This window comes from Acetobacter sp. P1H12_c, from assembly GCF_018811975.1.
Lineage (GTDB): Bacteria > Pseudomonadota > Alphaproteobacteria > Acetobacterales > Acetobacteraceae > Acetobacter > Acetobacter persici.
The window spans coordinates 1-57,671 of the sequence record NZ_JACRVR010000016.1; the positions used below are offsets into that span (position 1 = coordinate 1).

Sequence of the window (57,671 nt, forward strand, 5' to 3'; positions counted from 1 at the left end):
CACCCGCGAAGAAGCCCTAGAATTACTTAGCTCAAACAAATACTCTTTCTTATTCAACAACGAGGGGAAGTTTGTCACTGGGGGCTGCAAGGAAAATCCGCAACCTGCGCGTAGCGAGTGACCCCTCTATCTGACAAATCCCGGGTAGGAACGAAGACAGCTGAATAGGGTCTGAACTCCCCCGAGATTGGCGGAGACGTCCGATTCCGAAGAAATTTTACCCGAAAGCCACCCGTCTGCTTCCCCCCCCAATCATGACCCTCCAAACGTAACGCTCGGAGGCGATGACAGCACGTGCGCAAAGTAGCGCGAAAGCTGCTCCTCCAACTCGTCAGAAGGGATAATTCCGGCGATGTAACCGTCAGGACGTACGAGCACCCAGTGACCGGGTTCGATCCCGTAAGCTTCAGCGATATCGCCCTCTTCATCGATGAGTTCATGCCCCACGCCAATTGTGACGATCCGAACCCCTGCAATGGCCGGCGGCCAGTCGCGCGTTTCGTAACCGAGCAAGGTCCAGTGTGGCCCATGAAAAACCGTGAACAGCCGTGTCGGTTGCCCCGCCTGTCCGCGACAGGGCGCATCAGGGGCGCGACCGCCCGCCTGCACTTTGCCGCTCACCGAACCGGGCACGTTCAATGATGAACCGCGATAGCCGAGGTCGAGCTGACGCGCTTCGCGATCACGTCGCATGATGCCCTGCTTGACTTCCCCTAGTAGCCGCGTCGAGAGACGCAGCATGTTTAACGCAATCGGTCGACGCTCCGCCTCGTAGCTATCGAGCAACGCTTGCGGCGCCCCCGAGAGCACGGACGCCAGCTTCCAGCCGAGATTATAGGCGTCCTGAACGCTTGTATTGAGGCCCTGACCGCCGGTTGGCGGGTGAACATGCGCGGCGTCCCCCGCAAGGAAGACGCGCCCGATCCGATAGCGATCGGCCAGACGCGCACTCATCGTATAAACCGACGACCAGGAGACCGAACGGACCGTAATGTCCCCTCTGCCGCTCCGGTCTTCGATAAACGCGGTCAGTCCGGCCGGAGACAGATCGACCTCTCCGTCCAGAGCCACAGGAGCCTGAATCTGGAACAGGTCCGTCCCCGCTAGCGGGCAGATCATCACCTGTGTTTCGGGTGAACCGAACTGGAACCGATGCCAGGCGAATCGATCCAACCCCTCCAGCCGCACATCGGCAACGATCGCACGCACGCCCAGTGCTGCTCCCGGAAAATCGATCGCCAAAGCATGGCGCACGAAACTGCGGCCACCATCGGTCCCGACGAGGAGCCGGGCGCGGATAACCTGCTCGCCGCCTTGCTGTTCGATCTTCGCCGTAACGCCATCATTGTCCTGCTGGAAACCGACCAACTGTGTCCCAAAATGTGGATGATGACCCAGTTCGGCAAGCCGCTCCCGCATGACGGCTTCGGTGACGAACTGTGGCAGCATCAGTGGTGCCGCATAGGGCTCCGCTGGGGTCGGAAAAACGTCCGCTTCCGTCAGAAGCGACATTTTATGGGTTCCATCAGGACGATACTGACAGAGCGGCGGATAAGGGCCGCCTGCCGCAGCCATACGATCGACGATGCCGAGATCCTCGAAAATCTCCATCGTGCGGGGCTGGATGCCCTTCCCGCGCGACCCGCTGAACGGCTGCGCGTTCTGCTCGATCAGTCGGAACGAAATTCCACGTCGGGCGAGGTCGATGGCTAGTGTCAGGCCTGCAGCCCCCGCACCCGAGATCAGGACGTCTGTATCGAAAGACACTGGCAGCTCCGCGAATCAATGTGTAATATTCACATATATAGGCTCCGCATCGAAGGCAACAAAAAACGTGAATAATGCACATGATTCTGAGATCCTGAGGGGACTCCATGCCGCAATTATCGATCTGGTCGATGAAATCAACCGGCCGCGTCGGGATGATCGTCTGATCGAAGAAGCGGGTATTCCGCTGGATCGGGCCCTGTTTCCACTTCTGGCACGTGTATGGCGTTACGGTCCGATCGGTGTGGTCGAACTCGCGGATCGGACGGGCCGCGATCATACGACCATCAGCCGACAGATGAGCAAGCTGGAGGAACTGGGCCTCATTGAGCGCAAGCCATCCGTAACGGACAGGCGTGTTCGCGAAGCAACAGTGACAGGGAAGGGACAGGAAATGATTGACCTGCTCAATGCGGCGCGCGAGAGGCTGGCCAACCGCATTCTTGTCGACTGGACCGACGAAGATCTTGATCAGTTAAGGTTGCTTCTGCGCCGCTTCGCTGATGACTTGATGCGGTGATGTTCGCCTAGGCTTCTGCGCTCCGTTCGTTCGTCCGGGTGGTTTAGTCGTACGGGCCAGTAATAACCCTTTGGATTGCACCGAAACTGAACAGGCCTTGTCGCCGCGTCAGGCAAAGGCTGATTTAACGACACGATGTCCGTTCTGATTGACCTGAACCGCAAAACCGGACCATCCGCCTTCCCCCCCATATCGGTCGTTTGAATGAGCGTATCGGGGCCTCTGTTTTTCAGCGAGCGGCTCTGGAGGTCATTGAAATATGAATGCGTGTATCTTCACGCTTTCGAGACCGGCTCGGAATTTCGTGCCGGCTTGGCAAAATGGACTGGTCATTATAATTCGCGGCGCCCGCATTCGTCGTGGCACGATTATAAGAACTGACAGCCTGAAGGCACGGGCGATAGCCTGCTCATACCAACCCGCCACCAAACTGCCCTCACTCTGTGAATCCCGCCGCGACCATTTGCGCAACAGAGTTCCTCTCACCATAAGCACAAACAGCCCGAATCACACGTAAGCATGGTCTGTGATTCCCACATTTCAGCCTGTGCATAAGTCTAATTTGAATTGGATTTTGAACGCCGCTAACAGGCCGCCCCGAAAAAAGGGGGGTAGAAAATGACCACTTTTTTTTCCGGATTTGGTACATGAAATACAGGGCAAGTGCCTTTTTTTGCCCCCGCGTGGTTGGAGGGGGGTGTGTCGTGTTACGGTGTCGCATCGAAAAGGGAGCCGAATTTATTCGGCGATAGAGGAAAGAAGAAAAGAGAAAAAGCGTAGCGATTTCATATGCATCCGAAGGGTGCGTATGAAATTGAGGTAGCGTGCCTTCCAAACGGGTCAAACGGGCCATAGTGAGGGAGAGATCGTTGGGTGGGGCGTTTTTTGGAATGGGGGTGTCGGCCAAGAGAAGGTTTTGGGGTGTGAAGGAAGATAACATGGCCGTAGAGACCGTTTTTTTGAGGCTGTATAGCGGTGTAATGTCGTCCGGCAGTCATCTAAGCCAAGCGTCTCTATTGACGCTCTGTGGACGGCATTTATATTCAGCAAAGAGACCATGCCGCTGTTTGAATGGCTATTTGACGTGTTTTTTGCTCGGAAGGCTATTGTGGCTTTTGTACCGACTTTTTGGTGAGTGTTTTGTACCACAAAAACTGAACGCTGTTGTAAAAAGGGGGTGTTTTGGGATTTAATCCCAAAACACCATTTTCACTATCTAATAATAACAATACCTTAGAGTTTCGATGATGCAATGAATAGAGCCCAAAAATGGCCTGTTTTTTGGCAATTTCGTCCTGTGGATAAGTTTGTTTTGGATTTGCATCTAATTGTCCGACAGCATCCCTTTCTCTTACCTTCCGCCATTCTCACGTGATAACGCTGTATGATCCGTTGTATCAGCGACCACAGTATCAAGCTTCTGCGCATCGCGGATCCATGTCTTCAGCGTCGAAGAGCCGATCCCCAGATCCTGGGCAATACGCTCACGCGACAGACTGCTGCTCAGAGCTAAACGCACCGCCTCATGCCTGAATTCTGCCTTATAAACTCGTCCCATTCCACGTCTCCTTCATGACCATCTTCGGTCTTAAAGGCCCGGAACTAAACCGCGACACGTCCACAATGGGGGATACATTCAGAAAGCCATTCCGCCTGTCGTCCTTCCGGCTCTTATCGGGCTGGCGAGCATGATCTGGATTGACCGCGCCGATCCCGTCAACCGGCTTCTCTGGACAGGTGCGACCGTCTGCATCGCCGCTGTTATCTTCCTGACAATCGGCTGGTTCGTGCCAGCCAATACGGGCTTCTCCTCCGGGAGCCTCCCTCTGGATCAGGTATCAGGGAAACTCGATACCTGGCTTCGCCTTCACAATATCCGCATCGCACTGGCCGTTGCCGCATCGGCGCTCGGCGTGTGGGCGTGCAACCGGTAGAGACCCTCATCATGCCGAGACTGATTCATCCCCTTGCCGGAGTGGTGGCGCTGCTCACCATCGCAACCTTCTGGCTTTCTACGGTCATCTCCGAGCTTTTTCTGTCCCGGGATGTTGTGATCGCCGTCAAGACGACGATCCCATGGGGATTTCTTCTGCTTGTCCCGGCACTCGCTGCAACAGGAGGTTCGGGCGTCTTTCTGTCGCAGGGGCAGCGCACCGGGCTGGTTGGTACAAAACTCAGGCGCATGCCCTTCATTGCCGCGAACGGTATCCTGATCCTTATTCCATCGGCCCTGTTCCTCGCCGCGAGAGCCCGATCTGGCCTGTTTGATGCATCATTCTATGGTGTGCAGGCTCTGGAACTTCTTGCTGGTGCGACGAATATCACGCTGCTTGGTCTGAATTTCCGTGATGGCCTGAAACTGACTCAATGGCGTCGTAAAAGCCGTCTGCAACCGGCGCAACGTTACCGAACCATTCTTGAGAAGAAAGAGAACGTCGCCGATGGCACGGTCGCATTCGTCCTAAAAAAACCGGAAGGTTTTATTTTTACCGCAGGTCAGGCCGTCTACGTCACCCTGCCTGAACTGCACAAATCGGACAGTGAAGGACGCATTCGGACCTTCTCACTTGCTGGGGCTCCGACGGACAGCACTCTGCTTGTGGCCACACGCCTACGCGATAGTACTTTCAAACACTGTCTTGCTGGTCTTCCGGAAGGGTCCGTTATCGATATTGAAGGCCCTTACGGCGATCTTGCAGTGACGCAGGATACGAGACCTGTGGTTTTCATCGCGGGTGGCATCGGGATCACGCCATTCCGGAGCATGATTCTGGAATCAATACAGCGCGGCCTGACGCGCGACATGACACTGTTTTACAGCAACCGTGAAGAACGCGAGGCAGCCTTCCTGTCGGAGTTACAGCAGCTTTCCGCAGCACATCCGCACTTCAGGCTTGTCGCCACCATGACCCGCCAGCCCGACTGGCAGGGAGAGCAGGGTTACATCACGCAGGCGATGCTTTCCCGTCATCTGGACGACCTGACCGGAGCGGTTCTCTATCTTGCAGGCCCCCCTGCCATGGTTGCTGCGATGCAAACGCTATTGAAGCAGGCTGACGTTCATCCGACACAGATACATTCAGAATCTTTCGCAGGGTATTGAAGCACGCACGCTTTCTGGAGAAACATTCCCGAAGCAGGTCATAAAGGGCTACTTCCCGCTATGTTTCTCCAGAAAGGCCGGAATAAGGGGATTATCCTCCTGCAGGGATCCTTTTGATGGAAGCTGTTGAGTATTCCAGCCGCCCCCAAGATCGACGATCAGTTTCACACTTGCCACCAAACGGCTTTCCTGAATTTGCAGCGCTGTCTCCTGATTGCTGAGCGCCGTCTGCTGGCTAGTCAGAACCGTCGTATAAATTGCTGTTCCGTATTGGTACTGGCTGAGTGACACATCTGCGGCATGGAGTGCTGCCTGAACAGCCTGCTGCTGCTCACCGGCCTGCTGTTTCAAAATCCGCAAACTCGACAATTGGTCTTCCGTGTCCTGTAAGGCCGTCAGCACGGTCTGTCTGTAGCTTGCCACGGCGCTGTCATAGTCAGCATTGGCTTCCTGCACGGCCGCCGTTCTTGCCCCCCCTTCGAAAAGGGTTTGCGAAGCGGATGCGCCCAAAGACCAGATGCGGTTACTGATCTGAATGAGCGACTGCACCGGGTTGCCACTGTATCCATAGGAAGCCGAGAGCGAAAACTCTGGATAGAAAGCGCCGATCGCCACGCCGACTGCGGCATTATACTCCTCCATGGCACGCTCGGCAGAAGCAATATCCGGCCGCCGTTGCAAAAGACTTGCGGGGACGGTGACAGGAATATCAGGGACAACGGATGTCATGATGTCCCGATCCAACGAAAGTTCTGCAGGCGGTTTACCAATCAGAACAGCAATCGCATGTTCATACTCTGAACGACTGACATCGGTCGCTGTGGCACTGGCTCGTGCGGCATCCAGGGTATTTTGTGCCTGCCATTCATCACTGCCATTGGCTGTCCCCCCTTGGTGCTGGGCACGAATAATGGCCAGTGTATGTTCGTATAACCGGATCGAACGTTCCAGCAGAGCTTTCAGAGTGTCCTGATACCGAAGCTCAAAATAGTCCTCGGCCAGTTGCTCCTGATAGGAGAGTTGTGCGTTCGCCAGATCGGCTGCACTGGCCTGTGCTGCTGTCACCTGCTCCTGGATTTGCCGGCGGATTTTCCCCCAGACATCAATCGTCCAGTCGGCCGTCAGTTCGGCGGCATAGGTATTACGTGTCATGCCTGAACTATATTGTGTACCACTGGTGGATGTTGCTGTACCCCCCTGACTATTACGCGAGAAATTCAGGCTACCCGAAAGAGTTGGGTACAGGCTGGCACGGGCTGCTGTGACAAGTGCCTGGGCCTTGCGATATTTGGCCTCATATTCCTTGACGTTCTGATTGGAGAGCGACACCTGCTCCTCCAGGGCATTCAGAACAGGATCATTATAAATTGCCCACCATTGCCCTTTGGGGATGGCCGCCATCTCGGGACGGGCTTTATCCCATCCTGGCGCGGGTTCCGCCTCCTTAAAACGTGCAGAAAGAATAGATTTTGGACGTTTATAGTCAGGGCCTACAAGAATACAGCCGGACAGAATGGTTGGTGTCAGCAACAGAAGTATGGCTTTTGCCGAGCGTGCACGAAGCATCGGAGGAAATTGCAACATCATTTTTATATTCCGAAATGCTCAGGAGCGGTGGAAAGAGGATGGTCTGATACGCTGGACGAGACTGCGCAGAATGGCTGGTAATTTCTGTCGCCCCCACATTCCCAGACGATCAAGGTAAATGTAGACGACCGGCGTCGTGAAAAGCGTAAGGATCTGGCTCAGGGCAAGGCCGCCAATAATGGCGATACCAAGAGGACGATGAAGTTCAACGCCATACCCATTCCCGAACACCAGCGGGACAGCGCCCAATGCCGCGGCCAGAGTGGTCATCAGGATCGGTCGGAAACGCAGCATGCAGGCTTCGTGAATGGCCTCGCGTGCGCTCTTGCCATTCTGCCGTTCTTCACCAATGGCAAAATCGACCAGCAGAATTGCATTCTTCTTGACGATCCCGATCAGCAGAATGACCCCGATCAGCCCGATCAGATCAAATTCCTGACCACACAGGTAAAGCGCCAGCAACGCTCCAGCCCCCGCTGATGGAAGGGTCGACAGAATGGTGAGCGGGTGAACATAGCTTTCATACAAAATGCCAAGCACGACATAGACGGCGGCGAGGGCGGCGAGAATAATCAACGGCTCGCTGCTACTCTGGCTCTGAAACTGGGCTGCGGTCCCGGCAAAACTTCCATGTATGGAGGTCGGCATTTTAAGGCGGACCATTTCGTTGCTGATAATACGGGTCGCATCAGACATTGATGCACCTGATGCCAGATTGAACGAAAGCGTTGCCGCAATGGCCTGCCCCTGATGGTTGAGGTTTACCGGGGTTATGCCGCGGGACATCCGTGCGACCACGGAAAGAGGGATCATCGTTTCAGCATCTGAAGAAACGGCTGATCCGCTCGAGGCGCTCGTGCCGCCAGCCAGAGCGTTGGCAATCTGATTGGTAAAGGACTGACTATTTTCCGAGGAAGCAGACGTAACCGTCGTATCGGAAGAACTGCTGGACGATGATGAGGAGGAACGGATACTGTTGCTCTGTGTACTTCCACTTGCTGTCCCGCCGGATGCGCTGACCCAGGCCATCTGCAACATGTCAGCATTTTTCCAGTATTGCGGTTGCACATTCATGACCACACGGTACTGGTTCAGGGCGTTGTAAATGACCGAGGCGGACCGCTGGCCAAAAGCGTCATACAGGGCGTTGGCTACAAGCTGCGCGGTAATATCCGTGCGCCCCCCGATATCCCGGTTCAGCACAACCTCTTCGGAAAGACCTTTTTGCTGGATATCGGTGGAAATATCTTTCAGTTGCCCATGTTTTTGCAAAGCTTCCTGAAGAATTGGCACCCAGTGATAGAGTTCTTTCGCATCGTCACTTTCCAGCGTGTACTGATAGGCACCATTACTACTGCGTGGGCCGGTTGGAAGCAGGCTTGGAACCTGAGCAATAAACTGTGCTCCCGCGAGATCAGAAGTGCGATGCCGAAGGTCTGCCACAGTCTGCTGGATCGAGACGTTACGATCTGATTTGTCCTTGAGCTCTACGAACATAGTAGCCTGATTGGAAGAATCACGGCCGCCGATGAAGCCCACAATACTGTCTATCTCTCTGTTCTCCAGAACTCTGCTTTCTACATCCTTGACTTTCTCCATCATGGCATTGAACGAAATCGACTGATCAGCCACGAGATGGGCCATCAGCGAACCCGTATCGCTCTCTGGAAACAGGCCTTTGGGCATTACGATAATAAGAATACCCATCAGCAGAATTGTGGCGGGGATGGATAACAGAACCAGAACCGGATGCCTGAGCGCACGATCCAGAAGGCGGCCATACCCAGCGTGCATCCGGTCAAAGAGTATCTCGACCCGCTCAGACAGCGCAGAAAGCCGACTTGCAGAAACCTGATCCGTTTTTTCCTCATCTTTGGAACGCAAGATATAGGCGCACATCATGGGTGTCAGTGTCAGGGAAAGAACCATGGAGACCAGCACGGTGATCGAGATGGTCATGGCAAATTCATGGAGTAATCCACCGATAATGCCGCTGAGCATGGCAACAGGAAAGAAAACAGCCACGAGGGAAATAGAGACTGAAAAGACCGTGAAAGCGACTTCCTGCGCTCCTTTCAGCACCGATTCGGAACGGGTTACGCCAGCTTCAAGATAGCGACTGATATTTTCCAGCACGACAATCGCGTCATCAACGACAAATCCAGTCGCAATCGTCAGCGCCATCAGGGACAGGTTATCCAGAGAGTACCCCATAAGCTTCATGACCGCAAAGGTCGTAATCAGCGACTGTCCGACGTCAGGACCTATGGGCCGAAATTGGTGAATTGGATAAAGGAGGATTTCTGGCTCATCGTAACGACGAAGGAGTGAAGAATGAGCCAGAAATCCTCACCGGCGCCGACATCTGGGGAGCGTGTGATCCGAGACATCCGGCGGGCGACGCGTCGACAGTATTCGGCGGAAGAGAAGATCCGCATTGTGCTCGATGGCCTGCAGGGTGAAAGCAGCATAGCTGAGCTGTGCCGCCGCGAGGGTATCGCCGAGAGCCTGTATTATTCCTGGTCGAAGGAGTTCCTCGAAGCTGGCAAGAAGCGGCTTGCGGGCGATACGGCGCGCAACGCCACGACCGGTGAGGTCCGTCATCTGCGCGACGAGGCGCGTGCGCTCAAGGAAGTCGTGGCCGAGCAGACGCTGGAGCTGCGCCTGCTCAAAAAAAGCATGATCGGGGATGGGGGAGACCCCGCATGAGGTATGAAGCGTCGGAAAAGCTCGAGATCATTCGGCTCGTCGAGCAGTCGGCCCTCTCAGTTCGGCAGGTTCTCGGCAAGATCGGCGTCCCGCGCTCAACCTTTCACCGCTGGTGCGATCTGTATCGAACCGGCGGCCCGGAAGCCTTGGCGGACAGGCCGTCCCGCCCAAAACGGACATGGAACCGCATCGCCGACGATATCCGCGCGCGGATCGTCGATCTGGCGCTGGAGGCGCCGGACCTGTCACCGCGCGAAATCGCCATGCGGTTTACCGACGCGCACGGCTATTTCGTCTCGGAAGCCTCGGTCTATCGATTGCTCAAGGCTCATGACCTGATCACCAGCCCCAAATTCATCGTCATCAAGGCGGCGAAGAGCTTCCACACGAAAACAACGGCGCCGAACCAGCTCTGGCAGACGGATTTCACCTATCTCAAGGTTATCGGCTGGGGGTGGTTTTACCTGTCGACCATCCTCGATGATTTCTCGCGTTATATCATCGCCTGGAAGCTGTGTACGACCATGGCGGCGTCTGATGTGACGGACACGCTGGAACTGGCCTTGCAGGCGTCAGGCCTGGATCAGGCCACGGTCAGTCACCGACCGCGCCTGCTCTCCGATAACGGTCCCTGCTACGTTGCTGACGAACTCGCAAAATGGCTCGGGCAGAAGGCCATGGACCATGTGCGTGGTGCCCCGAACCACCCTCAGACACAAGGAAAGATCGAGCGTTGGCATCAGACGCTCAAAAACCGTGTGCTTCTTGAGCATTATTATCTGCCAGGCGATCTCGAACGACAGATCGAGGCGTTCGTCGAAAACTATAACCATCGCCGGTATCACGAGAGCCTGAACAATCTCACACCCGCCGATGTCTGGTTCGGGCGGGGCCAGACCATCCTGCTCGAACGTGAGCGCATCAAACGCGCCACCATCCAGAAACGACGCTTGCTTCATCAGCAGCGCGCCGCCTAAACATCACAACCAGATGGGCCAGATCCTCCGTTATCTCACACCATCCATAGTCCCAAATCTTTCGACGACGGACAATCAGCGACGACGGAACGACGACGGCCGGTATCAGGGTTGTTCGCGGAGAACGCAGGAATAGCAGAACCACCCCCACGACAAGCAGGACCGATAGCACCAGTGTGCGTTGAGTATCATCCAGAGCAGCCCTGATCGTCTGGGAGCGATCACTACTGACATGCAGTTCAACATCTGCAGGTAACGCGGCAATAAGCGTTGGAAAGCGAGCCCGGATTTCCTTGATGGTTTTGACGACATTGGCTCCTGATCGTGGGAAAACAATCGCCAGAACCGCAGGAGAGCGATTGAAAAAACCTCCTGTTTCCACATCCTCGACACTATCGGAGACAGTTGCCACATCCTCGAGATGGACGGGACGATTACTTCGATAGGCGACAATAAGGCCCTGGAGGTCCTTTGCCTTGTGAATCTGGTCATTGGTTCTCAAAATCAGGCGCTGTTTTCCTCGGGTAATGAAACCTTTAGGTGTATTGGCATTGGCCGATGACAGCGCAGCACGGATATCTTCAAACCCGATCCCATACTGATAAAGTTTGAGCGGATTCATTTCGACCCGGACAGCAGGAAGCGCACTTCCCCCCAGTTCTACTTCTCCAACACCCGTTACGGAATCGAGATGCTGTTCGAGAACATTGGTCGCTTCATCGTAAAGCTGTGCGGGTGTGCGCGTTTTCGATGTGAGCGCCAGCACCATGATTGGCATGCCAGACGTATTCGCTACCCGGTATGTGGGATCCTGCCGAAGGGTTGTTGGCAGATCGCTTCGTGCCGCACGGATAGCTGCCTGCACATCTCTCGCCGCACTGTTCACATCCCGCGAAGACACGAACTGAAGCGAAATATTGACCTGCCCCGTGACCGATTCCGACGTCATGGAATCCAGTCCCGCAATCGTCCCTAAATGCCGCTCCAGTGGTTCGGCAATAGTACTGGCCATTTCTTCCGGCGTGCCACCTGCCTGCTGAGCCGAAACCTGAATCATCGGCATATCGACATTCGGTAGATCAGAAACCGGAAGCTGATTGTATCCTATGATACCGGCCAATATCATGCCGATTACGATCAGGGTGGTGCCAATCGGGCGCTGTATACACAGGGCGACAGGAGACATTTCCTACTCTCCCGCCGGCGCTGAGACGCCACCATGGCGTCTGTTCCGCCAGGCTGTCACATAGAGACGCAATTGCTCCATTTTCAGGTAAATGACGGGCGTGGTGAAAAGAGTGAGCAACTGACTCACCATCAGCCCACCAACAATTGCATATCCCAACGGACGGCGTAGTTCAGAACCAACCCCCGAGCCAATGGCCAGCGGGACAGCACCCAGCATGGCAGCCAGTGTCGTCATAAGAATGGGGCGGAAACGTAGCTTCGCGGCCTGCACGATGGACGCTTCAGATGACATACCTTCAACCCGCTCGGCCTCAAGCGCGAAGTCGATCATCATGATCGCGTTTTTCTTGACAATGCCAATCAGCAACACGATGCCGATGATGCCCATGATATCCAGCCCGGCCCCTGTCATCCAGAGCATCAGCAAGGCGCCCACGGCAGCGGACGGCAGCGTTGAGAGAATGGTCAGGGGATGGACAAAACTCTCATAGAGCACACCCAGCACGATATAGATGGCAGCAAGAGCCGCAAGAATCAGCCAGACCTCACTGGACATACTGCTCTCGAAAACCTGAGCTGTTCCCTGAAAGGAAGTCTGCATGGTTGCTGGCAGACTGAGCGTCTTACGTGCCTGCTCAATGGCGGAAACGGCCTCTCCGAGTGCATGGCCGCTCGCCACGTTGAAGGAAATCGTAGCAGCAGGAAACTGGCCCACATGGGTTATGAGCATCGAAGCCTTGGCAGGCGTGATTTTGGCAACCGCCGAAAGAGGAACGAGCCCGGATGTCGGCTGCCGTGTGGGGCCTGACGTGCTGCTTCCCGTTGTGGCACTCCCAGCCATGTAAAGCTGATCCAGTGATTCTGGGCGGCGCTGGAGCTGGGGAAGCGCTTCAAGGATCACGCGGTACTGATTGGACTGCGTATAGATGGTCGAAATCTGACGCTGACCGAATGAGTCATAGAGCAGATTGTCCACGGTCTGCGGCGTAATGGAAAAACGTGCTCCGGTGGCCCGGTCCAGTGTGACATCGGTGGCCAGAGCCTGCGCCTGAAGGTCAGATGTGACCTCAGACAATGCGGTAGATTTCTGCAGCTCCTTGACCAGTCTGGGCACCCAGGTTTCGAGCCGTTCCGTGCTCGAATCTTCAATCAGGAACTGATATCGCGTGGCGGACACAGTGGTATCCAGGGTCAGATCCTGTACAGGCTGCACGTAAAGCTGTGTTCCGGGAACCTGCAAGGCTTCCTTCTGAAGACGTTGGCCGATTTGCGCGGCAGTCAGCGTCCTCTTGTCATGTGATTTCAGATTGATCTGAAACCGACCCCGGTTCAGCGTCGTGTTGTCGCCATCAACACCAATATAGGACGACAGGCTGGCAACATCGGCATCCCTGAGAAGCACGTCTCCCAGACGCTTCTGCAAAGCCTTCATTTCATCAAAAGAAATGGAGGCGTCCATCACGGAAATACCCTGCAGAACGCCCGTATCCTGTTCTGGAAATAGTCCTTTGGGAATGATGATCACAAGTCCTGCCGTAACGATGAGCGTCATCGCAAAACAGATCATTGTGAGTGTCTGATGTCGCAGAACATGAGCAAGCCCACGGTCATAGGTATCAATCACGCGAGCGATGAGCCGATCGGTCGCTGCGGCCCAGTGCGGTTTGGCTTTGGTATGATCGTGGTCCTTCAGCAGACGGGCGCACAACATGGGCACCAGCGTCAGGGACACAACGGCTGAAATAACGATCGTTACGGCGAGCGTGACAGAGAATTCATAAAACAGCCTTCCGATCACATCGCTCATAAAAAGCAGGGGGATCAGAACGGCAATAAGGGAGACCGTCAGAGAAATAATTGTGAAGCCAATCTCGCCGGCCCCGTCCACGGCAGCCTTGTAGCGATCATCACCTTTCTCGATATAACGCGCGATATTTTCGATCATGACGATGGCATCATCAACAACGAAACCTGTTGCGATCGTCAGGGACATCAGTGACAGGTTATCAAGGGAAAAGCCCTCGAAATGCATGACGGCAAGTGTTCCCACAATCGACAAGGGAACAGACAATGCCGGGATCAGTGTCGCGAAAGGATCGTGCAGAAAGACGAAAATAACACCGACGACCAGAGCGAGAGACAGCAGAAGTTCAAACTCGACGTCGGAAACCGATGCCTGAATTGTCGTTGTACGGTCAGTCAACACCTTGATTGTCACGCCTGCAGGCAGATCAGCCTGCAACTGGGAAAGTCGGCTTTTGATCGCGTTGACTGTGCTCAGGATGTTGGCCGAAGGCTGACGTCGGATATTCAGGATAATAGCTGGATCAGCATCGGACCATCCTGCCAGTTCCGTATCTTCCGGCCCTTCCGAAACCGTCGCAATATCGCGGATACGGATAGGCCCCTTGCTGGTGCTGGACCAACCGACCACCTGATCAAGAAGTTGCTCCGTAGTGGAGATCTGCCCCTGGAAATTGATGGTTTTGCTTTGGGACTCTCCGTTGAAACTTCCTGTGGGCGTATTGACGTTGACGTTCCCGATCGTCGTACGCAACGTATCCATATCCAGCCCGTAGGCGGTCATTTTGGGAATATTGACCCGGACGCGATACGCTTTTTTGTTTCCCCCCGAAAGCGAGACTTCGCCGACACCTGATATCTGACTGATTTTCTGTTCCAGACGGGTTGCCACATAGTCTTCGACTTCAGGAAGAGGTAACGTCGTGGACGTTACACCGAGAATGAGGACTGGCGTATCCGCCGGATTGACCTTCGCATAAATTGGGGGAGCCGGAAGAGAGGATGGCAGAAGCGAGTTGGCTGAATTGATTGCCGCCTGCACTTCCTGTTCAGCAACATCGAGAGACGTCGCAAGCGAGAAGCGCAGGGTCACGACCGAAGCTCCGGCAGAAGACTGAGACGCCATCTGCTCAAGGCCGGACATCTGTCCCATTTCCCCTTCAAGCGGCGCTGTCACGGACGTCATCATGACATCCGCGCTGGCTCCCGGATAAAAAGTCCGCACTACAATGGTCGGATAATCGACTTCAGGAAGAGCCGAGACGGGAAGGAAACGGTAGCTGATGAGGCCTGCCAGCAGGATGGCAAAAGACAGCAGCGTCGTCGCAACAGGACGATCAATAAAAAGCCGGGACAGATTCATTTTACTGTCTCAGAACCAGACGGGAGGACGAATTTGCGGGAAGGGAGATTTTAGAACCGTCATGCAGGTGATCGACGCCTGAGATGACGACCCTGTTTCCTTCCGTAAGGCCGGACGTCACCACGAGCGTATCATTCTGGCTGGTACCAGTCTTGATGTTCTGAACTTTTACAATGTTATCCGGTCCCGCGACGTAAACGTATGATCCATTGGGCCCAGTTTGAACGGCGCTCTCCGGCATCAGCAGCACATTGTTTTCCGTTTTTACAATGAGATGGGCATTTACAAACTGGTTGGGAAAAAGCTCTTCGGTCGTATTTGGAAGAATGGCCCTGAGCTTGATCGTTCCCGTTGAGGTATCCAGTTCACTGTCAAGAGAACTGACTGTGCCTTCAGCAAGCTTCTCCTCATTGGCACTGTCCCATGCCTCGACGGGAAGTTCTTTTGTACTGCGCAAGGTTTTCCAGACAAGACCCAGTTTGTCCTGCGGAACAGTGAAAATAACAGAAATGGGCGACATCTGCGCCAATGTCGCCAAACCATTTGTCTGGCCCGCACTGACATAATTTCCCCGATCAACGGCCCGGATACCAATCCGGCCTGAGGTGGGAGCATAAATATGGCAGTATTCAAGATCCAGTCGATAGGTTTCGACCAGTCCTTCATCTGATTTTACGGTTCCTTCCAGTTGTTCGACTTTATATTTCTGGTCCTGAAATGTCTGGGTGTCCACGGCGTCATGCTTCTGCAGTTTCATGTAACGCGCATAATCCATACGCGCCTCTGCCAGTTGCGCCTGGTCGGCTGCCAGTTGTCCTTCGTACTGCTTCAGTTGGGCCTGATAGGGACGCGGATCAATGACTGCCAGCAAATCGCCTTCCTTGACGTTCTGACCTTCAGTAAACAACACCTGTGTGAGGTATCCGGAAATACGTGTCTGAACCGTGACATTCGTAATGGGAATAACGGTTCCCAGTTCCGTAAGGATAACCGGCATGTCACCGCGCTTCACCGTTGCGACAGCGACAGGTGTTGCATCTTCATTCTCACCACCCTTTTTTGAAGGAACCGTAACATAGTAAAGACCGGTTGCTATGCCGGCGATAACAATCCCGGTGCCCAGTAACTTCCAGCGAGATATTTTTTTCGGTGCACACACCTCATGATTGTCCTGATCAGACATGGAGTTTCTACTCTCCTCGTTAGGATGATTGATGATTTAAGAAGATCTTATTTTTTCTTGAACAGAGCGTAATTTTTTCCAAGAGGAAGTGTTATGCGCACGACAAGACCGGATGGTTTATTGTCCATAAGTTCAAGTAAGCCATGATGACGTTCGACAACCTGCTGCACGATGGAAAGGCCCAGCCCCAGTCCCCCGTGACTGGCACGAGCCTGGTCGAGGCGCGTGAAGGGCAGCAACATATTGTCCCGCTCCTGCTCTGGTATTCCTGGGCCATCGTCTTTCACAAGAATGACGGCTTTTTCCTCATTATTTTGCAAAACAACTGATACAGAACCGCCATATTTCAGACCATTCTCGATCAGGTTATTAATGGCGCGGGACAGTGCTATCGGTTGACACTGGCAGACCAGTTGGCTGACAGGATTATAGGAAACCGGTTTCCCCATATCGGAAAAACCTGAGCAGAGGCTTTCGATCAGCGAGTCAAGATCTGTTGTCTCTTCGGGTTCAAGGTTATTTTGATCCTGAAGATAGGAGAGTGTCCCATTCAGCATTCTGGTCATCAGGATGACCTCACGCCGAACGGTGTCAGGACTCAACATGTCTTCGCCCAGCTCCACACGCATTGCCAGACGTGTGAGGGGCGTACGCAGGTCATGTCCGATGCTCATCAGCATTCGCGTCCGTTCTTCAACATAACGCACAATACGAGCCTGCATACGATTATAGGCACGTGCCAGACGCTGGATTTCCAAGGAACCAGTATCTTCCAGAGGCATCGGGGTAATATCCTGCCCAAATGCCTCGACGTGCTCAGCCAGGAAGGAAAGGGGCCGGTTGATTCTTCTGACAGACCAGATGGAAAGAGCAATCACCATAAGAAATAAGGATGCAAAAGCGACAATCAAAGGCATGGTCAGACGCATGATCTGCGGCCAGTGAAAATTGACTCCGTCATGCGCCTGAACAGCATAATAGCCATCATTGATAACCAGAGTGCTTGTCGTCATGCCTGAGCTATCGGCCGCGCAGCTATAGGCCTCGATTGTGAATTCAGGATGTTTGCTCTGCAGAATCCGACGCAGCTCTTCTGAGGGCATACGGGTTGGAATCGTTTTGCACGATGCGCTTTCTCCAACGACGAATCTGAGATCCGGCGTCGAAATCATTTGTGCGAGCTTCTTTCTTTCAGGCTCGGGCACGTGCTGCAATGCTGTCAGGCCGGTTTCAATGGCAAGACTGTTTGGCCAGGGGCCATCCGGCAAAGGTGGAATATACGGGCGGAACGCGACGAGCAGTAACATAATGACAGAAATGGTCGTTGCCATGCACAGGATTACGATCGCTACCATCTGCGTTGAGATGCTACGAGGCCACAGGAGAGTCTTGCTCATCGGGCCGGAAATCCGCCTTCTGGTTTCTGGAGATGGGGTTGAAAAACGTAACCTTTGCCACGGACTGTGCGGATCAGTTCCAGCTGACCACCTTCTTCAGCCAGCTTACGGCGCAATCTGCTGATGATCAGGTCAATTGCCCGCGGATCGATTTCGTCCGCATCCCCTTTGAGAGCTGCAACCAATGTGCTTCTCGCCATAGCCTTATCGGGATTCTGGCAAAACTCCTGAAGGAGTTTTGCCTCCGCGCCTGTCAGGGTAACGCGAACACCTTTCTGGCTGTAAAGAATGCTTTTTCTGGGAAGGAAACGCCAGTTTCCAAAACAGTATTCCTGTGGTGTTCCGGTATTTTGGTTCCGGCGAAGCACCGCACAGATTCGCGCCTCAAGTTCGCGGAGATCGAAAGGTTTTGCGATGTAATCATCAGCGCCAAGATTAAGTCCCACAATCCTGTCGTCTACTTCTGATAACGCACTGATGATCAGAAGAGGAAGAACTGTGTTTTGCTTGATGTATCGGCAGAGAAATTTTCCGTCTTCCTTCGGCAGCATCAGATCCAGGAGGACCATATCGACAGAATGTTCACGCAATGCAGTCTGGAGACTAGCCAGATCCTCAGCCGCATAAACGATGTAGCCTTTCTGCGACAGAAAATGTTTTAGAAGGGATAGAATCTCAAAATCATCTTCGACGATCAGGATATGCAATGGCCGCACGGATAGTGATGTCCCGCTCGTCTCAGTTTTGCATTGTGACCGATCCGACACCTGAGATATTTTCCTCTGGGCTACCTAGTGATGACGATAGCCAGATAGTGACACAAAAATGGAAATTATGAAGGTAGGCTGGTTATATATGTCATTTTGACATATAGAGACCGGGCTGCTCATTCTTCAGGAAAACTTATTGTTGCAGATTTTGTGTAGGCACGAAAATATATAAATTTAGAAAATATCCCCCTGTTTTTATAGTTGAAAAGAAGATTTTTATATTACAATGAAAAGAGGGTCGTATAATTACACGCGTGGTTGGTTCTGTGATGCTGAATAAAGCAAGTTCGGAAATCGTATCCCTCTGACGTATCAGCCGAAGAATGGTCGTCTGGTTGTCCCATCTTGCACTGATGCGAGAGGGCGCGGAACAGCGGCGGCACGATTTGCACGAACTGTTCATAGGGTTGCGCTACGGGACCGCATGTCGCGCCATGCCAAACGATATGACGCTCCAGTCAACAGTCGATCAGCAATCTCGTCGCTGGATGAAGGCTGTCTGCTTCGACGTACCGGCGTTTGACTTGCAGGGAGTGCTGGTCGCAAGACCGCCCCTATGGTGACCAACCTTCACCGTTTTTCCCTTATCGCCGCGCTTCGATTTCCTCGACACAAGCACGCAGTGCCTGTTCAATCTGTTTTCTTGTCTTCCCGAACCGCCGAGCCGGGACTGGAACGGCTATGGCGTAACGATCGGTCAGCCCGATCTGCACAAGCATCGAAATCGCACAAACGTCTTCGGCATGCTCTTCGAGATCGACGCTGATACCCGTCTTGCGGGTCGTTTTCAGCTCTGCCAACAGGGCATCGACGGAGGTCAGGCTATTCGTCGTGCAGCGGTCCAGCCGTCCTTCCGTGCAACGGATGAGGCGCATCTCATCCAGTTCGGCAAGAAACGCCTTTCCTGGCGCGCTCACATGCAGAGGCAGCCGGGAACCTGGTACAGCCACAATGCGAACCTCCTGATCTGACGGCACCTCTGCCACCAGTTCGACATGGTCCTCGCGCTCAATCCAGAGGTCGACTGTCTCGTGTAATGTCCGTGATAACGCTTCCATATGCGGACGAGCCAGCGCGGCTGCATCAAAGTGAACTGCACGAGCGAGCCGAATAAGACCCGCTCCAAGCCTTACCTTGCCGGTGCAAGTGTCGACGATCTGCTCCGCCTCCAAAGCACGGACAAGACGTGTCACCGTCGTGCGCGGCAGATCTGACGCGCGTGCAATGACAGCGATGGTTAGTCCCTGCGGTGAGTCCTCTAACGTACGCAGGATCGAAGCGGCGCGCGCGATGACCTGACTACCACCTTCAATGATATCATCGCTTTCGTTCATTTTGTCACTTGCTTTGCTAATAGTGAGGATCCATTATTCGGTCACAGTGACCACATAGTGGTTATATTATCATATTCGATACAAATGACAAGCGAGTCATCCATGATACCTTCCACACAGAAGAAAGCTCTTAGTTCAACCGGAAGGATTATCGCCATCCTCGGTATACTGGCGGCGTTCGCGCCTTTAGCCACCGATATGTATCTACCCGGTTTCCCTCAGATGGCTGCATATTTTGCTGTTCCCGAAAGTGGTATCGAGATCACGTTATCAATCTTCTTCCTGGGGTTGGCAGCAGGGCAGGCGATCTATGGACCGGTCATCGATCGTTTCGGCCGGCGAGGACCACTTTTGATCGGCATCGGCCTCTATATTGCCTCAGCAATGCTCTGCCTGCTCGTCGCAGATATCAAAGTCTTTATTGCCCTCCGTTTTCTACAGGCGGTAGGGGGATGCGCGGGCATGATCATCGGTCGTGCCATTGTCACCGATCTCTTCGACGAGCGCGACAGTGCTCGCGCATTCTCCTCGCTTCTACTGGTAATGACATTGGCGCCGATCCTTGCACCAATCCTCGGCGGCTTCATTCTCACCCATGCCGGGTGGAAGGCGATCTTCCTGTTTATGCTGGTGTTCGGGCTTGTTTGCGCCGCGCTGGTCTGGTGTTTCGTGCCGGAGACGCTGGCTCAGGAGGATCGCCGCAAGGAAAGTCCCATTATTATCGCCCGCACATGGCTGGCCCTGATCACCGATCCCGCGTTCATCGTGCCGGCTCTTGTCGGCGGCTTGGCCCAAGCCTGTATGTTCGCCTTCATTACAGGTTCGCCCACCGTGTTCATAAATATACATGGTGCCAGCGCACAGACCTATGGCTTTCTTTTCGCGTTGATCGCCTGCGCACTGATCGTCGCCTCCCAAATCAACAGGATTATGCTCAAATGGAAAAGTCCGGAATTCCTCCTGGGAGCTGCGCTGATTCTCAATGTGGTGGCAGGTGTCATGGCTGTGCTAACCGTTGCCACGGATAGTCTGCCTTTGCTGCTGATAACGCTCTGGTTCGCTATTGGCGCGCTCGGCTTCATTGGTGCAGACGCCGCCGCCATCGCAATGGCGGCAAGCGGCCGGCACGCCGGCAGCGGCTCCGCCCTGATTGGCGTGCTTCAGTTCGGCTGCGCTTTTACAGTCAGTAGTTTGGTTGCGGCCAGCCAGAATGGCACCGCCTATCCCATGACGGCCAACATCGCCGCCTGTGGCGTCCTTGCGACCGGCATCTGGTTCATGACAGCGAAGAAAGTGGCTCAGGCGGTACCAGTCGGTAAAAGGTAGAATCTCAGTAGGTGTTTAGTCCCGTGGTTTGATGATGTGGTATTTTCACGAGAGTGGAAGGAAGCATTATGGGACAGATACGTCATGGGAGCGCCACGACCACGCACGCCGTGCGAGCAGCACTACAGCGATCGCAGGCTTCGCTCGCGTCGCTGAGCGAGGAATTCGGGATCAACCCGAAAACAGTTGCGAAATGGCGGAAGCGTCAGACTGTCGAAGATCAGAAGACAGGCCCTAAAGAGCCGCGCTCAACGGTCCTGTCCGAGACGGACGAAGCGATGATCGTGGCATTTCGCCGGCATACGTTGCTACCGCTGGATGACTGCCTTTATGCCCTGCAGGCCAGCATTCCCCATCTGACACGCTCGGCCCTGCACCGCTGCCTTCAGCGCCACGAGATCTCACGACTGCCGGATATCGCGGGAGACAAGCCCAAACGCCAGCGCTTCAAACGCTACCCGATTGGGTTCTTTCATCTCGATATCGCAGAGGTCCAGACCGCTGAAGGCAAGCTGTACCTCTTCGTTGCCATCGACCGGACAAGCAAATTCGCTGTCACACAACTGGTCGGAAAAGCCGACCGGAAGACAGCCTGGGAATTCCTCGAACATCTCCTGAGTATGATCCCTTATCGGGTTCATACCATTCTGACCGATAACGGCATCCAGTTCGCCGAGCAGCCTCGTAATCGCAATACGGCGTGGTCGCGTCCAATGCGCTTTGACATGATTTGCGAAGCCCACGGGATCGAACTTCGTCTGACGAAACCCAATCATCCCTAGACGAACGGTCAGGTTGAGCGGATGAACCGGACAATCAAGGAAGCAACCGTCAAACGCTTCCATTACGACAGTCATGAGCAGTTGAGGACACACCTCAACGACTTCATGGCAGCCTATAATTTCGGGCGAAGGCTCAAGACCCTGAACGGCCTCACACCTTACGAATACGTCTGCAAAATCTGGACTTCAGAGCCAGAAAGATTCATCATCAATCCAACCCATCAAATCCCGGGACTAAACACCTTATGTGTTTCCAGCCTGTTATGATGGCCTCCTGAACGGCCCCTGGCCAGGGGCCGTTCAGGAGGTGAGATACAGCGCTTAACATCTGGTAGCCTGACCACGTTTTTAGCAGGCTGATCTCGCCTCTCTTCACCGTCTCGAACAGTTGACGGCGGCCCGGTTCCGGGACCGCGAACATAAGAAAGAGAGAGTGATATGGTTGCGCAAACCATTATTGGAATAGATGTGTCCCGAGACTGGCTTGATGGCTTCTGCCTGCCCGAGAAACAGAGATTCCGTTTTCAGAATTCACCTGATGGTTATGCCAGGTTACTGGAAATCCTTCAGGGTATGCCAGACGATCTCAAGGTTGGGTTTGAAGCCACAGGAGGACAGGAATGGGCGCTCTGGCGTATTCTCATAAGTATGGGAATAAATGCGGTCCAGTTGCCACCTGCACAGATCAAAGCTTTCGCATTATCCATGGGAAAAAGAGCGAAGACCGACCAGATCGATGCGGAACTGATTGCACGCTTCATGGCTTTTCGTCCAGAAGCAGGGCGAGCACTGCCCGATGAAAAACTCCAGCGTCTCCGCGCATTGACGGTTCGCAGAGCTCAGATGGTGGATGCACGTAAACGGCTTTCCGCCCAGATTTCGGCGCGCCGCAAGCAGGGTGTCAGCGCTGAACTGGAGGATATGGACAGCACTCTCAAAGCATTTATTGAAACCCAGATCAGCGAGCTCGAACAACGGATTGAAGAAGTCATTGCACAGGGCAAAGAACTCTCAGCCAAAGCAGAACTTCTTCGTTCCATCCCTGGTATCGGCCCGGTATCAGTCGCCATGCTTCTCGCAGAAATGCCAGAACTCGGCCGCATGACAGCGACCGAAGCCGCTGCCATGGCCGGACTTGCACCAATGGCTCATGATAGTGGCGCGATGCATGGGAAACGTGTCATTTCAGGGGGGAGAAGATCTCTCCGCCACGTCCTGTTTCAGGCAGGACTGGCAGCTGCCTGCCATAATCCAGTTCTGAAGGCTGTTGCCAGGCGTATGAAGGAGCGGGGTAAGCCACATAAACTGGTGATCGTCGCTATCGCACGGCGTCTCATCACAATCGCCAACGCCGTACTCAAAACAGGCCTGCCATGGCGCATTAGCTCCGCCGCTTAAACACAGTTGCTAGATAACCTAAAAGGGCGGCAACCATTTGGGCCCATGTTGGGCCCACCATGATGTGATATCTAGTTGTATCCAGTGACAGTCAGTGATATTAAATAACCTGTTATCAACAAGTTAATCAGAACAACCCAGCTATTTAGCTACTACTTATCGCCCTTTCACGGCGGCAACACGGGTTCGAATCCCGTACGGGACGCCATTGTTTTCATTGGCTTTTTTGGCGAAACTCTTCCAAAAAATATTAGTTTTTGCACCATTTTTGCACCATCGCGAGGAACGTCGTAGTATCTTCTCATGGTGGAAGATATCAACACGCCGGCAGGTGATGTCATGAGCGGGCGTACAGATCCCGCCACAGGCAAGGCTTTACCGCGCGGCGTAAGCTATCGTGGCCCCAGGCAATACATGACCCGTAAGGTGGTCGATGGCCGCCGGGTGCAGCAGACTTTCTCCACTGCGGCACAGGCCCGACGCTGGCTCAATGAAACAGCCGCCAAAGCAGAGCTTGGCCAGTTCACAGATACACGCCCTCTCGACAAGATGACGATTGGCACACTTGTTGAACGGTATCGCGATGAGTGCATGGCCGATCGGAAAGCTGACAGGATCGGGCATATCCCGGCCATTCTGCGCGACACCGTACTGTCTTCGGTACGATTATCGAAATTCTCAGCCGCAGACGTCCGTGGCTTCCGTGAACGTATGACCGCGGCCGGATATGCAGCCGCGACTGTGGTGAAACGCCTTAATCTTTTGGCCTCTATTATCCAGCATGCCATCTCGGAATGGGATATCGCCATCGTCAATCATGCGTCTGGCCGCGTTGTAAAACGACCCGAGGGGGCTGACAAAAAGCGTAACCGACGCCTCAAGGAAAATCGGGACTCTTCCCTTCCTGGAGAATTTGAACGCCTGATTGAAGCCGTCAGCGCCTCCCCTCACCCGGATGATGTCTGGCTTGTGCGATGGTCGATTGAGCAAGGCACACGCCGGGGCGAAGCCCTCCAGCTTCGCTGGGGCGACATTGACCTTCAGCGTCGCACCCTGAAGCTGGGCGGCGAAAGCGGAAAGACCAAGACGCATCGCCATCAGGAAGAGCACGGGCCAGAGATACCCCCCCTCACGCCGGGGGCACGTCGCCTCCTGATCGAGAAGCTTGCAACGCTTCCGTATCAGCCCAAGCCAACACAGCGCCTCTTTGATGTCGGGTCTGAAGCGGCGTTCAGTGTTCGATATGGCCGTATGGTACGAGAGGCCGGACTGAAAGATCTGACCTTTCACGACCTGAGACATGAAGCAACCAGCCGGTTAGCAAAATTGCTGCCCAATCCGCTCGACCTCAAACGCGTGACCGGTCATCGCGACCTGAAATCACTGGATCGCTATTATCAGCCCGTTCCTGAAGACATCAGTCGTCAGATTGAAGAGGCTGAACGTGTATTGGGTATGCTGTCAGAAGAGAAACTGCTGAAGGACTGAGGTCTCTTCATCTCCAGTCAGATCCCCCTCACTTCGCCAGAAAATGAAATGAAAGATCAGAGAAAGAATTTTCTTTCTCTGATCTCTCGTCCTGTGCTATCAGGTTTTCACGGTTCAACACCGTTCTTCTCCCCCCAAAAAACAATCTGGAATCTTGTGTCTTTTGGGGAGTCCTGCATCCTTGGCCCAGTCACCCGTCACGCCTAAAGTTTTGCGCTATCGCGATGCCGCAACCTATCTGGGCATTAGCCATGGCCGATTACGGAATCTGGTCAGCGAGGGACGTGGTCCAGCTTCCGTAACCTATGGCAAACGGGACAGGGCTTTTCCAATCGCCGCTCTGGATGCGTTTATCGATCAGCGGACAACTGGCTATCAACCCGCTACGCCAGAACCCGTCACGGTCAAACGTCGACCTGGCCGTCCCCGCAAGACCGAACAACGCAGTCAGAAACAGATGGCGCATTGGACCGCAGTCATGATGGCACTGTTCATGACCTATCTTCTTTGGGCCTATGGTTTTCTTGGTCTTGCAACAGGTTTCATGACAAACTGAGAACCATTAAAAAAACAGCACTCCTCGCTTTTGCCCGCGAGAAAACAAGCCTGTCATATCCGGAAGGTTCTGTTCGCTCTCTGGGTACAATACAGATGCATCAGATATTCTGACGATCACCAAAATGTACACTGAAGATAACTTCCGCTTACGTCTCTACGGAATTCAGAAACACCGGCCTCTCTTTCTTCATTGAAGTGCCTATCTCCAATTTCGGGGTACGGGAGCCAATTTTGACCTGACCTTTTCCCAACATAAACGGCACCTGAACAAGCCAACGCAGGTCACCCTTCATTCCTTTCGCCATCTGGTTTCAACAACGCTCAGAAATCAGGAAAGTCACATTCGAGAGCTTTGGCTTCATGACCTGTTAGGCCGTGAAGCCACCCATAACCGCCAGGACACAACCCAAAGAAAGATTCACCTTCGCTCAACCGAACACCTCTTTCCAATCAATGTATGACAGGAAATCGGTCGCTTAATTCAAGGCCCAACAGCGTGACGTCGGCACATTCTGATCTGTCTGGGGATTAGGTGCAGTTAACACACACAACACCGTCTGCTTACGCCCTTCTATTGTTAAAAGAACCCCTTGCCCCGAATAGTCCGTCGTGCTGATGACCTTGAAGCCCTTGTTCAATAACTCGGTCAAAGACATCGGGAGCGGTTTCAACATCGTGGGAACCGCTAAAGGACTATAGGGAGATTTCACACCTGATTGTGGCAACCAGTCCCCCGATGACTGGGCAAAACAACCAACAGGCCCTAAAAGACCAAGAGCTGTCGCGAGGATAAAACTGGCTTTTCGCATGAGACTTTTCCCTTCTAATGCTGCCATAGCCTGTAACGGACTGTCTCCTGTCTATCATACCAGACTGTAAGGGAGAACTTCTGTGAAACACGCGCCTTTGGAAGCCCAAGCACGCACCTTGGAAGCCACGGGCGCTTACCGGGTCTTACGTCGTATCGCACCCCTTCCGCTTGAGACGCAGGGGCCACGTGATCACACCCGTATAGGCCTTTTTCTGGATCTGGAAACGACCGGCCTCGACCCGGCCTGTCATGAAATCATCGAATTCGGGATGGTGCCGTTTGTCTATACGCTGGATGGCCGCATTCTCGGCACCTTACCAGCCTTCAATCGTCTGAGAGAGCCTTCCCACCCCATCCCTCCCGAAATAACCGCCCTCACCGGCATCACACAGGAGATGGTTGCAGGTAAAACCATAGCCCCTGAAGAGGTCGCCCAGTTCGCGACACAGGCAGCCCTCATCGTTGCCCATAATGCCAGATTTGACAGGCTGTTTGCCGAACGCTTCTGGGAGGGGTTTTCCACAGTGCCCTGGGCCTGCTCCATGGAAGATGTGCCCTGGCAGGCAGAAGGCTTTGAAGGGCGCAGCCTTGGCTATCTCGTCATGCAGGCCGGATGGTTTTTTGATGGACACCGGGCCACCGATGATTGTCTGGCTGGTGTTACCCTGCTCACCACACGTCTGCCTAAAACACAGACCCCAGCCCTCTCCGCCCTGCTTCAGGAAGCGCGGCAACCCCGCTGGCAGATCTGGGCAGAAAATGCGCCTTTTGATCTCAAAGAGAAACTCAAGGCCCGTGGCTACCGCTGGAATGACGGCACCGATGGTCGCCCCAAAGCGTGGTTTACGGAAGTGCCACAAGCCCAAAAAGAAGACGAACTGCATTTCCTGAAAACGGAAATCTATCTTCGTGAGGTCGCTCTACTCACCCGTGAAATTACCGCATGGGATCGTTTCTCACACCGCGCCTGAAACACACCTTTCCATTCTCATCCTCCCTTACTCTTCGGCATGACAACAGCAGACTGACGGCAATCGCCCTCAAAGCAGAAAAATTCAGCAGAGCTTGCCTGAATTTGTTTTTTTTGGTGACCGCTCAAAGTACAGTCACGTCGAAGGTTGTCGAGGTTCGCGGCTATTTTCTGGGTGGTTGATGAAGCGCGTCGTGAGCAGCAGAACGCCATGAAATAACGCGAGCACTCCAAATGCTTCCGCAAAAGCCTCTGATGGGATATGAGACGGACCGGTTGTCGCGAGCCGCCATCCAAGGAATGTGGCGCACACCGTGGTCAACGTCGGCCCCCCGATCCTTTGCATGATGTTCAGCGCAGTCGTTGCCATCGGAATATCTGGGCGTGCGATCGAAGCATATCCCGCGCTCATCGCCGGAATGCCCACGGCTCCTCCGCCACCACCGCGCAGAAGCAGGGCGACGCTCAGCAGGGCAACGTTCAGACCGCTATAGGCAAGCACCACCAAAATCACTGTTCCGACCAACGAGATAAGAGCCCCGCAACCGGTCAGATCGCGCGCGTCAAACCGGTCACTCAGACGCCCAATGAGCGGATAGACGCACATCATCCCCAGACCCAGGGGTGCCATGAACAGGCCCGTCCGCTCGGGCGAGACACCGCAGGCGTGGATCAGCCATATGGGTAGAAGCATCTGACCAGCGAACGATACCCCGTTCGTCAGAAACATGATGATCGCCGACACCGAAAAGGCAGGCGCACGCAGCAGGCGCAGGTCGATCAGCGCGTCATCACCCTTGCGTCGCGCGGATCGGACATACAGGACGAACAGCACGAGGGACGCGCCTAAGGTCGCCTGTCCATAAGGCCGGGCGACATGATCCATGCCGTAAAGAAACGAGACGAGAGCGGGCGCGAGAAATCCTAGCCCTGTCAGGTCAAGTGGACGGAAACGCTCGTCATGTCGATCGTCAGGGAGAAACAGAACGGCAAGGGCAAAAGCCGCAAGCCCGACCGGCACATTGAGAAGAAAAATCCATCGCCAGGACGCGACGGAGAGAATGGCACCGGCGACGACGGGTCCAAGAAGCGGCGCGAGCAGAACAGGTGCCGTCATCGCGCTCGCGACCCTCGGCATCTGTCGGCCCGCCACACGAGCTACTGTCATCTGCGCCATAGGGGCGAGCAGTCCGCCCGCCATGCCTTGCAGCAGCCGGAATACGATCAGGGACGGCGCAGACCACGCTAGTGCGCACAGGCCTGATGTCAGCGTGAAGGCACCGAAGCACCATAAATAGACCGCTCGCCCCCCGAGGCGGCTTACGAGCCATCCATTCAGTGGCAACGTCAGGGCGAGCGCCAGCAGATAGCCGCTGACCACCCATTGAATGTGTGAAAACGGAGCGTGCAGGGTCGCGACGAGATCTGGTAGCGACACATTGACGATCGTGGCGTCCAGTTGCGCCATGAAAGATCCGACCGCCGCGACGCTCACGATTTTCCAGGTGCCCGGAGGCAGTTGATCCGGGTCTAAGGCTGGCAACGACGTTCTGGCGTTCATGAATGATCTCGCGGGAAACCGTGAGACGCGCAGACATGAGCCATGCGTTTACGCATCCAGCGCGATCGCGTCGCTCGTCGTCACCCGGCCAAGACGGGGAAAAATCTCTTCGCAGGCAAAGCGCTGCATCTCTTCGGTGAATGTGGACATGATATCCTCGACGAGCACGACGTTATATCCGTGCTCATGCGCCGCTCTGGCGGTAGATTCCACACCCAGATTGGTGGCGATTCCACCGACCACGATGGTCGTGATCCCGCGTCGCCGCAGTTGGAGGTCAAGATCCGTGCCGTAGAAGGCACCCCATTGCCGTTTCGTGATACGCAGATCATTCGGTCCGGCGAGCCCGTCAACCAGTTCGGTCCAGTCGGGAGCAAAGCCTCCGGGCGGCGAAAAGGAGCGATCGACGACCGCATGCACCGCGTCCGCGAAATCGGGCGCGAACGCGACATTCACCAGAATGACGGGAGCACCGGCGGCCCGGAAACGCGCCGCGAGTTCTTTCGATCGTTCGACGATCGTGGCCCCCGGTATCGGGGCCAAAGGCAGTCCCGTGATTCCCTTCTGGAGATCGATCAGGACGAGGGCCGTCCGGGTGGGCGGAAGTGAAATCATGGCGTGAGCTTCCCTGTTGACGTTCGCGCGACCGTCCCGAAGCGTTGTCCAGACCGCACGGAACCGTTAGAAGTTGAGCATATACTCAAACAGGAGCATTATTTGAGGATGGACTCAAATACGTCAAGAGCAAAACGGACACCTCTTCAGCCGCTACGCTCGGCCGGACGCCAGCGCGTCGAGGAACTGCTCGCGGCTGCGTCCGACCTGATGGCGGAACGCGGTTACGAGGCGACGACCATGGCGGAGATCGCCGCGCGCGCCGGGGCGAAGATCGGCTCGCTCTATCGCTTCTTTCCGAACAAGGAGGCTGTGGCGGACGCTCTGGTGCAGCGGCATATCGCCATTCTGGAAGACGAATACGCAGCACTTGCCAAACGTGCGGCCACGCTTTCGCCGGAAGCGTTGGCGGATATCCTGATCGAACTGCTTGTCACGCTTCATCCGCGTGTGAAATCGCTGTCCGCCCTGATGGAGGCGCGGACTGACAAGATGGAGATCCGCGACCGCGCGCGAGGTCATGCCGTGGCCGGAATTGCGGCGGCTCTGCGCGTGTGTGCGCCGGGACTGGATGAGGCGCTGGCGAAAGACATCGCGGCGGTCGTTCTGAACACCATGAAAGTCTTGCGCGGCATGCTCGCGAACGACGCGCCCACGACGTCGGGCGCGCCCGATGAGTTGCGGCGGATGAACCGACTTTATCTTTCCGACAGGCTGGCGCCGTTCCGGCGCGGTTCAGACAGCGCAACGGATGGAAAGACACGCTAAATGCGAACCGGAGACGAAGCCACACTCTCCCGGTGTGATGCGTCCTTCGACTGACGACGCGAGAGATCGGCCGCACTTGCGAAGTGCGAGATGCGCAGCGGCGGCTTCCGCCTCATTTCGGTCATAAACAGGGGCGTTTAAGTTTTTGGAAAGCAGACATGATCGATCAAGTGCGTACGAGTGTTTTGTAGTCAGATTCTGTAATGCCCATTGCCATGTAGGCGCGCTTGGTCTGGGCTTCCCTGATCGTGTCCAGCGACAGTCCGTTTGCGAGCATGTCCTCAATTAGGTCGATATGCAGGGCTGCCAGAAGAGCGTGGGCGTTATAAAGGGCCGCACCCTCCGGCGGCGAGCCCGTCCCTTCCTCGATGAACCTCGCGGTCACCCCAAGCATCCAGCGATAATGCGGCGATTGCAGAATGCCCGGACCGAATTCGAGCGCCCGGATCAGGTGGCGGTTGTCGAGCTTGAACGTCAAGATCAGGTCAAGAAACGCTGCAAGACGCTGTTGCGGTAAGGTATCTTGCCGGAAAGGAGCCGCACCACTCTCCACGCTTGCCCGTAGAGCTTCGATCTTTGTGGCCCAGAGAGCGTCGAGCAATCCCGCGCGACTACCGAACGCGCGGAACAGTGTTCCCTTCCCGACACTGCATGCCGCCGCAATGGCATCCATGGTCACACGTTCAGGCCCATCAGCCTGTGCAAAGAGGATATCGGCGGCCTCAAGCATGCGGGTCGTGGCGGTTGGCGGCCGTCCGCGACGAACTACTTGATTTTCGGACTTGTGGTCCGATATATAATGTAAATCTGGACTCATGGTCCGGAAATCATATCAAGGAAGCACCATGTCACCAACATCCGAACTGCCAGACTGGCTCGAAAATGCACTAGACGCACTTCGCGCAGGTGATATCGCGGGCTGGATGGCGATCTACGCAGCCGACGCATGCCATGAATTTCCGTTCGCGCCCGAGGGCGCCCCGCGTAAGCTGATCGGACGGGACGCCATTGCGGCCTATATGGCCCATCTGCCATCTATAATCCGGTTCGGTGCGCTGAGCGACATTCGCGTCCGTAGCGCTGGCAACGAACTGATTGTTGAGGCAACGGGCCATCATGAACGCGTTGTCGACGATAGCACAAAGAGCTTGTCCTACGTCTGGTTCATCGAAAGGCGTGACGCGAAGGTCACTCGGATACGCGACTATATGAACCCACTTCAGCTTGCAGCGATTGTCTCAGACTGAATGACACAAGCTGGCATGGCGTCCCCAGAAGACTAACTGTCGGAACGGACGGCTTGAATGGGGCTGCTCTCGCCTACATCTCGGACAATCCGAAATACAAACAACTGATCTTAAAGCGGATGACGCTGCCCAATCTTGCCTGGGTCATTTTTATTTTCTCAGGCGAGTATCCATGCACGACGGGTTCAGTTCGATCCGAACTAACGTTTCCTCTCTGAAGACTTGATGAAACGCGTGGTAAGCAACAGAGCGCCATGGAATAACGCAAGCAATCCAAATGTTTCGGCATAAGCCTCCGATGCGACATGGGATGGAGCGATTGTCGCAAGCCGCCACCCGAGGAATGTGGCGCACGCTGTGATCAATGTCGGTCCCCCAATCCTTTGCATGATGTTCAGCGCAGTCGTTGCCATCGGAATATCTGGGCGTGCGATCGAAGCATATCCCACGCTCATCGCCGGAATACCGACAGCGCCCCCACCTCCGCCACGCAGCAACAATGCTAAGGCGAGCAGGACGACGTTCAGACCGTTATAGGCGAGCAACGCTAAAATCAGTGTGCCAACAAAGGACAAAAGAGCCCCGCAACCGGTCAGATCGCGCGCGTCAAACCGGTCACTCAGACGGCCAATGAGCGGATAGACGCACATCATCCCCACACCCAGGGGTGCCATGAACAGGCCCGTCCGCTCGGGCGAGACACCGCAGGCGTGAATCAGCCATACGGGTAGAAGCACCTGACCAGCGAACGACACCCCGTTCGTCAGAAACATGATGATCGCCGACACCGAAAAGGCAGGCGCACGCAGCAGGCGCAGGTCGATCAGCGCGTCATCGCCCTTGCGTCGCGCGGATCGGACATACAGGACGAACAGTACGAGGGACGCGCTTAAGGTCGCCTGTCCATAAAGCCGGGCGACATGATCCATGCCGTAAAGAAACGAGACGAGAGCGGGAGCGAGAAATCCTAGCCCTGTCAGGTCAAGTGGACGGGGGCGCTCGTCATGCCGATCGTCAGGGAGAAACAGAACGGCAAGGGCAAAAGCCGCAAGCCCGACCGGCACATTGAGAAGAAAGATCCATCGCCAGGACGCGATGGAGAGAATGGCACCGGCGACGACGGGTCCAAGAAGCGGAGCGAGCAGAACAGGTGCCGTCATTACGCTCGCGACCCTCGGCATCTGTCGGCCCGCGACACGCGCCACCGTCATCTGCGCCATAGGGGCAAGCAGACCGCCCGCCATACCTTGCAACAGACGGAGTACGATCAGGGACGGCGCAGACCACGCCAGCGCGCACAGGCCTGATGTCAGCGTGAAGGCACCGAAGCACCATAAATAGACTGCCCGCCCCCCGAGGCGACTTACGAGCCATCCATTCAGCGGCAACGTCAGGGCGAGTGCCAGCAGATAACCGCTGACCACCCATTGAATGTGTGAAAACGGAGCGTGCAGGGTCGCGACAAGATCGGGGAGCGACACATTGACGATCGTGGCGTCCAGTTGCGCCATGAAAGATCCGACCGCCGCGACGCTCACGATTTTCCAGGTGCCCGGAGGCAGTTGATCCGAACCCTGGGATGGCAACGATGTTCTGGTGTTCATGAACGATCTCGCCGGGAACCGTGAGACGCGCAGACATCCACCATGCGCTTACGCGTCCAGTGCGATTGCGTCGCTTGTCGTCACGCGGCCAAGGCGGGGGAAAATCTCCTCGCAGGCAAAGCGCTGCATCTCTTCGGTGAATGTGGACATGACATCCGTGGCGAGCACGACGTTATATCCATGCTCATGAGCCGCCCTGGCGGTAGATTCCACGCCCAGATTGGTCGCGATTCCGCCCAGTACAATGGTCGAGATACCGCGTCGTCTTAACTGAAGATCGAGATCCGTGCCGTAGAAGGCACCCCATTGCCGCTTCGTGACACACAGATCGGTCGGTTCGGCAAGCCCGTCGACCAGTTCAGCCCAGTCTGGTGCGAAGCCGCCAGGCGGTGAAAAGGAGCGATCGACAGTCGCATGCACGGCATCGGCAAAATCAGGCGCGAACGCTACATTAACCAAAATGACCGGAGCCCCGGCGCTCCGGAAGCGGGCTGCGAGTGCTTTCGATCGCTCAACAATCGCAGTACCCGGTGTGGGAGCCAGGGGAAGCCCCGTGATGCCCTTCTGGAGATCGATCAGGACGAGGGCCGTCCTGCTGGCTGAGAGTGAAATCATGGCAAGACCTTCCCTGTTGACGTTTAACCGTCATCCCGAACCGTTGTCCGAAACACGCGGAAACGTTAGTAAGTTGAGTAAGCACTCAAGCAGGGGTATTATTTGAGGATGGACTCAAATTCGTCAAGAGGTAAACGGACGTCTCTTCAGCCGATGCGCGCGGCTGGGCGTCAGCGCGTCGAGGAATTACTGGAGGCCGCGTCCGACCTCATGGCGGAACGAGGGTACGAAGCTACGACCATGGCGGAGATCGCCGCGAGCGCCGGGGCAAAAGTCGGCTCGCTCTATCGTTTCTTTCCAAACAAGGAGGCGGTGGCGGACGCTCTGGTGCAACGGCACATCGCTGTTCTGGAAGACGAATATGCCGCACTCGCCAAACGTGCCGCCACACTATCCCCGGACGCTCTGGCGGACGTCCTGATCGAATTGCTTGTCACGCTTCATCCTCGTGTGAAATCCCTGTCCGCGCTGATGGAAGCACGGACTGACAAGATGGAGATCCGCGAACGTGCGCGCGGACATGCGATAGCCGGGATTGCGGCGGCACTTCGTGTCTGTGCGCCAGGCCTAGATGAGGCGTTGGCGAAAGACATCGCGGCCGTCGTTCTAAACATTATGAAAGTGCTGCGCAGCATGCTGGCGAAGGACGCCCCCACGACATCTGGCGCGCCTGACGAATTGCGACAGATGCACCGTCTCTATCTAACGGACCGACTACAGCCGTTTCGGCGTACTCCAGACGGTATAACGGACGCAGAGCCATAATTTCGCAGACTGGTGCAGCCAGGGTTTCAAACACCAATTTCATCGCACCTCAAGTGAGGATGCTAAATGGATGCGAGAAAGCCGGGGAGAACTAACACAGTTTTGACGCGAAAATCTCGTGCCCGGCAATGGCCAATTGCTTAGCAGGTAGGCGGCAGTCGCCTCTTTTAAGACATTCATTGACCTTGAAAGTCTGCCCGTAACCAGACACTGTTTACGGCGATAAAGTCACTCCACGCTACGAGCGTGCATCATGCTGACTATGCCTGCCGAGCACGGTTTTATGAGCCAGCCGATCTTTCTCTTCGCATCAGACTTTCACGAGTTTGATGGCGCGCTCGGGACAGGCCTTTACACAGAGACCGCAGGCACGGCACTGATCGGCATGAGGCGTATACGCGACCATTCCGCCATGAACATGGCTTTTGATCTTTCCAACGAATGAGAGCTTCCGATAGTCCGAATTGTCGATCTTTCGTACTTCGAAAACATTGTAAGGACACACGGCGACACAGGCGTCTTTTCCCTCACAGCGATTGAAATCCACAATCGGGACGACCAGCCTTGTTCGACTCTCTTCCAGGCATTTAGGTGTGCTCATTGCTTTTTCCCCGTTTCCGGTCGTTTCGATACCGTTCATTTGACGCTCTGCTGCAAATTCCGATTTTGGCGAAGTTCCCGCGCGAACATCTCAAGCGTAGTCGTCGGCCTCCCCAGTTTTTCCCACGTCTCCCCGGCGTAAAACGGATCTTCGTGATCTCCGAAATAGGCGAACAGATGCGCCACGAACTTCATTTTCGGGTTGAAAAGGCCAATCATCCGCATAACCCAGAGTGGCGCCACGCGAATTTTGAGAGAGGGATCGTAGTTTTTTACAAAACGCTTCAGCGCCTGTCTGACGGAGATCGCTTCCGGTCCCTGTACCGGGCAATGTTCTGGCATTACCTGAGGATTCTGAAACGCCTCGACCACCCATCGTGCGTAATCCGCGGCACTGATCCACCAGATTTTGACGCGCGTATTCCCAATCCACTGAATCGCACGTCCGCTGATCATGAAAGGCAGCAACTCCATGAAATGGGTCGGCGCGAAGAAGGTATGCCGGATACCGGTGTCCGCAATGCTCCTGTGCCCTTCCATACGGATAATATTGGGCACGACATTCTGTTTGATGTTTGTGAGCGCCGGTGGATAAGCACCAAGAGCACCGATCTTGGCAATATACCGGATATCCAGCCCCTGTATGGCCGTCATCAGGTTTTGCACACCTTCGCGCTCTTCATAAAAGAGAAGATTCGGGTCTGCCGTTTCGGTCGCGAGATTGATGTAGAGCGCGTCTACCCCGTTGAGCGCTGCGTGTAGGCTTGGAACATCCCGCAGATCGGCCTGAACGATCTCGACAGTATCCGGAAGCATCCGGCGTGCCTTATCTGGCGAGCGAACGATGGCACGAACTTCGAAATGTCTGGATAGTTCGGTTGTAACCGGTGCGCCAAGTCGGCCTGTCGCACCAATGACAGCTATTTTTCTGATCGGTTTCATGGTGTGTCCTGATCCATGGATGCAAAAGTTGTTCTGAGTTTCTCAGGGTCGTAATGCCGGTTTATGGCGGTGTTGCTGAGGCCGATCCCGCGCAGCAGGAAACGGACCGTGTTTTCGACCAGCTTGTCGCGTGTCACGCCATATTCGACGACCGTGATGTCGGGCAGGCTAATCAGATGCAGCGTGTTCGCCAGATGATGGACGAACCAGATTTCGGCACTGCCGGTCTGAACACCGTCCTCCATATCGCCAGCGTCCTGCGCAACCCGGAAAGATCGTTCGAAAACGCCGATCCAGGGCTTCACATGCCGATCGAGGAAAGCCTTTGCGAACTGTCCGTCGCCCAGCAGACTGGCCGTGACAAGCCGTTTGGTATCATCGTGAGACTGCGTATCCCCGATGCCCGGAAAGACCGCCTGCACGAGCAGGGCAACACCTTTGACCAGTGTTGCCGTCGAAGGCGCTGCTTCGGCAAGAAGACGGCTACCGACGGCGTTGGCTTCTACGCAATGAGATTCAAGTTCCGCGTAAAGCTCCTCCTTACTGGCAAAGTGCCGGTAAAGAAGGGCCTCGGAGACACCCGCCGCTCTCGCGATCTCTTTTGTGGTCGCCCCCTCCCGACCAAGCCGGGCGAAAACGGGGGCTGCTGCTGACAGGATCGCCTGCCTGCGATCCGTCGCGGAAAGTCTGGAAGGGCGTGAGGGCATGGTTTCTCCTTACAGAGAAATCATAAGTGAGTATTCACTTACATGCAAGCGCCTTATGACACCTCGCTGTATATGACCAGGAGCGGACCGTCGGCTTTCCCCCCATTGCAGCCATTCCCAAGAATATGGTGGCTCTATTCGACGCCAGCCGACACATAGTGCCTGGCAGACAGATGCTGGCAGCACAGTACGATCCAGAAGGAAGATAACGTAGTGCTTCTCCTTACCAAAGGAGTCAGAAATCTGTCAGGACTTTGAGTGGATGTCGAAATCACTCACACCATGAAGCTGAGGAGCAAAAGCCCCTCGCTCATCCAACACGCCTGAAAAAAACGGAATGCGCAGGCTGCGTTGTTTTGTGCCGTCGCAGAGGTATAAAGCCGTACTGCTTAAAGAGCATGGTCAGATTGGTTTCATTAAACCATTGCAGATGCTCCGGCGGACAGATATCGGGCCATGCCGCCAGATTCTGCGGTGTAGCCCGGTGGCCCGCATCCGGTGCAGAGAGATAGACAACCGCGTTTGGCCGTGTGATGGCCCGAAGGGTTTCCATGAACATCACAGGACTTCTCAGATGCTCCAGCAATTCTGACGAAAACACAAAATCAAAGCGCAGCTCCCGTTTTGCAAAGGCTTCAATATCCTCGGCAAAAAACCTCTGCTCTGGAAAACTGCGCCGTGCAAAGGCAATGCTGTTCTCGCTCAGATCAACCCCCGTGCCACTTCGCGCAAAACGACACAGAGCCGACAGCATGTGTCCACCGCCACACCCCAGATCCACTATGTCACGATGATACACATATGGAATAAACCACAGACTCCGCCAGAATGCGCGCCACCGGCGGGAGCGATCCTTGGGATAGAAAWCCGCACACGCGCCCCGGTAGGTCGTCGCATAATAGGCGGCGATAACCGCCTCAGTCGGCATGGGATCAACAAACAGGAACGCGCAGTTTGAACAGCGCACAATCCTGTAACCATTCTTCTCAAGCTGTGGGTGACACACAGCGTGACACACTGGACACGTCACAGCAGGACGCACCGAGACATCAGGCATCGGGGAGAAATCCATTTTTTCAACTGGAGATTATTGTGAGGACATCGGTCGCAACGAGAGACTGGATGTCCTCACAGCACAGCTTTCCTACTGGAAAACCGTTTAGCCGTGGAATGTTCTCAGGAATTTATACTGATGTGTCGGACCATCCCATCTCCAGACAGGCTGTGTGCTGCCCGGTTGCCCAAAAGACAGATCATGCACGCCATCCTGTGTGGTCGACAGAACGGTTATATCGACAGCACCATTGTGCCAGACAACCCGATTGTCACGATCGAGAACAGTGAGTTCACCCCCTGTCTGCCCCCAACATGAATCTGGATCATAGGTCACGGTCGCACCCTGCAGAACACCACCAAGATCAAGATGTAGAACGCCGATCCTGTTCCGGTTCCCACAGACATTTTTATATCCGTGTGCGGTTTTTTCCAGATCAGGAACATGCCGCAATACGGCATCATCTTTTGCTGTTGCAACAGGCAGGTCACTGCCCGGATAGCTTTTTAACTCGTGAAACGCCGTTCCCGCATCCTGTGCCTGCGCTGTCGACACCAGACCACTGGCCGCACAGAGCATGAGAGACAGAGTTATCATTTTTCTTGTCATTTTCTATTTTCCTGTAATCGTATTTTAGAAATAGCGTCTCATTGGTCGGCTGGATGAGAGGTCCCTGCCCTCTCGTCACTCCACACCGTAGAGCTGACGCCTGTGAGCATCAGCGTCGCATTTCTTGCGCACTTCTTTAACGCTCCCCCACAGGCCGATCCCTGCAGCAAAGGCAATGAAGGGGTGCCACCAAAGTCCAATCGCAACACCACACAGAACCTGCCCCATCACACTGCCATGCTGTGCGATCCGGTATTCTTCTCTGTGCTTGGCTTCAATTTCCCCGAATTCGGCTTCATACTCGGCCCGACGCTGCTCCAGCCGACTGGAAGACTGCGCGCCAGATGCATCGTGCTCACCCATGAAACACCTCATGCACAAGACCGGCGACAATCAGCATGATCCCCACTGGTATCATGATGTCCGTTGCCAGAAAGACCGCACCCAGCCCGATGACCGCAATCACAACGAGCCCGCCTAGCAGTGTCAGCATCTACGCCTCCCGTCCTGTTTATTCACTTAAAGCCGCCCGATATCACGACACAGGCCCAGCAGATGCGAGAGCCGCTGCTGCAGGACAGCGCCCAGAACGATCAGCCCTTCCAGCAGACGGGCTCCATCACTATCGCCACGCAGATCATCCAGCCGGCTTCTGAGCAATCCGTGCTCCAGTTCCACCAGCCTGAACACGTCGTGCAGGCCGGCATGTAACTCTTCGAGACGAGGATCCGAGGTATTTTCATAAGACGCAGACATCATAATCCCTTCGACAAGACGAGGGTTTCATGCGAAGTTCAGCTTGCAAACCACGACGCCTCGCACATTAACCTTTCTCAATACATACGATGTTCCGACTATACATACAAGCGGTTTTCTGCATATTTCAAGCCTCCCTGTTCTTCTGGAGGTTTAATGTCCCGACGCAACCGAAAGCGCCCGCTCATGGATGATCAACTGACCCTCATGCGTGAACGGGGAGAGCGGCTCCGTCAGGCGGCTCAGGCCATCGGTATTACACGCGCAGCCAAAGCCGCCGGCGTGCCCTACACAACCCTGCGCGACTATATGAATGGCGGAGAAATGAAGTTCTCTTCCATCGCCTCTCTCGCACGAACCTGCGGTGTGTCTCTCGACTGGCTGGCCTACGGCGTCGGAGAAGAACCACCCCCTCCCCAGACACAGGAGGAAACACCCGCCAGGGGCGGCCATCAGGCCGTCATCCCCTGGCTGGACAACCGTGAAGACGGGCTGCGTATCAGCAAAAGCTGGCTTGCCAGAACCTTTCGGCAGGATGGCACATCCTTACGGCTCGTGAGCGTTATTGGCGATGCCATGCTCCCCACGCTAGCCGAGAACGATCTCGTGATCCTCGATACCGCCGATCAGCAGATTCACGGTAGCGGCCTGTTCGCCCTCGCTGTGGACGACAGCATCCTGATCCGGCGGCTTGAACGTCGACTGGGAGGCGGTCTACGCGTCATCGCTGACAATGACCGCTATCCCCCTCAGGATCTGACACAGGACGAAGCATCCGATCTGAAGATTGTCGGGGAAGTACTCTGGACTGGAGGCGTTCCCAAGCGTTAAGCAGCCCTGAAAAAGGCGCCGCAATGCGCTACAAATGATTTTTCGTAGATTATAGTTATTTTTTCGCTTGTTGTGTGAGTTTCTTCGCAGTATTTGTTCCTGAGAAATACCGCCTGTTTTCTGGCGGCGGTCTCAGGAGTCCTTTGTGCTGTTCTCCCCTGCTCTTCCCCCGCTGACAGAAATCAGGCCAGGTCAGGCCGCACTTGCCCCGTTCGGCAGCTATCCCATGACACGCCGCCAGCATCTTGCCCGCATGTTGATACATGAACGCCCGCTCGGACGAGGACGCTTACGGCGTATAGCGGTTGCATGGTTCCAGCAGGGACCAGAGATCGTGGATGGCACCTTGTTTGGCTATCGGGTCAGATTTTATCCGCGCGATAACCAGACCGATGCCTATGGGGCCGTCTGTGGCGGATTTTATAAAAGACGCGAACTCCGCTGGCTGCGTTGCATTCTCTCCCCGGACGCCAGTTTCGTAGATATTGGCGCCAATATGGGGTTTTTCTCCCTGTACGCGTCCCGCTGTCACACACGTAAAATTTTGGCGGTTGAAGCCAATCCGGTTCTGATGGCCCGGTTTCGGGAAACACTCGCCCTGAATGAGCCCCTTCCGATCTGGTGCGTTTCCTGCGCGGCGGGCGCGACATCGGGAAATGGACACCTAAAGCCCCGCCACCATGACGTTGGCAGCGGCCAGTTCTCCGCCGTCACTTCCGAAAAAACACAGGCAGGACAGCAGACGGCAACCATCCCCATTCGCCCTCTTAAAGATATTGTCCAGGACGCCGGTCTGAAGACCATCACTCTGATGAAGCTCGACATTGAAGGGATGGAACATGCTGTGCTGGACACCTATTTTAGAGATGTCTCTCCGATGCTTTATCCGCGACACCTGATTCTGGAACGTCCCGTTAACCGAGAGGCACAGCAAGCCCTCGAACATTTATTGATTGCCAGTTCACTTTACAGGATCAGCGGACGCACGCGTGCCAACCTTCTTTTATCAAGAAACTCTTGCTAAAAACCAAATCTTTCAAAAACAAAATTATTGTTTCGAAGTACTTTTCCATCTGGAAAAACTGCTGCCTGTAAACAGGCAGCAGCCCACCGATCAGCTCTGGTTTGCAGAGACTTCCAGCGCTTCATGCGCGCGTTCAAGCCTCTCGCTCAGATCATCGACCAGTAAAATCAGGCCATCCAGAGTATCTGTTGAGCCATCACGCACTTCTTTCAAGCCGGCAATGAGTGCTGCACGCATGATCAGCATGACTTCGTAAACATCCTGAACCGGCGTTGAGGTCGCGCAGAATTGATTTGACATGAGTAATTTTCTTTCTGAAAAATCGTTATCCACAAAGAAGAAATAAAAATCGCGCGCAGTGACACGGGAGCCCCGAATGTCACACGAACACGATGACCTTTTTCTTTTTTGGGGAGAAGGGCGACAACCCTTCGAAAGCTTCTCAAATTCTCAAAAAGACTAAGGAAAACGCCGAACTTCCACGGGTTAGGTAACCTACGGAAACCAATCAAACGGCATCCACAGATGCCTCAGAGGAAAAAGGGGACTGCACAGAGCAGCCCCCTTCCCGTCCTTATCTTTTTGATCCGTTACTCAAAATCTCGGTAGACGCGGTCTTCCATAACCTGCCACCCCTGTACCTTCCCAAATGGTTCTGAAGTGGGTGGAGGCGGCGTGCGGGCAACAGAAAGCGCTGCCAGCATATTCAAACGGCTCTCCGCAAGAAGGTGACGCAAGACAACACGCGACTGCATCATCCGTGTGAAAGCTTCACATTCAAACCACGGGACTTCAAAACTGGGCTGAAGATACTCGACCAGTTCTGCTAAAGAATAGTCACTGCTTTTGCCGAGATTATAAATCCGCGCGAGCCTGTGGAGACACAGTTGATGCGGTCGTTCTCCCCACGGAGCACCAAGTAGGCGGTGCAGAAACGAGACATTATAACCCGCCAGACACAGGGGAAGTTTCTGATCATGTGGAAACACCGCGTTGAAGAGACGGTCTTCAACAACGAAGTCACTTCCTCCCCGCTCACCGGGGACTTTCTGCAACACGCCTTGGAAAACTCCCCCATTCACGTCGGCAAATGTGTAGTCAGGTCGCATCACAAGATCACAATAGGCAAGCGATATCGGTAGCCCCTCTGCAAGCTGGGGCTGTCCGGGACCTGTGGGCGCAATATCGAGGAGCCGGATTGTGCCCTCGCGCCAGCACGGCAGGATAGTCGTATCTTCTTTTACTATTGTCATAATCAGGCTCCCCGCAGTGCAACATCATCGACGAGATCGATGCAGAGATCTTTCAGCTCCGCGGGACGGGCAAACATGTCGAGCCAGACCACGACTGGTGTTATGTCGAGAGCACGATAAAAGCTGAGACGCTGATCAAGACGTGCAAGCCATCTGCGTTCCTCTTCATTGCGTGTGACACGATCAGAGCCACAGCAGCCCACGACTTCGATATAGCGGGAAACATTTCCTTTACGTAACGTTATATCGGCACGAAAAAGCCCCTCATCAAGACAGATGGGTTCGTGCACATCAACATGCATGTTACGGCGCTTCAGAGTGCAGAGCATCTGATAGACAATCCGTTCCGGCAGAGAATCCAGGATTGTGCCGTCAGTTGCAACTGGCCCAGAGACAGGCAAATGAGGCCAGCGACCGGCAGCTGTTTTCTGCACACGAGACCATTCAAGCGTGCCGCTCTCGCCAATAAAAACGAGATGCTGCCCGGCTGCTCCCATAAATCGGAACATGTGAGAATTGGGCGGCGCACCCAAGGCGAGAGTCATGTTTTTATAAAGCCGCAGATCCTCTTTGGTAGGATAAAAGATAGAGGACAGGACAGACGAACTGCTGGTTTTTGTTGAAAGCGTAGACATTGTAATTCCATGAAAGGAAGTAAGCCCGTAAGGAAGCCGTGCCATGAGGCACTTCTTCCTTTTGTGGGGAGGCTGGCACTGCAGCCTCAAACACTGCCCTTGTCCCTGGCAGGCTACAGCTCCCACAAAAACACAGACCCAATTTCTCCGTAACGCAGACACATCACTGCCGACCGCACGCTCACTCAGGCACAGAAAAAGTCACGCACGACTTCTGTCGTCTATTTTTCGAGAATTTTATCATTTTCACCACCATTTATGTTTGTGGAAAAATTGTTGTATTTTTTGCTTACAGTAATTGTCGCATTTCCGGGCTTTTCCACGCTCCCGGACGAGCCAGAAGGCGGAGAAATTTCACTACAAATCAATAACTTAAATATGTTCTTTTACTGACCACCTGGCGCCGCAAGGCAGTCAGCACGAAGTGTTTTTCGGTGCCCTGCACCAAAAACACGGTATCGTGCCATCTTTCTCTCTTTTTGACTTATTTAACAGCTTTGTAATGTTATTTATGTCTCTTTCTTTCTCATTCTGGCTTCTGACAAAGCTGTCGTTCTCTTTCTTCAAAAATGATCTAATCACCCCTTAAAACGTCTCTGTATTCGTTTATTTGAGGCTCTAATGTTTATGAGCGAGCTGTATAAAATTCTTCACAGAGGCGTTTTAAGGTCTGTTTTTGCTGTCATGGTTGTGGAGCGGCATGGTCGATTTTGCCGCTTTTTCGGGGTCTTTTTTGTTAAGAATTTTTCCGGAAAAGCGCGGATTCTGTTTTGCCCTCCACTCCGGTTTTTGTCGTGTTTTCGGCGGTTTTTCCTTGGACCAAGGATTTACCCCTGAAAACCGTGCGTGAACCCCTAAAATCGGGGGGGTTCTATAGGGGGGGGTCCTTGGAATAAGGATTTACCCCTGAAAATCGTGCGTGAACCCCTAAAATCGGGGGGGGTCTATAGGGGGGTTCCTTGGACCAAGGATTTACCCCTGAAAATCGTGCGTGAACCCCTAAAATCGGGGGGGGTCTATAGGGGGGTTCCTTGGACCAAGGATTTACCCCTGAAAACCGTGCGTGAACCCCTAAAATCGGGGGGGGTTCTTTCTTGAACGGGCGGTTTCAACTAATTTTCGTGACGAGAGGCCCCAAAATCGGGGGGGTTCTATAGGGGGGTTCCTTGGAACAAGGATTTACCCCTGAAAACCGTGCGTTAACCCCTAAAATCGGGGGGGTTCTTTCTTGAACGGGCGGTTTCAACTAATTTTCGTGACGGGAACCCCTAAAATCGGGGGGGTTCTATAGGGGGGTTCCTTGGAATAAGGATTTACCCCTGAAAACCGTGCATAATCGTCAATATAAGGGGGTTCTGCTTTATTCCGTCCTGTTCAACTCATTTTCCTGACGGATTGCCCAAAATCGGGGAGGTTTGCTACGGCGTGTCGTCAGTTAAGCAGGATGATGATTGAGGCGAACTGCACTGCTGCGAGGAATGTTGACTTCAGTTTGTCGTAGCGCGTTGCGATGGCGCGGAACTGTTTGAGTTTATTGAAGAACTGCTCAATAAGATTACGTTCCCTGTAAAGAGCGAAGTCTGTTTTGCGTTGTGTCGTTCTGTTGCGTTTTGGTGGAATGACCGGGGTAATCCCACGCTCTGTCAGTCGGTCGATCAACCTGTCTGCGTCATAAGCCTTGTCGGCAAGAAAGGCATCCGGGTCGATCTTTTCCAGAAGCGGTTCGGCCTGAGTAATATCGGCATCCTGACCCGGTGTGATATCGAGTTCCACCGGGTTCCCGAGAGCATCACAGATGGCATGGATCTTTGTGGTTAGTCCGCCCCGCGACCGTCCGATGGCCTGATCCGCGCCCCCTTTTTCAGGGCTCCGGCGCTGTGCTGATGCGCCCGGACTATCGTGCTGTCGATCATCATGTATTCATTGTCGTGATCTGCCGCCAGATGGCGAAATATCCGCTCGATTACACCGCTTTCGCACCAGCGGCGCAGACGCCGGTGGACATTTTTCCAGTCCCCGAAACGCGGTGGAAGATCACGCCAGGGGATGCCTGCGCAATAGCGATACAACACGGCTTCCACGAAGAGACGATTGTCCGCAGCCGTGCCGCCAACATAACCTTCACGACCGGGAAGAAGGTCTTTTATGCAGAATGGTCTGAAGATTTTTGATATGGTGACAATCATTAACCCCTTCCAAAAACCATAGGTTAAGGTTAAATCGGTTTATTGAAGCTCCCAGACTGTTTAATCAATGTTGGGAGCTAAAACATAGACCAGAAGACAGCACGTCGCGTTCTTTTTGCTGTTTCAATGGGTTAGCAAAGCGTCACTGCGGGTTGATGCAGGTTCGAGTCCCGCAGTTCGCACCACAGACACCTGAAATAGCACGATTTTTCGGCAGAATGAGGGGCAAAGGCTGTCTTTGCTCCATCGTCCTTCCCCACTGAGGGAAGATTTTATGCTCCGAGTTAGAGGCACCACTTACCACTTCCGCCGTATCGTTCCCCCTGCCCTGCGAGCAGCCTTAAACCGGCGGGAAATCTGGGTTTCTTTAAAAACCGGCTACCAGAACGAAGCCCGCAAACGCGCTTCTCTGCTTCACGCCAGAACCACAGAACTGTTCATGCAGGCCCATTCTGTTCTGGCTGAACCAGACGCTTTAAGCAGGCTGGAGAGACTGCGGGTTGCACTGCGGGATTTGCAGAGCGTGAATCACCCTTCATCTGCTCAGGAAACGGGGGCCGTGCCAGTTTCAGCACCGATGCCAAAACCCCGGACAGTGAAAAAAGCCCCCAAACCCACCAAGGCTACTCCCCTTATGCTGTCGGGTGCCCTGACGCGCTTCGTGCTGGATAGCCCCCATGCCAGCACCGACACCAAGAAAGCCACCCAGCGAGCGGTAGACCTCTTCCTGCAAGCCTTTGGAGATGCGCCCGTGTCTATCATAGGCGGCGAGAAGGCCGGGGCGTTCCGTGACCTGCTGTTTTCCCTTCCAGCCTCACTGGGCAAACGTAAGAGCAGCCTTACCCTTGAAGAAGAGGTTCAGAGGGCCAGAGAGGAAGGCTTTCCAACCCTGAGCGGAAAAAGTGTGAAAAACCATATGATGAGGCTTTCAGCACTCTGGAACCAGTTGCACCAGCGGGAACTGGTAACACGCAATCCGTGGACAGGCTGGAATTTTGAGAATGGGCAAAAGACTGTCAGGAGAAGCTGGACAGCTAAAGAATTAGCACTCTTGGCCTCTGCGTCATGGCATAGCACTTCGGTGCCGGAACAGACCTTCCGGCTGGTCACACTGATTGCTGCCTATTCCGGCATGAGGCTGGGCGAAATCTGCACCTTACGAAGAGAAGACCTCCAGACTGTTGACGGTATCCCCTGCTTCCTTATCCGTCCTCACACCGAAAGCGGATGGGCTCCCAAGACGGAAGCAGGCACTCGTGTGGTGCCAGTCCATTCAAAACTCATTGAAGCGGGAGTGCTGGCTCTGAAAGACACGACAGACAGCCCCTACCTCATCCCCGGTCTGGAAACCTCGAAACAGGGTGTCAGGGGAGCAGCCCTTGGCAGAGCCTTCTCATTGCTCAAGACCCGCATTGGCCTGCCCGCTGAAATCACGTTTCATTCGTTCCGGCATACCGTTTCCACACAACTCAGAAACGCAGATGCCAACATCCGGGAGGTATGGATTGACCGCCTGCTGGGTCATGAAGCAACCCACAAAAGTCAGGGCACCACAACCTATCTGACCAGCATCTCAACAGCCAATTTGCTGCAAACCATAGAGGCAATAAGTTACCCGGTAACAGCCTTCAAAAAGGGAACGATTTAAAAGGGAGCCAGCAGTGCTCAATGGCTACCCATTGAGCATCTGGCAAGGGGGAGAAACCTCCCCCGTTGACCCCCTAAATAAGGTTTCATTTAATGACCGCTTACGCCCTCATGCTGGTCGTTCAGGTCGCCATATTGCGTATTCTACAAGAGACATGATTATTTTAAAGCCTTACCGCTGAACTAATCTGATCAATGACTGGCTGCTTTAAGCAGGACAGTATCCTAAGTTGCCCTTCCACCGGATGAACTCGGTCCTTACTCAAGATTGGAAGTGCTCACTTAGAATATCTAAAATAAACGCTCCAAAGTTGTAATTCCCTCAGACACGTGTGATCCGCTCATCGAGCCAACTCAAAGCTCGCCTATGCAAGGCGACATCGCTTGGCTCCAGATGTTTGGCATGGGCATCGGGCCTATCGTTAACGACGCCTGCATTGTCATTGAATGCTGTTTTGTCACCGAAGATGCGTTCGAACAATTGCCAGTGCTTGTTGATCACCGCCACAAGTTCAATCCAGTAAAGCTTTTCTGCAATAGTATCGAGATTGAACGGTTCAAGCTCGCTTCGTCGATTTTGAGAAATTGCCGACAGAAGGGCAGACTTCGCCGACGGACTACTCCTATTCGAAAGCGCAGACATACGCAAAAAATTGATCACGAGCGAGCGCAGCGCACGTTCCATAGTGTTGCGCCGGTAAGAAATCCCTGCCAATTCTTCGGCCCATTCGTTTACGAGCGGTTGCGCCTCTATCTGGCTTTCCGAATGCGCTTCAATCATCGGGATATCTTCTGCGAGCATTACCAACGCTGCGCGCATCATGGCCCCGGAGATGCTCCCATTTTGTGTTATTATACCGTAACGTATTAGTGTGCGCCGCATAGAAGCCGAAATATCTGCACCGTCCTTAAGCAGTGATAGTGAAGGCGCACGAAGCTCTGGGTAAACGCGGAAAAGATGTTGCAAGGCAACTTTCGCTAGTGCTGCTCCTTCATCCTGTCCGTAGGCAGCAAGCATCGGAGACACAACCGCCTCTTGCAAGGTTACAGGTCGCGCTGCGGTCTCAATTTTCCCATGAATGGATGAACAAGCTTTCCGTATCCAAAATGGCATGTCAGAACAAAAACTCGAAATTGCTTCTAGCGCAGGTTCATCAAACCGCAAGCCCGCCATTGCGCCAATATTCTTGATCATTGCGTTCGCTGCTCCACGAGGAAGCGGACTCAAGTACTCCTCCGGTATAAATGCCAGAGCAGCATTCTCCAAACCATCAATGGACTCTACTGAGAACCAACGACTTGATACACCACTTATAAGTAACGAAACTGTGCGGTCCTCCCGGGCGGCGGCATGATATGCGGCACGAACATTCCGCCAAAACTCCACAAAGCCTTGCCTCCACTGGAGTGCTCCACCGTTACTGGGTGTAATATAATCGATTTCGTCAAAGACTAGAATGACCGGAAGATCAAACTGGCTCAGAATCATCTGAAATTGCCGTGCAGCGTCCGATAGTGTATTATCTAAGGGACAAGCATTCACTTCTGCGTAGGAGCGTCCGTTCATCTTGAGTTCTTGTAAGGAGCCAGTGATGGAATCGAGCAGGCCAGCAGCATCAAGCCCAAAGACGTCATCACGCTGACAATCAATAAACACCGTGACCGCATCGTAATTACCTTTTAACTCGGCAAGAATACGGTGCAGGATAGAAGTTTTTCCTATTTTGCGAATGCCGAAGCAGGCTCTGATATGTCCGGATTGGAGCTTACGTGCCAATTCTTGTGCTTCGCCTCTACGACCAAAAAACTGAGAATCATTTGCGACAGGTCCTGTTACGTCGAAGGGATCTTGAGTGAAAAACTCAAAGGAAAGCAGTCGTTCCATTTCCTGCTCGCGAGGTAGTACACCTGATGAGGTGTACACTGGGATCACTGCGATACCATGTTCACGGCCCCAGCGCTTAAGTTTTGTATTGCCTCGAGCGTCTTGGTGTACAATAATACAGAGAGTTGGCTCAAGGCGTCCCTCAGATTCATTGATTATTCGACGGGCAAACTTGAGTGATCTAACTTGCTGATCAACATACACATTGCCAATAATTAGTAATTCTCTTTCTACCCCGAGTATACTTTGAACACGTTTAGAACATTTTGCGTATATTACAAAATATTCACCGGTTTCAAATTGACGAATACTTTCGTAATGAATGGAAAACAAGCCCGTAAAAGCCGATACAGTCTCAGCCATTAATTTCTGCAATTGGTAACTCATTATAGCCCTCTCTGATACGCGTAAAATTTTTGATTTTCACTTCTGGCATATTAATATAATAAACTCAATATTTGATTTATTAATGATTATTTCATATGTTTATTTAAAAATCTATTGTTTAAATAATAAATATATAGGGTGTATTTATATTTTACAAGAAATAAATATGATTAATACTATCTCCCATTTATTGGGACCAGTATCAGACCTTCCGCTCTCCCCCAAATGTGACCTAAAGAGCGGGGCCACGGGGGAAGAGCAACGCTTTTCCTCTGATCAATTTGTAAACCATCGCGACACAACGTGTCCGCTGGTTTGCACGGCTGGCTATCCTAAATATTGCACCCCAACGTGCAGCGAAAACTTTACTGAAAAACGAAATGCTGCCGTAACCAGACAGCAAATGCCTCCTCTTTCATACCACCTGAAGCAAGTGTCACCATGACCTCTACCGCCTCTGGTGCATGGACCTGAATACACACCCCATTCACCCTCAGAAACAACACACAACAACTCCAGGCTGTCCGTTTGTTTGCGTCATTAAAAGGGTGGTTACGAGCAATGCCATAAGCATAGGCAGCCGCCAAAGTAGCCATATCGGGCGCTTCACTATCCGCATAATGCCAACGATTTTCTGGCCGCGCTAACGCGCTATGCAACAAGTCTTCGCTTTTGACGCCTTGTGTTCCGCCATATTCCCGAAGTGCCTGGTCATGCATAAACAGCACCACATCAGGTTCAAGAAACTCTGGTTTCTCCGTCATTACCGCTTAGCCAGTTCCTGAAGCACATCAGCCTGCTCTCGAAGCGTCTCACGCGCCATTTGCATCTGACGTTCCAACTTCAAATTACGCTTCACCAGCTTGATGCCATCGGCCATCTCAACAAGCGTGAGTTCCTGCCCAACTTCCAGACCCAGCCGAATACGTGTTTCAGCAGGAAAGGTAATTCCAATAGAATTTCCCTGTTTCCGCACAACAACTGTTTCCATGACACATCTCCGTAATACAATTCGTATTACATAACAGAGGCTGTTGGTGCCATTCAACAATGAAACACCTATAAGCAGTCCGCAGGATTAAACTCTGCGCCACTCTCTTGACTGCCCCACGGGTTTGCTCGCAGAACAAACCCGCAGTCACCATATGAAGGATGATCTCGTCTGAAATTATCGTTCTATTTCAGTGGGTTGTCTGATTAGTCGCGACCAAAGCGAGCGGGTTCGAGTCCCGCAGTTCGCATACCTTAACGTATTGATTTTATTGAGAAACTCTAAAAGAGGTGAAGTGTAAACCCGCTTCTCCACAGTCCTTCTCCAAACTGGAGAAGTTCTCAATGCTGGCTCTCGTAGGCACCCACTACCATTTCCGTCGTGTCGTCCCCGTTGCCTTGCGCCCCCTCTTCGGCAAAACTGAATTCTGGATTTCCCTCAAAACGGGGAACAAATCAGAAGCCCGCCTCTCGGCCATGGCCCTTCATGCCCGGACCAGCGCGCTTTTCAGGACGGCCCGCACCATGACTGACCCAGCCCGGAACAAGCCCATCACCAAGGACGACCTTCTGGCGCTGTATGAAGACATCATCAAAAGACAGGAAGAGGTCATCGAGACCACCGAACGAAATGCCGCAGAACAGCTCAAAATTGAGCGCTACACAGCCAGCATGACCCGGTATGAAGACCTGCTCAAAACCAGAGCCTTCCTGACTTACTCCACAGACGCTCTGGAACAGCTGAATCAGCATATCATCACGCTACGTCAGGACATGATAAGCGGCAAAATGCAGGACAAAGCCAGTCTTGCCAGCAAGACCGAAGAAATCGAACGGTTGCATGATACACTGGTCAAACTGTTTCAGACCGGCCCAGCCCTGTCTCAGGCTCCCGGTGCTGTGCCCCCATCCCACCAGTTGGCATCTCCATCTCCCTCACCCTCTCCGGCTCCAGCCGCTCCGTTCTCTCCACGTCTGACAGAAGCTCTTCAGACAGCTTTACTGGCAGACACCCAGAAGAGTGACGCCACCAAGAAAGAAACCGCCCGCACCGTAGCACTCTTTGTTCAGGCTTTTGGCGATAAGCCTGTCAAAGAGATGACTGGCCGGGTGGCAGGCGATTTTCGAGACCTGCTCTTCTCTCTCCCTACCTCCTACGCCAAAGGCAGGCAGGAGATGGATTTAAACGCTGAGGTCGAGCGGGCGCAGGAATTTGACCTGCCGACATTGAGCGGCAAGAGCGTGAAGAACCACTTCATGCGTCTTTCGGCCTTGTGGAACCAGCTTATCCGCCGCGAGATTGCGGAAAAGAACCCATGGAGCAACTGGGACTTTGACCTGACAAAGCGGAATCCGCGCAGGGCATGGACAGACGATGAACTCGCCCTTCTTTCGTCGTCGGCATGGACATGCAGCACCATCTCACAGGCCACCTTTGCAGGGATTACACTGGTCGCCGCGTATAGTGGCATGAGGCTGGGAGAAATCTGTAACCTGCGGAATGAGGATATTCAGGAGGTTGACGGTATCCCCTGTTTCCTTATCCGCCCTCACCCCGAAGACAAATGGACACCGAAAACAGAAGCCGGTGCCCGTAATGTGCCGATCCATAGTGCTTTGCTGGAATGGGGTATTCTGGATTTCAAGAAAGAAGGTAAGAAATTCCTGTTCTCGGAACTGAAAACACCCCAAAACGGCCCGCGTGGTACGGATTTTGGCCGGAATTTCTCGAAGTTCAAAACAACGATTGGCCTTCCTGCCGCCATTACCTTCCATAGCTTCCGACACACGGTCTCAACCCGCCTGCGCAATCAAACAGGAGACCTCAGAGAACTCTGGATTGATGCCCTACTGGGTCATGAATCCAGCCACAAGAGTCAGGGGGCTACAACCTATCTCTCAGGTATCGAAATCGAGAACCTCAGGCAGACTGTGGAGGCTGTCAGGTATCCAACGCTCTATTTAAGACAAATTCTATGACGGATTAAGGGGGTAAGCTGAATGTCCGGTTTGGAGTGCCCAGACATGTTTCGGCCGTTCGTCCAATTATGTGCACCCGTAGTTACCAGAAGATAAAGTACTGACCTAGATATTGCGACGGTGCGGTGTAGAGGAACGAGCGTTCCTTTTCCACACGAGTAGAGTATCAAGCCGTAGTGCAAGTAAGGTCGAGCGCTGAGCACCGCTCGGGAGCCTGCACGATATAGGACAAAACTCCCTATTGCCCATTTAGTCAAAATGGCCATAAATTACCTTGTCCCAAAGTGAGGCAGGCCTATGCAAACGTTGAGTGCAAAAGATGCCAAAAACGGCTTCGGCCGACTTATCGACCTCGCTCGTGTCGAGCCCGTAGCAGTGGCTAAACATGGAAGGCCAGTTGTAGTGGTAATGGCTGTCGAGGAATATGACCGATTGAGAGGCATCGAAATAGGCTGCGTGAAGGGCGACCGAAATGCGAAAGGTACGTCGCAATCATGAGTGCTGTGATGCCAATGGGTCAGGCAGAACGCGATCTTGAAGTGGCCTTTTTGGCTAAATTGGAGAGCCTCAAATACGAGTATCGACCTGATATCCGTGATCGAGCTTCTCTAGAGTCAAACTTCAGGGTGAAGTTCGAAGGCCTGAATCGGGTGAACCTTACCGATGCGGAGTTTCAACGCCTGCTGGACGAAATTGTCACGCCAGATGTCTATATGGCGGCGCGCGTCCTTCGTGAGCGAAACAGCTTCACCCGCGATGATGGGACGCCGCTGAACTACACGCTCGTCAACATCAAGGACTGGTGCAAGAACTCCTTTGAGGTGGTCAACCAACTCCGCATCAACACAGACAACAGCCACCACCGCTACGACGTTATTCTCCTGATTAACGGCGTGCCGGTCGTTCAGATTGAACTGAAGACCCTCGGCATAAACCCGCGTCGGGCCATGGAGCAGATCGTCGAATATAAAAACGACCCTGGGAACGGATATACCAAGACGATCTTGTGCTTTCTTCAGCTTTTCATAGTCAGCAACCGCGATCGGACGTTTTATTTTGCGAACAATAATGTGCGCCATTTCGCCTTTAATGCCGACGAACGATTCCTGCCGGTCTACGAGTTTGCCGATGTAGGCAACAAAAAGATTGTCCACCTCGATAGCTTCGCCGAGACTTTCCTCGTCAAATGTACCCTCGGCCAGACGATCAGCCGCTACATGGTTCTGGTGGCAAGTGAGCAGAAGCTCCTGATGATGCGGCCGTATCAGGTCTACGCGGTGAAGGCGATTGTCGATTCCATCGCTCAGGACTGCGGCAACGGCTACATCTGGCACACCACGGGCAGCGGCAAGACGCTCACCTCCTTCAAGGCATCAACGCTGCTGAAGGACAATCCCGATATCGAAAAATGCCTCTTCGTCGTGGACCGAAAGGATCTCGATCGGCAGACGCGCGAGGAGTTCAATAAGTTCCAGGAAGGCTGCGTGGAGGAAAATACCAACACCGCCTCCCTCGTCCGGCGCCTTCTCTCCGACGACTATGCCGACAAGGTCATCGTCTGCACGATCCAGAAGCTTGGCCTTGCGCTGGATGAAAACAGCAAGCGCAACAAGCAGCAGAAAAAGGACGGCAAGAAGAGCTTCAAGGAACAGCTTGAGCCCCTGCGCGACAAGCGCATCGCCTTTATCTTCGACGAATGCCACCGCTCGCAGTTCGGCGAGAACCACAAAGCTATCAAGGAGTTCTTCCCGCGCGCCCAGCTCTTCGGCTTCACCGGAACGCCCATCTTTGATCAGAACGCCGCACAGCAGAAAATCGAGGACACCCAGGCCAGCATGAAGACGACGGAAGACCTCTTCCAGAAGCGGCTTCATACCTACACGATCACGCACGCTATCGAGGACGGAAACGTCCTTCGGTTCCATGTCGACTACTTCAAGCCGCAGGGCAAGACCCTGCCCAAGCCAGGCGAGCCGCTGGCCAAACGGGCGGTCATCGAGGCGATTCTGTCCAAGCACGACGCGGCCACCGGTCAGCGCCGGTTCAACGCGTTACTCGCCACGTCGTCAATCAATGACGCCATCGAATATCACGGGCTTTTCAAGACTATGCAGGCCGAGAAGCAAGCTGCCGATCCCAGCTATCAGCCGCTCAACATCGCCTGCGTCTTCTCCCCGCCTGCCGAGGGCGATCCTGACGTAAAGCAGATTCAGGAGGACCTGCCGACGGAGAAGGAAGACAACGCGGTTGAGCCAGAGAAAAAGAAGGAGGCCCTCAAGGCCATCCTCGCGGATTACAATGCCAACTACGGCACAAACCACAAGATCGGCGAGTTCGACCTGTATTATCAAGATGTACAAAAACGCATCAAAGACCAGCAATGGCCCGAAACTGACCTGCGGAAAGCCTATCCCAATGCGCCACACCACAGGATCGACATCACGATTGTCGTCGACATGTTGCTGACAGGCTTCGACTCCAAGTTCCTGAACACCCTCTACGTCGACAAGAACCTCAAGCATCACGGCCTGATCCAGGCCTTCTCGCGGACCAACCGCGTGCTGAACGCCACCAAGCCCTATGGCAACATCCTTGATTTCCGCCAGCAACAGGATGCGGTCGATGCCGCCATCGCCCTCTTCTCCGGCGAGGCGGCCGCCGAAAAGGCTCGCGAAATCTGGCTGGTCGACAAGGCGCCCGTGGTCATCCAAAAGCTGGAAACCGCTGTCCAGAAGCTCGACACCTTCATGAAGTCACAGGGCCTCGACTACGCCCCCGACGCAGTGCCCAGTCTCAAGGGCGATGCTGCCCGCGCGGCCTTCATCGAGCATTTCAAGGAGGTCCAGCGGCTTAAGACCCAGCTGGATCAATACACCGACTTGACCCCCGAAAACGCCGCAACGATCGAACACATCCTGCCGCGCGACAACCTCGTTGGCTTCCGCGGGGCCTATCTGGAAACCGCACAGCGCCTTCGCGCCCAGCAGGGCAAGGGTGCGGACAAGCCGACACAGGAAGCCGACCAGCTTGATTTCGAGTTCGTCCTCTTTGCCTCGGCCGTGATCGACTACGACTACATCATGGGCCTGATCGCCCGCTATTCCGAGGCGACCCCTGGTAAGCAGAAGATGAGCCGCGAGGAACTGATCGGCCTGATCCAGTCCGACGCCAAGTTCATGGACGAGCGTGAGGATATCGCGGCCTATATTAACACCCTAAAGGCGGGCGAGGGACTCAGCGAAAAGGCCATCCGCGATGGTTACAGCCGCTTCAAGGCGGAAAAGAACGCGGCGGAGCTGGCGAGTATCGCGGACAAGCACGGACTAGCGACCGAGGCGCTGCAAGGCTTTGTCGACACCATCCTGCAACGCATGGTCTTTGATGGCGAGCGGCTCACCGACCTGATGGAACCCCTTGGCCTAAACTGGAAGGCGCGGCGGGTGAAGGAACTGGACCTGATGGCTGACCTGATACCCCTACTCCTCAAGCGCGCTGGCGGCCGCGAGATTTCAGGGCTGAGCGCTTATGAGCAGTAAGGGGAAATCGTCTGCCAAGATGGGCGTTGGGACTGCTTTGGTGCCCAAGCTGCGCTTCCCGGAGTTTCGGGACTCCAAAGGATGGAAGGAAACCTCGCTCCAGAAACTAGCCCGGCCCGTAACAGATCGGGCGACAACAGGAGATGCGGATAACGTTCTGAGCCTCTCAGGGGAACATGGTCTCGTGCTGCAAAGCGACTACTTTGGCAAAAAGGTCGCAGGAGACAATACCGGTCGTTATCTGAAGATTCGCAAAAACGACTTTGTCTACAACGACCGGGCAACCAAGGCATCAAGCTTCGGAACGATCAAGCGGCTTTCCAACTATGGAGGCGGGATCGTCTCGCCTATCTATAAATGCTTTCGCTTCCAGCCGAGTGAGAGCCCAGCTTTCTGGGAATGGTATTTCGAGTCGGGAAGCCATGATCCGGCGCTGGGTGGGCTGGTCAATGAGGGCGCCAGAGCTGGCCGCTTCAACATATCTGTTACTCAGTTCCTGTCGACAAATGCATGGCGGCCAGAGGAACCCGAACAACAAAAGATCGCCGGCTGTCTGGACTCGGTGGACGCGCTGATTGCCGCTCAGGGTCGGAAGGTGGAGGCGCTGAGGGCCTACAAGAAGGGCCTGATGCAACAGCTTTTCCCCCAGGAAGGCGAAACCCAACCCCGCCTCCGCTTCCCTGAGTTTGAGAGGGCAGAGGAGTGGGAGGAAGCTACCGTCGAGGAGATCATTGTCACCATCACGCCCCCCAAGAAGCTTCAGACGTCCGACTACCAATCCGAAGGCGCGTTTCCCATCGTTGACCAATCGCAGGACTACATCTGTGGGTGGACGAATGACGGCGACGCAGTCGTCAATAAACGGTTGCCCGTAATCGTTTTTGGCGATCACACGTGCGCCTTGAAATTTGTTGACCGTCCTTTTGTTCAAGGCGCGGACGGAATCAAAATCCTCGAACCGAAACGCGGAATCAATGTCCGTTTCCTTTTCTATGCACTCGAAGCCAATCCGATAACACAGGAAAGCTATAAGCGGCACTTCTCAGTGCTGAGAGAGAAGAAGCTGTCGTTTCCAGACCCCAAGTCTGGTGAACAACAACGCATTGCAGACTGCTTCACCTCCCTTGACGACCTCATCACCGCCGAGAGTCAAAAACTCGACACCCTCAAGACCCACAAGAAGGGGCTGATGCAGCAGCTTTTCCCTTTGGTCGGAGAGGATGACGCATGAGCGGCATCCGCACCTATCAGAGTCTGGCCAAGCTTGTGACCCGGCTGCGGGATGATCTAAACGACGCCGATCTCGTGCTGCTTTACGCCTATAACCGCACCGGCAAGACGCGCCTGTCGATGGAGTTCAAGGACGCGGGCAAGCGGAAGACCAAGAAGAACCCCAACGGGACGCCCGACACGCTCTATTTCAACGCCTTTACTGAGGACCTGTTCGTCTGGGAAAACGACCTTGACGGCGACAGCGTGCGCCGCCTTCAATTGAACGAAAAATCATCCTTCTTCAACGCGATGACGGAACTCGCGCTGGAAGAGACGATTGATCTCTACCTCTCCCGATACGCCGACTTCGAATTCGACTTCACCTATAAAGATGTTCAGCAGGGCAACGAGACCATCTCGAAGCCCGATTTTGTGAGTTTCCGAAAGGGCGATCAGTCCAACATCAAGGTTTCTCGGGGCGAACAGAACATCTTCATTTGGTGCATCTTCATGGCCATCTGCGAACGTATGCTGGATGGGCATCAGTCCTATCAGGGGAAGAAGTACCTCTATGTCGACGACCCGATCTCGTCGCTTGATGACAACAACGCGATTTCCGTGGCCTGCGATCTTGCCAAGCTTCTCCGCCGGGCGGCCACGCGGAAGGATGCGAATGGTGCGCCCGCACCGATCAAAGTGATCTTCTCGTCCCACCACGCGCTGTTCTTTAACATCATGTGCAACGAGATGGGTAGGCGAACCGAGGGCGAACCGAAGATCACCCACAAGCGCTATTTCTTGCACCGCCCAAACGGCGACGGCACCTACACGCTTCAGGCGAGCGAGGATACGCCCTTCTTCCATCACGTCGCCACTTTAGCCGAACTGCAGCGTGCCGCCGATCCTGACAAGGGGAAGCTTTACACCTTCCACTTCAACGCCTTGCGCAGTATCATGGAGAAAACGGCCTCTTTCTTCGGTCATCCAAGCATGGCCTTCTGCCTGAAGGCATTGGACAACGAAGAGGATCGGGCGCTGTTCAACCGGGCCCTGAACCTGCTGAGCCACGGCGCCTATGCCATCCATGAACCCACAGAGATGGGCGAGGACAACAAGGAACTCTTCCGCCGCATCCTGCGCGAATTCATCACGCGGTTCGAATTCGCCCTGCCGGGAGTTGTTCCAGCCCAGCCCGCAGCCCCGGCGAAAGCGCCCGCCCCTGAGGAAG

At 54.2% G+C, this 57,671-nt stretch carries 50 protein-coding genes and 3 pseudogenes (1 of these 53 running past the window's edge); 23 read left to right on the plus strand and 30 right to left on the minus strand.

Translation table 11 applies throughout. The features are described 5' to 3' along the window. Positions 1–252 precede the first annotated feature (252 nt). Positions 253–1,767 carry an FAD-dependent oxidoreductase gene (locus tag KP699_RS09555; protein ID WP_215762431.1) on the minus strand — a complete coding sequence of 505 codons (1,515 nt, stop codon included), beginning with the start codon at positions 1,765–1,767 and terminating at the stop codon, positions 253–255. A gap of 67 nt (positions 1,768–1,834) precedes the next feature. Here KP699_RS09555 and KP699_RS09560 point away from each other — a divergent pair, with 67 nt between their 5' ends. Together KP699_RS09560 and KP699_RS09565 are read left to right on the plus strand one after the other, a co-directional pair. Next, the gene (locus KP699_RS09560; protein WP_215762432.1) at positions 1,835–2,287 is read left to right on the plus strand and encodes a MarR family transcriptional regulator; all 453 of its coding nucleotides are present in this window, start codon (positions 1,835–1,837) and stop codon (positions 2,285–2,287) included. Between the two features lie 228 nt (positions 2,288–2,515). Further along, a pseudogene (locus KP699_RS09565) lies at positions 2,516–2,647 on the plus strand (integrase core domain-containing protein); the annotation flags it as partial. A 991-nt stretch (positions 2,648–3,638) separates the two neighbouring features. On the opposite strand, the gene KP699_RS09570 reads toward KP699_RS09565, so the two are convergent. Then, positions 3,639–3,845, minus strand: coding sequence for a transposase (locus tag KP699_RS09570; protein ID WP_215762433.1), 207 nt, complete (start codon positions 3,843–3,845; stop codon positions 3,639–3,641). Between the two features lie 88 nt (positions 3,846–3,933). On the opposite strand from KP699_RS09570, the gene KP699_RS09575 reads away from it, so the two are divergent. Together KP699_RS09575 and KP699_RS09580 are read left to right on the plus strand one after the other, a co-directional pair. Continuing rightward, entirely contained in the window at positions 3,934–4,221 is a 288-nt protein-coding gene (locus KP699_RS09575) for a DUF1772 domain-containing protein (protein ID WP_308164905.1), read from the plus strand. An 11-nt stretch (positions 4,222–4,232) separates the two neighbouring features. Continuing rightward, positions 4,233–5,390: a ferredoxin--NADP reductase gene (locus KP699_RS09580; protein ID WP_215762434.1), complete on the plus strand. Its 1,158-nt coding sequence runs from the start codon at positions 4,233–4,235 to the stop codon at positions 5,388–5,390. Between the two features lie 48 nt (positions 5,391–5,438). On the opposite strand, the gene KP699_RS09585 is transcribed toward KP699_RS09580, so the two are convergent. Together KP699_RS09585 and KP699_RS09590 are read right to left on the minus strand one after the other, a co-directional pair. After that, entirely contained in the window at positions 5,439–6,977 is a 1,539-nt protein-coding gene (locus tag KP699_RS09585) for an efflux transporter outer membrane subunit (RefSeq protein ID WP_252346921.1), read from the minus strand. 18 nt (positions 6,978–6,995) lie between these two features. Beyond that, positions 6,996–9,320: an efflux RND transporter permease subunit gene (locus KP699_RS09590; protein WP_308164906.1), complete on the minus strand. Its 2,325-nt coding sequence runs from the start codon at positions 9,318–9,320 to the stop codon at positions 6,996–6,998. On the opposite strand from KP699_RS09590, the gene KP699_RS09595 reads away from it, so the two are divergent. Then, positions 9,312–10,663 (plus strand): IS3 family transposase gene (locus tag KP699_RS09595; protein WP_252346922.1). Its coding sequence is split into 2 segments (ribosomal slippage): positions 9,312–9,647 and positions 9,650–10,663, totalling 1,350 coding nucleotides; the frame shifts between segments, so codons are not numbered across the junction. The two genes, KP699_RS09590 and KP699_RS09595, sit on opposite strands and share 9 nt — an antisense overlap. 73 nt (positions 10,664–10,736) lie before the next feature. On the opposite strand, the pseudogene KP699_RS09600 reads toward KP699_RS09595, so the two are convergent. The 6 genes and pseudogenes from KP699_RS09600 to KP699_RS09625 all read right to left on the minus strand — a co-directional run. Then, positions 10,737–11,849 (minus strand): annotated as a pseudogene (locus KP699_RS09600) (efflux RND transporter permease subunit); the annotation flags it as partial. 3 nt (positions 11,850–11,852) lie between these two features. Beyond that, positions 11,853–15,017, minus strand: a complete 3,165-nt coding sequence (locus KP699_RS09605; RefSeq protein WP_215762438.1) for an efflux RND transporter permease subunit — start codon at positions 15,015–15,017, stop codon at positions 11,853–11,855. Between the two features lies 1 nt (position 15,018). Next, positions 15,019–16,200 (minus strand): efflux RND transporter periplasmic adaptor subunit, encoded by a 1,182-nt coding sequence (locus KP699_RS09610; RefSeq protein ID WP_215762439.1) that lies wholly within the window; start codon positions 16,198–16,200, stop codon positions 15,019–15,021. Positions 16,201–16,247: 47 nt separating this feature from the next. Continuing rightward, a complete protein-coding gene (locus tag KP699_RS09615) occupies positions 16,248–17,597 on the minus strand; it encodes an ATP-binding protein (RefSeq protein WP_215762440.1) in 1,350 nt (449 codons plus the stop codon). Beyond that, complete coding sequence (locus KP699_RS09620) at positions 17,594–18,313, minus strand: response regulator transcription factor (RefSeq protein ID WP_215762441.1); 720 nt, start codon at positions 18,311–18,313, stop codon at positions 17,594–17,596. Before KP699_RS09620 ends, KP699_RS09615 begins: the two co-directional genes overlap by 4 nt. 638 nt (positions 18,314–18,951) lie before the next feature. Next, the gene (locus tag KP699_RS09625) at positions 18,952–19,701 is read right to left on the minus strand and encodes an IclR family transcriptional regulator (protein WP_215762442.1); all 750 of its coding nucleotides are present in this window, start codon (positions 19,699–19,701) and stop codon (positions 18,952–18,954) included. 102 nt (positions 19,702–19,803) lie between these two features. Between KP699_RS09625 and KP699_RS09630 the strand changes: the two genes are divergently transcribed. From KP699_RS09630 to KP699_RS09655, 6 genes and pseudogenes are all read left to right on the plus strand, one after another. Further along, positions 19,804–21,027: a multidrug effflux MFS transporter gene (locus KP699_RS09630; RefSeq protein WP_215762443.1), complete on the plus strand. Its 1,224-nt coding sequence runs from the start codon at positions 19,804–19,806 to the stop codon at positions 21,025–21,027. Positions 21,028–21,095: 68 nt separating this feature from the next. Continuing rightward, a pseudogene (locus tag KP699_RS09635) lies at positions 21,096–22,076 on the plus strand (IS481 family transposase). A 171-nt stretch (positions 22,077–22,247) separates the two neighbouring features. Next, complete coding sequence (locus tag KP699_RS09640) at positions 22,248–23,207, plus strand: IS110 family transposase (RefSeq protein ID WP_215762444.1); 960 nt, start codon at positions 22,248–22,250, stop codon at positions 23,205–23,207. 339 nt (positions 23,208–23,546) lie between these two features. After that, entirely contained in the window at positions 23,547–24,695 is a 1,149-nt protein-coding gene (locus tag KP699_RS09645; RefSeq protein WP_252346923.1) for a site-specific integrase, read from the plus strand. A gap of 181 nt (positions 24,696–24,876) precedes the next feature. Further along, the gene (locus KP699_RS09650) at positions 24,877–25,251 is read left to right on the plus strand and encodes an AlpA family transcriptional regulator (protein WP_052944628.1); all 375 of its coding nucleotides are present in this window, start codon (positions 24,877–24,879) and stop codon (positions 25,249–25,251) included. A gap of 893 nt (positions 25,252–26,144) precedes the next feature. Further along, complete coding sequence (locus KP699_RS09655; protein ID WP_061487402.1) at positions 26,145–27,035, plus strand: 3'-5' exonuclease; 891 nt, start codon at positions 26,145–26,147, stop codon at positions 27,033–27,035. 135 nt (positions 27,036–27,170) lie between these two features. On the opposite strand, the gene KP699_RS09660 is transcribed toward KP699_RS09655, so the two are convergent. Further along, positions 27,171–28,595: a DHA2 family efflux MFS transporter permease subunit gene (locus KP699_RS09660; protein WP_215762446.1), complete on the minus strand. Its 1,425-nt coding sequence runs from the start codon at positions 28,593–28,595 to the stop codon at positions 27,171–27,173. Positions 28,596–28,643: 48 nt separating this feature from the next. Further along, entirely contained in the window at positions 28,644–29,210 is a 567-nt protein-coding gene (locus tag KP699_RS09665; protein ID WP_048837086.1) for a hydrolase, read from the minus strand. 108 nt (positions 29,211–29,318) lie between these two features. On the opposite strand from KP699_RS09665, the gene KP699_RS09670 reads away from it, so the two are divergent. Beyond that, the gene (locus KP699_RS09670) at positions 29,319–29,978 is read left to right on the plus strand and encodes a TetR/AcrR family transcriptional regulator (protein WP_063354547.1); all 660 of its coding nucleotides are present in this window, start codon (positions 29,319–29,321) and stop codon (positions 29,976–29,978) included. A 166-nt stretch (positions 29,979–30,144) separates the two neighbouring features. Here the strand turns inward: KP699_RS09670 and KP699_RS09675 are convergent, their stop codons facing one another. Further along, positions 30,145–30,708, minus strand: coding sequence for a TetR/AcrR family transcriptional regulator (locus KP699_RS09675; RefSeq protein WP_063905715.1), 564 nt, complete (start codon positions 30,706–30,708; stop codon positions 30,145–30,147). 115 nt (positions 30,709–30,823) lie between these two features. On the opposite strand from KP699_RS09675, the gene KP699_RS09680 reads away from it, so the two are divergent. Next, positions 30,824–31,225: a nuclear transport factor 2 family protein gene (locus KP699_RS09680; protein WP_062454540.1), complete on the plus strand. Its 402-nt coding sequence runs from the start codon at positions 30,824–30,826 to the stop codon at positions 31,223–31,225. 200 nt (positions 31,226–31,425) lie between these two features. Here KP699_RS09680 and KP699_RS09685 read toward each other — a convergent pair whose 3' ends face one another. Next, on the minus strand, positions 31,426–32,829 hold the full coding sequence (locus tag KP699_RS09685) for a DHA2 family efflux MFS transporter permease subunit (RefSeq protein WP_215762447.1): 1,404 nt from the start codon (positions 32,827–32,829) through the stop codon (positions 31,426–31,428). Between the two features lie 48 nt (positions 32,830–32,877). Then, complete coding sequence (locus KP699_RS09690; protein WP_215762448.1) at positions 32,878–33,444, minus strand: hydrolase; 567 nt, start codon at positions 33,442–33,444, stop codon at positions 32,878–32,880. Positions 33,445–33,552: 108 nt separating this feature from the next. Here KP699_RS09690 and KP699_RS09695 point away from each other — a divergent pair, with 108 nt between their 5' ends. Next, entirely contained in the window at positions 33,553–34,209 is a 657-nt protein-coding gene (locus KP699_RS09695) for a TetR/AcrR family transcriptional regulator (RefSeq protein ID WP_215762449.1), read from the plus strand. 310 nt (positions 34,210–34,519) lie between these two features. Here the strand turns inward: KP699_RS09695 and KP699_RS16750 are convergent, their stop codons facing one another. From KP699_RS16750 to KP699_RS09735, 8 genes are all read right to left on the minus strand, one after another. Then, a complete protein-coding gene (locus tag KP699_RS16750) occupies positions 34,520–34,849 on the minus strand; it encodes a ferredoxin family protein (protein WP_207855217.1) in 330 nt (109 codons plus the stop codon). Beyond that, on the minus strand, positions 34,846–35,751 hold the full coding sequence (locus tag KP699_RS09705; RefSeq protein WP_215762450.1) for an SDR family oxidoreductase: 906 nt from the start codon (positions 35,749–35,751) through the stop codon (positions 34,846–34,848). The genes KP699_RS16750 and KP699_RS09705 overlap by 4 nt, the downstream gene beginning before the upstream one ends. Next, entirely contained in the window at positions 35,748–36,458 is a 711-nt protein-coding gene (locus KP699_RS09710; RefSeq protein WP_211566915.1) for a TetR/AcrR family transcriptional regulator, read from the minus strand. The genes KP699_RS09705 and KP699_RS09710 overlap by 4 nt, the downstream gene beginning before the upstream one ends. Positions 36,459–36,768: 310 nt before the next feature. Continuing rightward, positions 36,769–37,425 (minus strand): bifunctional 2-polyprenyl-6-hydroxyphenol methylase/3-demethylubiquinol 3-O-methyltransferase UbiG, encoded by a 657-nt coding sequence (locus KP699_RS09715; RefSeq protein WP_215762451.1) that lies wholly within the window; start codon positions 37,423–37,425, stop codon positions 36,769–36,771. Between the two features lie 192 nt (positions 37,426–37,617). After that, a complete protein-coding gene (locus KP699_RS09720) occupies positions 37,618–38,109 on the minus strand; it encodes a hypothetical protein (RefSeq protein WP_215762452.1) in 492 nt (163 codons plus the stop codon). Between the two features lie 87 nt (positions 38,110–38,196). Continuing rightward, on the minus strand, positions 38,197–38,484 hold the full coding sequence (locus KP699_RS09725; protein WP_020943931.1) for a hypothetical protein: 288 nt from the start codon (positions 38,482–38,484) through the stop codon (positions 38,197–38,199). Beyond that, the gene (locus KP699_RS09730) at positions 38,477–38,614 is read right to left on the minus strand and encodes a hypothetical protein (protein WP_156102453.1); all 138 of its coding nucleotides are present in this window, start codon (positions 38,612–38,614) and stop codon (positions 38,477–38,479) included. Before KP699_RS09730 ends, KP699_RS09725 begins: the two co-directional genes overlap by 8 nt. Before the next feature lie 26 nt (positions 38,615–38,640). After that, positions 38,641–38,880: a hypothetical protein gene (locus KP699_RS09735; RefSeq protein ID WP_048837078.1), complete on the minus strand. Its 240-nt coding sequence runs from the start codon at positions 38,878–38,880 to the stop codon at positions 38,641–38,643. Positions 38,881–39,063: 183 nt separating this feature from the next. Between KP699_RS09735 and KP699_RS09740 the strand changes: the two genes are divergently transcribed. Next, complete coding sequence (locus KP699_RS09740) at positions 39,064–39,708, plus strand: S24 family peptidase (protein ID WP_086642095.1); 645 nt, start codon at positions 39,064–39,066, stop codon at positions 39,706–39,708. Positions 39,709–39,853: 145 nt separating this feature from the next. Next, on the plus strand, positions 39,854–40,732 hold the full coding sequence (locus tag KP699_RS09745; RefSeq protein WP_086642096.1) for an FkbM family methyltransferase: 879 nt from the start codon (positions 39,854–39,856) through the stop codon (positions 40,730–40,732). Between the two features lie 90 nt (positions 40,733–40,822). On the opposite strand, the gene KP699_RS09750 is transcribed toward KP699_RS09745, so the two are convergent. The 3 genes from KP699_RS09750 to KP699_RS09760 form a co-directional block, all read right to left on the minus strand. Continuing rightward, entirely contained in the window at positions 40,823–41,032 is a 210-nt protein-coding gene (locus tag KP699_RS09750) for a hypothetical protein (protein ID WP_086642097.1), read from the minus strand. 290 nt (positions 41,033–41,322) lie between these two features. After that, positions 41,323–41,985 (minus strand): hypothetical protein, encoded by a 663-nt coding sequence (locus KP699_RS09755; RefSeq protein WP_061504633.1) that lies wholly within the window; start codon positions 41,983–41,985, stop codon positions 41,323–41,325. 2 nt (positions 41,986–41,987) lie between these two features. Next, a complete protein-coding gene (locus tag KP699_RS09760) occupies positions 41,988–42,665 on the minus strand; it encodes a hypothetical protein (RefSeq protein WP_252346926.1) in 678 nt (225 codons plus the stop codon). A 655-nt stretch (positions 42,666–43,320) separates the two neighbouring features. Here KP699_RS09760 and KP699_RS09765 point away from each other — a divergent pair. Next, positions 43,321–43,470 (plus strand): hypothetical protein, encoded by a 150-nt coding sequence (locus tag KP699_RS09765; RefSeq protein ID WP_215762453.1) that lies wholly within the window; start codon positions 43,321–43,323, stop codon positions 43,468–43,470. Between the two features lie 581 nt (positions 43,471–44,051). Here the strand turns inward: KP699_RS09765 and KP699_RS09770 are convergent. Next, positions 44,052–44,806 (minus strand): IS5 family transposase gene (locus KP699_RS09770; protein ID WP_373853786.1). Its coding sequence is split into 2 segments (ribosomal slippage): positions 44,052–44,465 and positions 44,468–44,806, totalling 753 coding nucleotides; the frame shifts between segments, so codons are not numbered across the junction. A 274-nt stretch (positions 44,807–45,080) separates the two neighbouring features. Between KP699_RS09770 and KP699_RS09775 the strand changes: the two genes are divergently transcribed. After that, positions 45,081–46,454 (plus strand): site-specific integrase, encoded by a 1,374-nt coding sequence (locus tag KP699_RS09775; protein WP_215762454.1) that lies wholly within the window; start codon positions 45,081–45,083, stop codon positions 46,452–46,454. A gap of 321 nt (positions 46,455–46,775) precedes the next feature. Here the strand turns inward: KP699_RS09775 and KP699_RS09780 are convergent, their stop codons facing one another. The 3 genes from KP699_RS09780 to KP699_RS09790 form a co-directional block, all read right to left on the minus strand. Beyond that, entirely contained in the window at positions 46,776–48,725 is a 1,950-nt protein-coding gene (locus KP699_RS09780) for an AAA-like domain-containing protein (RefSeq protein ID WP_215762455.1), read from the minus strand. Between the two features lie 365 nt (positions 48,726–49,090). After that, positions 49,091–49,489 carry a type II toxin-antitoxin system death-on-curing family toxin gene (locus tag KP699_RS09785; RefSeq protein WP_215762456.1) on the minus strand — a complete coding sequence of 133 codons (399 nt, stop codon included), beginning with the start codon at positions 49,487–49,489 and terminating at the stop codon, positions 49,091–49,093. Beyond that, on the minus strand, positions 49,489–49,716 hold the full coding sequence (locus KP699_RS09790) for an AbrB/MazE/SpoVT family DNA-binding domain-containing protein (RefSeq protein WP_215762457.1): 228 nt from the start codon (positions 49,714–49,716) through the stop codon (positions 49,489–49,491). The genes KP699_RS09785 and KP699_RS09790 overlap by 1 nt, the downstream gene beginning before the upstream one ends. Before the next feature lie 344 nt (positions 49,717–50,060). On the opposite strand from KP699_RS09790, the gene KP699_RS16440 reads away from it, so the two are divergent. The 5 genes from KP699_RS16440 to KP699_RS09820 form a co-directional block, all read left to right on the plus strand. Then, positions 50,061–51,695, plus strand: a complete 1,635-nt coding sequence (locus KP699_RS16440; RefSeq protein ID WP_252346927.1) for a site-specific integrase — start codon at positions 50,061–50,063, stop codon at positions 51,693–51,695. Positions 51,696–51,992: 297 nt separating this feature from the next. Further along, positions 51,993–52,193, plus strand: coding sequence for a type II toxin-antitoxin system Phd/YefM family antitoxin (locus KP699_RS09805; protein ID WP_215762458.1), 201 nt, complete (start codon positions 51,993–51,995; stop codon positions 52,191–52,193). After that, on the plus strand, positions 52,190–55,231 hold the full coding sequence (locus KP699_RS09810) for a type I restriction endonuclease subunit R (RefSeq protein WP_215762459.1): 3,042 nt from the start codon (positions 52,190–52,192) through the stop codon (positions 55,229–55,231). The genes KP699_RS09805 and KP699_RS09810 overlap by 4 nt, the downstream gene beginning before the upstream one ends. After that, positions 55,221–56,462 carry a restriction endonuclease subunit S gene (locus KP699_RS09815; protein WP_215762460.1) on the plus strand — a complete coding sequence of 414 codons (1,242 nt, stop codon included), beginning with the start codon at positions 55,221–55,223 and terminating at the stop codon, positions 56,460–56,462. Before KP699_RS09810 ends, KP699_RS09815 begins: the two co-directional genes overlap by 11 nt. After that, positions 56,459–57,671 carry the 5' portion of an AAA family ATPase gene (locus KP699_RS09820; protein ID WP_252346928.1) on the plus strand. 14 nt of this gene lie beyond the right edge of the window, so only the first 1,213 of its 1,227 coding nucleotides appear in the window; it begins with the start codon at positions 56,459–56,461; the stop codon falls past the right edge of the window. The genes KP699_RS09815 and KP699_RS09820 overlap by 4 nt, the downstream gene beginning before the upstream one ends.

Coding starts and splice junctions, on each gene's coding strand:
- KP699_RS09785 (WP_215762456.1), bottom strand. CDS start 49,489: ATGACGGAGAAACCAGAGTTTCTTGAACCTGATGTGGTGCTGTTTATG.
- KP699_RS09705 (WP_215762450.1), bottom strand. CDS start 35,751: ATGAAACCGATCAGAAAAATAGCTGTCATTGGTGCGACAGGCCGACTT.
- KP699_RS09740 (WP_086642095.1), top strand. CDS start 39,064: ATGGATGATCAACTGACCCTCATGCGTGAACGGGGAGAGCGGCTCCGT.
- KP699_RS09665 (WP_048837086.1), bottom strand. CDS start 29,210: ATGATTTCACTTCCGCCCACCCGGACGGCCCTCGTCCTGATCGATCTC.
- KP699_RS09660 (WP_215762446.1), bottom strand. CDS start 28,595: ATGAACGCCAGAACGTCGTTGCCAGCCTTAGACCCGGATCAACTGCCT.
- KP699_RS09810 (WP_215762459.1), top strand. CDS start 52,190: ATGAGTGCTGTGATGCCAATGGGTCAGGCAGAACGCGATCTTGAAGTG.
- KP699_RS09570 (WP_215762433.1), bottom strand. CDS start 3,845: ATGGGACGAGTTTATAAGGCAGAATTCAGGCATGAGGCGGTGCGTTTA.
- KP699_RS09750 (WP_086642097.1), bottom strand. CDS start 41,032: ATGTCAAATCAATTCTGCGCGACCTCAACGCCGGTTCAGGATGTTTAC.
- KP699_RS16440 (WP_252346927.1), top strand. CDS start 50,061: ATGCTGGCTCTCGTAGGCACCCACTACCATTTCCGTCGTGTCGTCCCC.
- KP699_RS09695 (WP_215762449.1), top strand. CDS start 33,553: ATGGACTCAAATTCGTCAAGAGGTAAACGGACGTCTCTTCAGCCGATG.
- KP699_RS09680 (WP_062454540.1), top strand. CDS start 30,824: ATGTCACCAACATCCGAACTGCCAGACTGGCTCGAAAATGCACTAGAC.
- KP699_RS09775 (WP_215762454.1), top strand. CDS start 45,081: ATGCTCCGAGTTAGAGGCACCACTTACCACTTCCGCCGTATCGTTCCC.
- KP699_RS09765 (WP_215762453.1), top strand. CDS start 43,321: ATGGTCGATTTTGCCGCTTTTTCGGGGTCTTTTTTGTTAAGAATTTTT.
- KP699_RS09805 (WP_215762458.1), top strand. CDS start 51,993: ATGCAAACGTTGAGTGCAAAAGATGCCAAAAACGGCTTCGGCCGACTT.
- KP699_RS09790 (WP_215762457.1), bottom strand. CDS start 49,716: ATGGAAACAGTTGTTGTGCGGAAACAGGGAAATTCTATTGGAATTACC.
- KP699_RS09615 (WP_215762440.1), bottom strand. CDS start 17,597: ATGAGCAAGACTCTCCTGTGGCCTCGTAGCATCTCAACGCAGATGGTA.
- KP699_RS09670 (WP_063354547.1), top strand. CDS start 29,319: ATGGACTCAAATACGTCAAGAGCAAAACGGACACCTCTTCAGCCGCTA.
- KP699_RS09625 (WP_215762442.1), bottom strand. CDS start 19,701: ATGAACGAAAGCGATGATATCATTGAAGGTGGTAGTCAGGTCATCGCG.
- KP699_RS09725 (WP_020943931.1), bottom strand. CDS start 38,484: ATGGGTGAGCACGATGCATCTGGCGCGCAGTCTTCCAGTCGGCTGGAG.
- KP699_RS09605 (WP_215762438.1), bottom strand. CDS start 15,017: ATGAATCTGTCCCGGCTTTTTATTGATCGTCCTGTTGCGACGACGCTG.
- KP699_RS09580 (WP_215762434.1), top strand. CDS start 4,233: ATGCCGAGACTGATTCATCCCCTTGCCGGAGTGGTGGCGCTGCTCACC.
- KP699_RS09690 (WP_215762448.1), bottom strand. CDS start 33,444: ATGATTTCACTCTCAGCCAGCAGGACGGCCCTCGTCCTGATCGATCTC.
- KP699_RS09815 (WP_215762460.1), top strand. CDS start 55,221: ATGAGCAGTAAGGGGAAATCGTCTGCCAAGATGGGCGTTGGGACTGCT.
- KP699_RS09675 (WP_063905715.1), bottom strand. CDS start 30,708: ATGCTTGAGGCCGCCGATATCCTCTTTGCACAGGCTGATGGGCCTGAA.
- KP699_RS09685 (WP_215762447.1), bottom strand. CDS start 32,829: ATGAACACCAGAACATCGTTGCCATCCCAGGGTTCGGATCAACTGCCT.
- KP699_RS09760 (WP_252346926.1), bottom strand. CDS start 42,665: ATGGCACGGCTTCCTTACGGGCTTACTTCCTTTCATGGAATTACAATG.
- KP699_RS09630 (WP_215762443.1), top strand. CDS start 19,804: ATGATACCTTCCACACAGAAGAAAGCTCTTAGTTCAACCGGAAGGATT.
- KP699_RS09640 (WP_215762444.1), top strand. CDS start 22,248: ATGGTTGCGCAAACCATTATTGGAATAGATGTGTCCCGAGACTGGCTT.
- KP699_RS09710 (WP_211566915.1), bottom strand. CDS start 36,458: ATGCCCTCACGCCCTTCCAGACTTTCCGCGACGGATCGCAGGCAGGCG.
- KP699_RS09735 (WP_048837078.1), bottom strand. CDS start 38,880: ATGATGTCTGCGTCTTATGAAAATACCTCGGATCCTCGTCTCGAAGAG.
- KP699_RS16750 (WP_207855217.1), bottom strand. CDS start 34,849: ATGAACGGTATCGAAACGACCGGAAACGGGGAAAAAGCAATGAGCACA.
- KP699_RS09730 (WP_156102453.1), bottom strand. CDS start 38,614: ATGCTGACACTGCTAGGCGGGCTCGTTGTGATTGCGGTCATCGGGCTG.
- KP699_RS09755 (WP_061504633.1), bottom strand. CDS start 41,985: ATGACAATAGTAAAAGAAGATACGACTATCCTGCCGTGCTGGCGCGAG.
- KP699_RS09780 (WP_215762455.1), bottom strand. CDS start 48,725: ATGAGTTACCAATTGCAGAAATTAATGGCTGAGACTGTATCGGCTTTT.
- KP699_RS09610 (WP_215762439.1), bottom strand. CDS start 16,200: ATGTCTGATCAGGACAATCATGAGGTGTGTGCACCGAAAAAAATATCT.
- KP699_RS09645 (WP_252346923.1), top strand. CDS start 23,547: ATGAGCGGGCGTACAGATCCCGCCACAGGCAAGGCTTTACCGCGCGGC.
- KP699_RS09585 (WP_252346921.1), bottom strand. CDS start 6,977: ATGATGTTGCAATTTCCTCCGATGCTTCGTGCACGCTCGGCAAAAGCC.
- KP699_RS09720 (WP_215762452.1), bottom strand. CDS start 38,109: ATGATAACTCTGTCTCTCATGCTCTGTGCGGCCAGTGGTCTGGTGTCG.